The organism is Kitasatospora sp. NPDC058243 (genome assembly GCF_042882025.1).
In the GTDB taxonomy this organism is placed as follows: domain Bacteria; phylum Actinomycetota; class Actinomycetes; order Streptomycetales; family Streptomycetaceae; genus Kitasatospora.
In genome coordinates this window covers 1-56,729 of sequence record NZ_JBHVWW010000059.1, presented here as the reverse complement: position 1 = coordinate 56,729, position 56,729 = coordinate 1, and the positions used below count along the sequence as shown (strand labels likewise).

Genomic DNA, 56,729 nt, shown 5'->3' with positions numbered 1-56,729 from the left:
GAGCCAGTCCCGGAACGCAGCCACGGCGGCCGTCGCGTCGTTCGCGGCGGTGTCCAGTTCGGGGCGGAGCCGCTGCGGCGCGGGGGCGACGAACTCGGCGAACCAGCCGGGGCCCCCGGCCGTCTCGCCGGTCCACGCGGTGAGCTGCGCGCACAGCACGTCGGCCTGGCGGGGCGCGGCGAGCAGTTTGCGGGCGACGCCCTCCGCCAGCGTGGCACGGTAACCGTCCAGCGCGGCGGGCAGGTTGCGCAGTCGGCCCAGGACCGGGGCCCAGTCGTCGTCGGTGGCGGTGGGCATCATCGTGAAGATGCCCCGGAGCTGGTGCACCGGTGTGTGCAGGTTCCGCACGGCGCGGAAGTTCTCGCCGGCCTCGTGCACCCGCACCTCGGCGTCGAGCCGCTCGCGCAGCAGCCGCGCGCACACGAGCTCCGCCGGATCCCCGTCGGGCCCGGCCTCGGGGACGGCGTCCAGACGCGCCAGCGCCTCCCGCGCGAGCCGGACCGTCTCCTCGACGCCGTCCGGCGACAGGTCGGGCATCCGGTCGTCGCCCGGAGCCAGGCCCAGGGACGTGGAGGTGACGGGATCGTGTGCGGCGACCCGGGCCACGTAGTCGTCGGCGATCTGTCGTGGAGTCATCGTCAGCTCCTTCGGTCGGCGATCGGTCGCGGTACCAGGCGTAGGAGGCCTTCGGGGTGCGCCGCTGCGCCACGAAGTCGCTACGCCGCGAAATCACTGCGCCACGAAGTCACCGCGCCGCGAAGTCGCTGCGCCACGAAGTCGACGTGGACGATTCCGGAGCGCCGGCGGAAGGCCTCAGGCCGTCGAACACGTCGTGATTGTAGCCAGGGCCCGCCCTCCCGCCCCTGACGGCCGCCAAGTCCACACCGCAGCAGACGGGTTGGGCCACGACCGGGCGCGACGAGCCAGCCGCCCCCTCCGGTGCGCAGTGGCGCTGATCACAGCAGGATTCGCGCAGTCGGCGAAATGCGGGGGCCTCCCAGGTTGTTTGCACAGGCAACCAATTCCGCCCCGGCGCACTCCACCGGTACCCACGAGGGATCCCATGACCGTCACCGAGCCCGCAGCCTCCCGCGCGGCCGAAATCCTGTCCCGGCCCGTCACGCTCAACGGGCTGACCGTTCCCAACCGCATCGCGATGGCGCCGATGACGCGCAGGTTCTCCCCGGGCGGCGTGCCCGGCGAGGACGTGCGCTCGTACTACGCCCGCCGGGCCGCCGCGGGCGTCGGCCTGATCATCACCGAGGGGACGTACGTCGGCCACGAGTCCGCCGGCCAGAGTGACGACATCCCGCGCTTCCACGGCGAGGAACAGCTGGCCGGGTGGGCCCGCGTCGCCGAGGACGTCCACACGGCGGGCGGCACCATCGTGCCGCAGCTCTGGCACATCGGCATGGTGCGCCAGCAGGGCGACCCGCCGTTCGCCGACGCGCCCGCCGTCGGCCCGTCCGGGATCCGCCTGGACGGCACCGAGGGAACGGGCCAGGCGATGACCCGGACCGATCTGGACGCCGTCATCGGCGCGTTCGCCGAGGCCGCCGCGGCCGCCGAGCGGATCGGCTTCGACGGCGTCGAGCTGCACGGCGCCCACGGCTACCTGCTCGACCAGTTCCTGTGGGCGGGCACCAACCGCCGCACCGACGCCTACGGCGGCGACCCGGTGGCCCGGACGAAGTTCACGGCCGAGCTCGTCGCCGCGGTGCGAGCGGCCGTCTCCCCGGAGTTCCCGGTGATCTTCCGCTACTCGCAGTGGAAGTCCGAGAACTACGAGGCCCGTCTCGCCGAGACCCCCGAGGAGCTGGAGGCGGTCCTCACCCCGCTCGCCGAGGCCGGCGTCGACGCCTTCCACGCCTCGACCCGCCGCTACTGGGTCCCCGAGTTCGACGGCTCGGACCTCAACCTGGCGGGCTGGACCAAGAAGCTCACCGGCCGGCCCGCCATCACCGTCGGCTCGGTCGGCCTCGACGGCGACTTCGTCGGAGCCTTCAGGGGCGAGGGCTCCCCGGTCCAGGCCATCGACAACCTGCTCGACCGGCTGGAGCGCGACGAGTTCGACCTGGTCGCCGTCGGCCGCGCCCTCCTCCAGGACCCGCAGTGGGCCGCCAAGGTCCTCTCCGGCCGCCACGCCGACCTGCGCCCCTACGACGCCGACGCGCTCCGCACCCTCAGCTGACCACCACCCCCCGAGGACCCGGCCGCGCGGCGAGCACAGCGGGGCCGGGCCCCTTCGGGCTCCCGCAGGACCGCTCCGGCAGAACGAGGTGTCAACAAACTTGCGTGAGCGGTGATTTCGGACGAAGTCGACACGGACGAGGCCGAGGGGCCGCTGGTGGCCCTCGGCCTGCTGCTCCCACTGCCCTGCGCAGTGGCCCGTACGGCCTTATGGTGAAGAAAGGCCCCCCGGATGGACCCCTGAGCAGCCTGCCGACGTACGGCGACGACTTCCCGGAGGAGCGCCGATCATCTTCCCGGAGGAGCGCTGATCATGAGTACCTATCGAGTGGCACAGGCGACCGCCCCGGGCGGTGCGCTCCACCCGGCCGAGCGAGAGGTGCCGCAGCCGGGACCCGGCCACGTGAGGATCGCCGTGGAGGCGTGCGGCGTCTGCCACTCCGACACACTCTTCGTGAACGCGGCGCTACCGGGTGTGTCGTTCCCCGTGGTGCCCGGACACGAGATCGCCGGGCACATCGAGGAGTTCGGCGAGGGCACTCGGGACCGTGGATGGCAGATCGGCGACCGGGTGGCGGTCGGCTGGTTCGGCGGCAGCTGCGGCCACTGCAAACCGTGCCGCCAGGGCGACTTCATCGTGTGCCGGAACCTGAAGGTCCCGGGATGGGCGTATGACGGGGGCTTCGCCGAGAAGGTGATCGCGCCCGCCGACGCACTGGCCCGGATCCCCGACGAACTGGCGGCGGGCGATGCCGGGCCGATGGCCTGCGCGGGCGTGACCACGTACAACGGGTTGCGGCGCAGCGCCGCCCGGCCCGGCGATCTGGTCGCGGTGCTCGGGCTCGGCGGGCTCGGGCACCTCGGGGTTCAGTACGCGGTCGCGATGGGCTTCGAGACGGTGGCGATCGCCCGGGGAGCCGAGAAGGCCGGCTTCGCCGAGCAACTGGGCGCCCACCACTACGTCGACAGCACCGCCGGCACCCCGGTCGCCGAGGCGCTGCAATCCTTCGGCGGCGCCAGGGCCGTGCTGGCCACTGCCGGGAACTCCGAGGCCATCGCATCCACCCTGGACGGGCTGGCCCCCCGCGGGGAGCTGGTGGTGATCGGGGCGGACGCCGCTCCGATGGCGATCAGTCCGGCCGGACTGCTCATGGGTGCCAACGTCGTCCGGGGCCACCCGTCCGGCACCGCGCAGGACGTGGAGGACACGATGGCGTTCAGCGCCCTGCACGGCATCCGCCCGATGACCGAGACCGTGCCGCTGGACCACGCCGAGGAGGCGTACCAGAAGATGCTCGCCGGGAAGGCCCGCTTCCGGATGGTGCTCACCACCGGCTGACCCGGATCGACCCCCACGGGCCTGCCCCGGCTGCGGGCCTGCCGAGCACGGGCTTTCCCCGGCTACTCGAGCATGGGCCAGGCCATCGAGGCGCTCGGCTGCAGCGACTGCTCGGCCCAAATGATCTTTCCCCAAGGGGTGTAGCGCACGCCCCAGCGCTCGGCGAGCCGGGCCACGAGGAACAGGCCGCGGCCACCCTCGTCCTCGGCGGCCGCGTAGCGCAGGTGCGGGGCGGTGCTGCTGGTGTCGGCGACCTCGCAGATCAGCGTGCGGTCGTACAGCAGCCGCACCTTGATCGGTTCGGTCCCGTGGCGAATGGCATTGGTCACCAGCTCGCTGAGCACCAGCTCGGTGACGAACACGGCCTCCTCAAGGCCCCACTCGGTGAGCTGTCGGGTCGCCTCGGCCCGCGCCCGGCCCACGGCCTCGGGGGTCGCGGCCACTTCCCACTCGCTGGTCCGATCGGGTGCCAGCACCTGGGTGCGGGCGACGAGCAGGGCGATGTCGTCGGTCTGGCGGACGGGCAGCAGGGCGTCGAGCACGGCGTCGCAGACCTCCTGGGGCGACCGGTCGGCGCGGCCCAGGGTGGCGGTGAGGACGTCCAGGCCGACACCGATGTCGCGGGTGCGGTCCTCGATGAGGCCGTCGGTGTAGAGGACCAGGTTGCTGCCCTGGGGCACCCGTACCTCCGTGGCCTCGAAGGGCATCCCGCCCAGGCCGAGCGGCGGACCGGCGGGAAGGCTGAGGACCTCCACCGTGCCGTCCGGGTGGACGAGCGCGGGCGGCGGGTGGCCCGCCCGGGCCAGGGCGCAGGTGGCGGTGGTGGGGTCGTAGATGGCGTAGAGGCAGGTGGCGCCGGTGATCGCGAGCTCGCCCTCGGCTGCCGCCGTCTCCTGGTCGATGTGGGCGACCAGTTCGTCCAGGTGCCCGAGGAGCTCGTCCGGCGGCAGGTCGAGGGTGGAGAAGTTCTGGACCGCGGTGCGCAGGCGGCCCATGGTCGCGGCCGCGTGCAGGCCGTGGCCGACCACGTCCCCGACGACGAGCGCGACCCGGGTGCCCGACAGCGGGATGACGTCGAACCAGTCGCCGCCGACCCCCGCCTGGGCGGGGAGGTAGCGGTAGGCGATGTCGAGGGCGCTCTGCTCGGGCAGCGCGCGCGGCAACAGGCTGTGCTGAAGGGTGACGGCCATCATGTGCTCGCGCGTGTAGCGGCGGGCGTTGTCGATGGACACGGCGGCCCGGGCGGCCAGCTCCTCGGCCAGGGACAGGTCCTCCTCCTCGAAGGGACCTCTGTCACGGCTGCGCCAGAAGCAGGCGATGCCCATCAGCACACCCCGTGCCGACAACGGAACGGCGATCAGCGATGCCAGGCCGAACTCCAGCACCGCCTGCGTACGCTCGGTGTCCTGCATGCGCCAGCCGGCGTCGGTCGCCAGCTCGGTGACCAGCGTGGGACGCCCCCCGACGAAACCCGCCGCCTGCGGGGTGCCCCGGTCCCACCTGACCAGCTCCCCTCGGGGGTACAGCGGCGAATCGTCCCGGGCGCCCGCGAGCGCCACCCGCTGCAGCTCCACCGGGGCATCGACCACCAGCACCCGTGGTTCCTCGCCGTCCAGGACCGCTTCGGCGAGGTCGACAGTGGCGTAGTCGCAGAATTCGTGGGCGGCCGTCCGGACGAGCTCCTCCGCGGTGCGCCGGACGTCCAGGGTCGTGCCGATGGCCAGGCTCGCTTCGTACAGCAGCCTGAGCCGGCTGCGGGCGACCTCCGCCCTCCCCGCGAGGGCGCGCAGTTCGGTGGAGTCGCGCAGGGTGGTGACGCTGCCCGACGGTCCTCCCCCGCTGTCGGTGGGGCGGCTGTTGACGGCCAGCAGGCGGTCTCCGACGGGGAGCACCTCGTCGGTGACCGCACGGTCGGAGAGCAGCAGTTCGGCCGTGCGGGGGGCGAGGCCGAGGTCGGCGACGGTGCACCCCTCCACGTCGGGCGGCAGGTCGAGCAGGCGGCGCGCCTCGTCGTTGGCGAGCAGGACCCGGCCGTCGCCGCTGACGATGGCCACGCCCTCGCGCACCGCGTGCAGCACCGCGTCGTGGTGCTCGTACATCCGGGTCATCTCTTCCGGCCCCAGGCCGCGCGTCTGCCGCAGCAGACGCCTGCCCACCAGCGCCGTGCCGGCCGTGGCCAGGCCCAGCGCCAAGGCGCCGACGCCCAGGACGACCGGCAGCTGGCGGTTGAACGCGCTGCTCACGTTGGAGACCTTCATCCCGGACGAGACGATGCCCACGACCGCCCCGTGGGAGTCCTCCACCGGGACGACCACCTGGTACTCGGAGCCGAGTGGGCCGTTCACGTCCTCGATGGTGACCTGGCCGTGCAGCGACGGCCCGATGGTGCCGATGAACATCTTGCCGATCAGCTCCGGATCGGGGTGGGTGTAGCGGATGCCGTTGCGGTCGGTCACCACGATGAAGTCGACCCCGGCAGCCGTGCGGGCCGCTTCGGTCAGCGGCTGGAGCACCGCGCTGGGGTCGGGGCCCTGCATCGTCGCCACCAGACCGGGACCGTGGGCGAACGCCTGGGCCGCGGCGAGCGTGCGGCCGCGCGCCGCTTCGAACCGGTCGCTGCGGGACTGGACCAGCAGCACGACGACGGCCGTCACCACGAGCAACAGCACGATCAGCACCTGCAGGACGAACATCTGACCGGCGACACTCCGGATGCTCATCACCGACCACAGACGATGCGCCGACTGCTCCCGCGGGGCTGAGCGTGGGTGTCGCCGCTCACGACGGCTACCCGATCGACGCAGGGGCAGCCAGGAGGAGCGGCCCGTGTCTCTGGCCATACACCCATGATCCACCGCACCCCGGTCACGAGCGGGCCACACTACGCTGATGGGGGCGAAGCGCAGGTGGCAGCGTGTCCCGCCGCAACACCGAACGGCTCACCCGCCCCGCGGCCGGCCGGCCGCCCCTCACCGTTCCTCTCCTCCCTCTCGTCTCCTCTCCTCTCGTCTCCTCTCGTCTCCTCCACGACCGAACAGTCCTCGGCGCGGATGTCAGGCGGGGGACGGGGAGGTGTGGAACTGGCGGGTGAGGTAGTTGGACCAGGTCTGGTGGAAGGTGGTGGCGAGTCGGGAGTGGGGGGCGATGAGGTCGAAGGCGTGGTAGGCGCCAGGGTAGAGGTGGAATTCGACCGGGACGCCGTGGGCCCGCAGGCGGGTGGCGTAGTCGAGGTTCTCGTCGCGGAAGCAGTCGAGGTCGCCGACGGTGATGAAGGTGGGTGGCAGGGCGCTGAGGTCGGTGGTGCGGGAGGGGGCGGAGTAGGGGCAGACGTCGTCGGTGCCGGCGCGGTCGCCCAGGATCGCCTGCCAGGCGAGGAGGTTGGTCGAGCGGTCCCAGATGCCGATGTCGGTGATCTCGTGGCTCGATGCGGTGCGGTTGCGGTCGTCGAGCATCGGATACGTGAGTGATTGGAACAGGGGTGTCACGCCGCCGCGGTCGCGGATCAGGAGGGTCGTGGCCGCCGCGACGCCTCCGCCGCCGCTCTGGCCCGCGATGCCGATGCGGGTGCCGTCCAGGCCCAGGGCGTCCGCCTCGCGGCCGAGCCACTGGTAGGCGGTGAAGCCGTCCTCGGCGGCGCCGGGAGCGGGTGTCTCGGGGGCGAGCCGGTAGTCGACCACGGCGACGGCGCAGCCGAGGCTCGCGCCCAGCCGGGTGAGCCACGGGTCGTCCTGGGCGGCGAAGCCGAGGACCTGTCCGCCACCGTGGAACCAGAGCAGGACCGGCAGAGGTCCGGGCGCTCCGGTGGGGCACAGAAGGCGGATCGGTACGTCGGGGCCGTCCGTTCGGCGCGCGAGGTGCGTCTCGATGGTGACCGACGGGTCGCCTGGCTGGGCGTCGGCGGCGGCCTCGGCCTGGGCGCGGAACGCCGCGCGCGTTGCGGCGAGGTCCGTCAGGTCGAACGCGCCGTTGGGGGTCATGGGGACCGCGTCGAGGGCCAGGCTCAGTTCCTGGTCCATCAGTTGACGGGATGCGGGCATGGCCGTTCCTGCTTTCGGGGGGAGGTGTTTCGAGGGGGTCTGGGGGAGACGCTTCAGGGGCGGAACGAGTCGATGACGACCACGCCGGTGGGTCCGTACGTCTCCAGGGACTCCAGGACCTCGCTCGCCTCGTGGAGGCCGACGGTGCGCGAGACGATGCGGCCGGGGTCGAGGCGGCCGGCGGCGATCATGTTCAGCATCGTGCCGAAGCGCTGGCCCTGCATGCCGAAGGCGCTCAGGAACTCCAGCTCCTTGACCATCATGACGTCGACCGGCAGCGCGACGTCCCCCTGTTCCGCGGCGGTGGTGTGTCCGAGCTGGAGGTGGCGGCCGCGGGTGCGCAGGGAGAGGACGGAGTTGCGGCAGGCGGCGGCGATGCCCACGGCGTCGACCGACACGTGGGCACCGCCGCCGGTGAGGGTCTTCACCGCTTCGGCGGGGTCATCGGTCGCCGCGTTGACGGTGTGGACGGCGCCGAGCGCGCGGGCGGCGTCCAGCTTGTCGTCCGTGATGTCGATCGCGATGACGTTGGCGCCCGTCGCCGCGGCGATCTCGACCGTCGACAGTCCCATGCCGCCCCCGGCGCCGTACACCGCGACCCATTCGCCGCCGCGGACCTTCGCCTGGTCGACGACGCCGTGGAAGGCGGTCATGTAGCGGCAGGCCAGCGCGGCGACGTCCACGAAGCCGACGCCCTCCGGCACTTCGACCAGGTTGACGTCGGCGAAGCGGACCATGACGTACTCGGCGAAGGCGCCCCAGTAGGACACCCCGGGTACGAGCGAGTCCACGTGCTCGCAGACGTGCTGATTGCCGCTGCGGCACATCTCGCACGCGCCCTCGCCGGGGTTCATCGGGAAGATGACGCGGTCGCCCTCCTTCCACCCCCGTACCTCGCGGCCGACCTCCACGACGGTGCCGGCGAACTCGTGGCCGAGGACGAACGGGGCCTCGACACGCGGCCCGCCCGTCCAGAACTCCCCGGCCCACAGGGCCCAGTCGGTCCGGCAGATCCCGTTCGCCCCGACGCGCACGATCGCGCCGTCCGGCGGGCAGGAGGGATCGGGCACCTCGCGGATGACGAGCGGCTTGTGGAGTTCCTCGATGACTGCGGCGCGCATGGCGCGGCCTCCTCGTGCTGAAGGGCGTTGGCGGGAGTTGAAGGGAGTCGACGGGAGCGGGGAGCAACCGCCTGAAGTCCACCGGTTCAAGTGGTGGACTTTGAAGCTAGCCGCTTGCCCGGAACCATGTCAACCGCATAAAGTGGTGGACATGGACGACAGCCGCGAGGGGCGCCAGCGCGCCAAGGCCGACTTCCGCTTCGACGACGCGCGGCTGTGCTTCGCCTTCGCCGGCACCCTGGCCGACCGCGGCGCGGACACGCCCTTCGAACGGCTCGCCTGGCCCGAGGACTTGAGCCGCTGGGCCGTCGAAAGCGACTGCACGACAGCGCCGCCGCCCTGCACCGAGGCCGACCTCGGCCGCGCCAGGCAGCTGCGTGAGGCGATCCAGCGGACCGGCCGCGCCCTGGCGGACGCCGCGCCGCCCTCGCCCGAGGACATCGCGCTCGTCAACCGCGCCGCCGCCGAGCCCCCCTCGACACCCGAACTCGCCCCCGACGCGACCACCGTGCGCTGGCACGGCGACGCGCTCGCGGCGGTGCTCTCGATGGTCGCCCGGGATCTGATCGCCCTCTGCGCATCGGAACACCGCACCCGCGTCCGCATCTGCGGGAACCCCGACTGCGGCGCCCCCTTCGTCGACACCTCCCGCGCGGGCGCCCGCCGCTGGTGCTCGATGAAGACCTGCGGCGCCCTCGTCAAAAAGCGCGCCTACCGGGCCAGGCAACAGACACCCGCCGACGGCCCCCGGTAGCGCATCGCCGCGCGCGGCGAAATCGGCACCTACTCCTACCAGGTCCACGGGGCAGGCTGCCTCTTCATCAGCGACAACGGCACCGAGATCGACGTGGACTTCGCAGCCGACGGCAGGGAGATCTTCGATCTCTGGCGGCTGCGCCGCTATGGCCGGAGTTTGCCCGCGCCTCACGACCCCACGGAGCAGGACCTGCGGTCCGCAGTGGAGTCGCTGAAACCACCGCTGGTCGAGGTGCGGCCAGGGTGGTTCAGCGTGGCCGAGGTCAAGACTTCAGCGTGAGACCGGCGCGGTCGACGACGAGCCCGCCATTCAGCGACTGATCACGAGGTCGTAGGTCGCGGGGCCACGAACCCCCGTGCTCGCGATTGCTTCGGATTCCTGGGGTATCGCTCTCACTACTGGCTCGTTCTGAGCAGGTGTTCGGGCCGCGGTACACGCGGACGGATCATGCGGCCGACCGCGCTGACGTCGAGAGTCAGGAGGGCCCGGTCTCTTCTGTCCCCGCCATCCCGCTCGCCTCTGCGATTCCCTCGACCGTCGCGCGGTCGCTCGCCCGCCGGCCCTCAGCGGCGTCAAGCCGGTCGCGCATTTCCCGCAGTCGGGCCGGGTCGGAGGCGACCTCCAGCGGTACGAGCGACATGACCTCCTTGGCCCACTCCCCGTCGCCGAGGTCGGCCACCACACGGTCGGCGCGGTCCTCGTGTCCGGGTGTCAGGGCGCCGATCAGGCCGAGGAGAACGAGCAGTTCGCGCTGCACCGCAGGTGTGAACAGCTCCCGCTCCTCGTCGTCCAGCTTCACCGCGATCCGCCCACCGCCGAGCTCGGCATAGCCGCGCAGGACGTCCATCAGAAGCTTGAACTGCCGCTCGGGCATCAGGACCTGGAGCGACTCGACGTAGAGCTTCAGTCGCAGCGCCGGCAGTTCCGAGGGGTTCGCATCGCCGTCCTCGTGCTCGCTGTCCGCCATCCGGGCCCTCCCTGGTGTGTCGGTCGACCGGCATCCTCACCGTTCGTAGTCACCCGATGGCACGGGTGGTGAGGACAAGTGACGGCGCGCGGAGGCGGGCGGAGTTCCCATTGCCGTCAAGGATCAGACGATACTCGGAGCCGGGACGGGCGCGATCGACGGGCCGGGGGCCGCGGCGGCCCCCGGCCGAACCGCCGGCGAAGACCGTCCGACCTATCGGACACCCTGTCATCACCGCCGAGCGCGGGGTACTCGGCTACGGGTTCGCATTTCGCCAGTCGCTTCCTTCCCAGTCGCGATCCTGACTCGTACCCCTCGCGCAGCTCGCAACTAACGTCCAAATTTCGCATGATGACTGGCAATCAGATCGCGGTACCAGGTGTAGGAGGCCTTCGGGGTGCGCTTCTGCGTCGCGAAGTCGACGTGGATGAGGCCGAAGCGCTGGTGGTAGCCCTCGGCCCACTCGTAGTTGTCGAGGAGGGACCAGGTGTAGTAGCCGCGGATGTCGAGGCCTTCGGCGGTGGCGGCGGCGAGGGCGTCGAGGTGGGCGGACATGAAGTCGATGCGGGGTTGGTCGGGGGTGGTGGACTCGGTGACGGAGCAGCCGTTCTCGGTGATGGTGATGGGCGGGAGGGCTTTGCCGTACGAGTCCCGTAGGTGGACGAGGAGTTGGGTGAGCGCGGAGGGGACGACGGGCCAGCCGAAGGCGGTGTGGGGGACGTCGGGGATGTCGACGAAGTCGAAGGGGAGGCCCGGTTCGGTGGGGGCGGCGATGCGGGTGGGGTTGTAGAAGTTGAGGCCGAGGCCGTCGAGGCCGGGGGCGGCGATGAGGTCGGTGTCGCCGGGGTGGATGGCGCCGTAGAGGTCGTCGGGGACGCCGAGGGCGGAGAGGTCGGGGTAGCGGCCGAGGAGGACGGGGTCGGTGAACAGGCGGTTGTGGAGGGCGTCGTAGGCCTGGGCGGCGGCGAGGTCGGCGTCGGAGGAGGTGGCCGGCTCGACCGGGGTGAGGTTGTTGGAGAGCATCACCTCCAGGCTGCGGTCGTGGAGCAGGGACGCGGCCAGGCCGTGGGCGAGGAGTTGGTGGTGGGCGGCCGGGAGGGCCTCCAGCATCAGGGTGCGGCCGGGGGCGTGGGTGCCGAGGGCGTAGCCGAAGACGGTGTGGACGAAGGGCTCGTTGAGGGTGATCCAGGCGGGGACGCGGTCGCCGAGGCGGTCGGCCACGACGGTGGCGTACTCGGCGAAGCGGTAGGCGGTGTCGCGGTTCAGCCAGCCGCCGTTGTCTTCCAGGGCCTGCGGGAGGTCCCAGTGGAAGAGGGTGGGGAGCGGGGTGATGCCCGACTCCAACAACGCGTCCACCAGGCGGTCGTAGAAGGCGAGTCCGGCGGGGTTGACGGTGCTCGCGCCGGTGGGGAGCACGCGGGGCCAGGAGATGGAGAAGCGGTATCCGTCCAGCCCGAGGTCCTTCATCAGCGCGATGTCCTCGGGGTACCGGTGGTAGTGGTCGCAGGCCACCGCGCCCGTGTGGCCGTCGCGGACGGCGCCGGGGCGGGCGGCGAAGGTGTCCCAGACGGAGGGCCCGCGGCCGTCCTCCGCCACCGCCCCCTCGATCTGGTAGGCGGCGGTGGCGGCGCCCCAGCGGAACCCCGTCGGCAGGTCGTAGCGGTCCGGCATGACTGCCTCCTGACGTGAACGTGAGGGGAACTCATGTTACTGGCGCGACACCGAAACGCCAGAGGACCGTCGATCGCGCCTGGAGACCACACAACCGGTGCCCCAGAGCCCGCTTGACCCCCAGTCGCCCGGGCGTAGCCATCGCTGCACGTCAGACCGTAGACAGCCCGCGCTGTTCGTTCACCGAACGACGCCTCACAGGCAGCAGTGAACACGCGTGGTCCCCTGCGAGTCCCCGAATGCATGACATCGGTTAAGGCTCCTTCTCCTGGTCTCACGGTCTGCAGTGCCCGGAATCCCGAGCCTGGCCGACGAAGTTTTTCGACACCCTTCCAGCAGAGGACGGTCAAGGCTTCAGTGCAGCGAAGGCTCGGGACCGTCCGAACCTACATCGCAGACCGGCGCCCGTGTAACACCCGGACGTCGGCACGATAGGAACCGGCTGATGGCCTCCATCAGGCCGTCACCGACGATCGGCTTGGTGATGTAGGCATCGGCTCCTGCGGCCAAAATCCGCTCCTTGTCACCCTTCATCGCCTCGGCTGTAAGTGCGATGACTGGCAGATGAGCGACATGCGGCTGTCGGCGGATGGCGTCGATAGTGGCACAGCCGTCCATCCCAGGCAGCCGCGTTCCGATGATGACCAGCATGATGTCCCGATGGTCCCTCAGTATGTCGAGCGCTTCGCGACCGTCCTCCGCATAAAACAGACTCAAGCCTTGGCGCTCCAACATGCTGACGAGTGCGAAGACGCTTCGGATGTCGTCGTCGACGACCAGGATCTGTTCGCCACGGAAGGCCGCATCCCTGCCAGCGCTCGATTCCAGAGGACGGTAGCGGGTCGAGAATAGGGCCTCGGCTTCGGCCGGGTGCTGGACTCCGGCGACAGACACGGAGCCGTCCAGGCGGTCAGCCAGCGGAGCCAGTGGTAGGTAGAGGGTGAAGGTGGAGCCGACGCCAACCTTGCTCTCCACGTGTATCTCTCCACCGATCAGCTGGGCGATCTCCCGGCTGATCGACAGCCCCAAGCCCGTCCCACCGTACCTGCGGATACTGCTGTGGACGCCCTGTGCGAAGGCCTCGAAGATGTCCTCCAACCGGTCACCGGGGATACCGATGCCAGTGTCGGAGACCGCGAAGGCGATCAGCGGCTCATCGAAGTCGGTGATCGCGCCGGCTTCGAGCAGCCGGCTACGAATGGACTGCGGCGTGGCGGGCCCGGCCAGGTCGACCGCGAGGCGGATGACACCGCTGTCGGTGAACTTGACCGCGTTGGAGATCAGGTTTCGCAGCACCTGCTGGAGCCGCCGCCCATCGGTGTGGACGGCGGCTGGCAGGTCCTGGGACACCAGGACTGCGAAGTCCAGGCGCTTCTCAGCGGTGAGCGGTTGGAACGTTGCCCTGAGGGAGTCGCCAATCGGGCCGAGATCGACCCTGCTCGGATCGACGTCCATCTTCCCTGCCTCGACCTTGGACAGGTCGAGGATGTCGCTGATCAGCTGGAGCAGGTCGCTGCCCCCGCCCCAGATGGTCTCCGCGAACTCGACCTGCCGGGGGGACAGGTTGCCCTCCGTGTTGTCGGAGAGCAGCTTGGCGAGGATCAACATCGAATTGAGCGGCGTGCGCAGTTCGTGCGACATGTTGGCGAGGAACTCGCTCTTGTACTGGGAGGCCAGGGCGAGCTGCTCGGCGCGCTCCTCGAGGATCCGCCTGGCTTCCTCGATCTCGCTGTTCTTGATTTCGATGGCGCGATTCTGCTGGGCGAGTTGCTCAGCCTTCTCCTGCAACTCATCGTTGGTGAGCTCCAGTTCCTCCTGACGTGCCTCCAACTCAGCTGAACGAACTGCAAGTTCGGCCGTCAGGCGCTGCGACTCCAACAGCAGGCCCTCGGTCTTGGTATTGACGCTGATGGTATGGACGGTCGTCCCGACCACGTCGGCGATCTCGTTCAGGAACTCCAGGGCGACAGCACTGAACGGTTTGGCAGCAGCGACCTCGAGTAGGCCCAGCAGCCGGCCTTCGTGCTGGATCGGGACCGCAGCCACGTGCGCCGATACCGATCCGAGTTCCGCAGATCGGGTCAGAATTCCCGGAGGGACGTCCCGCACGACTGTGGACCTCAATGTGGCACCTTCGTTGACGACCGCCTCGCCTGAGTGTGCCGCCGGATCAGCACCGACCGGAGCGTGTCCGTAGTTCGCGATCAGCCGCAGTGTGGAGTTCTCCTTCTCGTCGTAGCCGACGATCATCTCCGTGATGCTGCGGTTGACCTCTTGAGCCAGGTAGAAAGAACCATAAGACGCTGCCATGACCGGTGCCACCTCGTACAAAACGATGGTGGCTGTGGCCTCCAAGTCACGTCGCCCCTGCAGCATTCCCGAAATGCGGGCCAGGTTCCGGTCCTTCCACGACGCCTCCTGCAGCTGCCTGTGCTGCTCGACGAGTTGCTGAGTGAGGCGCTCCGATTTGTCCAGGCGCTCTTCGGTCGCACGGCGAGCGATGATGGCGGACTGGCTGCGCGCCACGAGGTGGGTGATCTCCTCCGGGATGTCGGTGTCCCGCTCGGCCAGCCAGCGCTGCGCCTCTGTCACCCGCGTCTCGGACAGGAGTTCCGCTTCCGCGGCCCGCTCCTCCATGACGGCCAGCCACCGCTGGAACTCGGCGTCCTCATCGACCCAGTTGGCGAGTCTCGACCATTCTCGGATGAGTGCCTCGTGTGCAATCTCCGCAGAACCGTGGCCTTCGGGGCCGATGACGACGAGTCGGTGTTCGGCATGAGCGAGCGCTTGGGCGACTTCCCAGTCGACGCCAAGGTGCTCGCGCTGAGCGACCACGCGGACAGCACTGCTCGCTCCTCCACGGGCGCGAGTCATGGCCATGAGTACGCGGCGGATCCTCGATTCGTCGAAGCTCTCGCGGACGGACGAGTACACCGTCTCGGCATGCTGGTTCAGGGCGCCGGACACCCCACCGAGCTGGTAGTAGGAGTCGAAGCTCATCCGCCTACTGCGCTGGTGCGGCCAGAGTTCCGTCAAGGCGAACTCCAGCAGGGGAAGCCCTCCGGGGCCGCGGCTTGCATCCCGCGCGATTGCCTCGGCCAGGCCCGGAACGTAGGTAACGCCGGCCGTCTTGGCTGGCTCCACGATCACCCGCGACAGCGCGTCCACGTCGAGCGGCGAGACGTTCAGCTGACGGTCCTGGAGGCGGGGACCGATGTCGGAAAGGGCCAGGAGGTCAGGAAGGAAGTCGGCACGCAGGGTACAGATCAGACGCACGTCTCCTACGGCCTCCGGGCCGTCGAGCGGCGGAAGCATTCGCTCCAGGAACTCGATGTACCCGCCGCCGTCGGTCCGGTTGGTGAAGACCTCCTCGAACTGGTCTCCGAGCAGCGCTATACGGCGGCCGGTCAGGAGAGCAACCTGCGAGGCCACACGCCAAAAGCCTTCGCGGCGCAATTGGGCCGAGCGTGCCACCAGGTCGTCGAGCGAATGCGATCCGGCCGGCCGTTCGAGTTCGAGAAGCGCACGAGCCACGGCATCGAACGGTGCGACGCCGGGGCGGAAGGAGGCTACCAGCCACCCATCGTTGACCAGCGTCGGCCACAAGCCTGCTGACACCACTGAGGACTTTCCCACGCCGGACGGACCCACGACCGCCACCACTGGTTTCACCCTGACCATCGAGCGAAGGCGGGACACCTCCTCCTCGCGGCCCACGAACAGCCCGCGTCGGGCGTCTGCCGCGCTGAAGGACTGGAGTCCTCGATATGGGCAGGGTGGCAATATGCTGCTGCCCAGCTCTTGGGGCCATGCGGCTACCAGGTGGGTCGACGGAACTGCGTAGGCATCGCCCGCCGTTCCGTCCCGGCCGGCGACGGCGACCATCCCGACTACGGCATCGCCGAACTCATCCGTGATAACAGCCGGCGAGCCGCTGTAACCAGGCTGCGTGCGCAGCGCTGCCTCCAACTCGGTATCAAGCTGGATCAGTCCGCCTCCGATCGCTCCCCGCAGGACGCATCGACTCCAACCACCGTTGGTCCGGCCTGGCGGATTGCCGGGATATCCGAAGACGCTGGCCTTGACGTCCCGAACCGTGCCGTGGTCGACCAGCCGTGCGGGTCCAGCCCCCATGGGCAGCGTGTCGCCGCCGACCAGGACCAACCCGGCGACGTCACGGCCAGCGGCTCCCTGCCCGGGAGGGGGGTCCCAGGCCTCGACCTTGCAGCTTCGCAGGGGCGCGCCCTCGGAGTCACCGACCAAGGGGAAGTCGATCTGAATGCGCAGGCCGTCCGCGGGACGATCCCTGACCGCCTTGTCTCGGTTGACCGCTGCGTTGACCACGTGGGCGCAGGTGATGATTCGGCGATCACCCACGACGAACCCGACTCCGACCGAGTCCTCGCTCCCCACCCGTCGGATTCGAACGACGAACCCTTCCCGGCTGACGTGCACGTTCTCAGGACTGCTTCCACCTCAGACGCACGGCAAAGTTCACCTCTGCTGTGCCCTTGGCGATGATCACGCTCGTGTCGCCTCCCACTTTGAGGCCGAACTCCAACTCGACCTCGTCAGGACTGAGCGATCGCACGGTCTGCACCACACTGGCCAGTGCCGGCCTCACCTGTTCAAGTGCTTCGTCTAGCGTGACCTTCGCACGCCCAACCACACCGCTGCCACCCGCAGCGAGTTCGAGATCCGAGCCTGCGAGCCGACTGTCCACCTCGAAGACGGCGACGGACCCGGCGCTTCCCCCCAACTCCACGGTGAGCAGTTGATCCATCGGTCCCCCCGACGTTGAGCCGTCCGAACGTAACGGCCTGGTGGATTCGCTGGCCTGTCGAGCTCTGCCTGCAGGTCGCATCAGAGTACGACCCCGGCCCACCCTTCTGGCCTGGAATCGTCCAACTCGTACACCCGTCAACTCGTGTCGGCCGAACGATCACGTGCTGACGCGCTTAGTCTCGCCTGAGCCACCAGCGTAATCGCGCCGATCGAGAAGGCTGGACCGACAGCCTCGCCGACCACCCGCACGACAGCCCGTGCTCCCGTACGGTGACGGCGTGAGGCCAGCCCCTGTGGTGCTGCTAGCCATGCAAGCCTCCTGCGCCAGCCGATCGCGGCACCAACCGCGTCGGTGAACGCTGGCGCATCTGTAAGGCGTTCGGATACGAGCTCAGTCTCCCCGTTGTAGGTTTGGCCCTGTCATCAGCGCGGCCCGCCGGGCTTCCCTCCAGGGACATGCCCCCACCCGCACGAGTCACTTCGTGCTGCCTGGGAGCATGTCTTGCTGTTCCGCGACTCCGCGTCCGCGGTCGCCGCCGAGAGCCTGGCCGGATCACTGTTCGTGCGCCTCATCGAACAGTTCGTGCACAAGCACGGCCACAAGCCGAGCCCGTCAGAGGTGCGCTCCTGGGAGCGGAGCATCCCGGTCCTGACCAATGCTCTCCTGGACGCCGGCCTCGGCATGGTCGAGGTGCTCCTCGAGTACTCGCTGCCGCTCAACAGCAAGCGCGCGGACGTCATACTCGCCGGCGTCCACCCCAGCACGGGCGAACCGTCGTACGTGGTGGTCGAGCTCAAGCAGTGGAGCAACGCGCTTCCGGAGGACGGCGAGCCGCTGCTCTGCCGGGTCGACGCCTACACCCGGCCGGTACTGAACCCGATCGAGCAGGTCCGCGGCTACTGCGACTACCTGATCTCCTTCAACGGCGCACTCGCCGCCCGTCCCGAGCGGCTGTCCGGCGTTGCCTTCCTCCACAACGCGACGGATTTCGGCGTTCAGGGCCTCTACGAGGTGCCGCAGGACAATCGCGGCCGGCTCTTCACCGCCGAGCGCCGCGGGGAGTTCGTCCAGTACCTCCGCTCGAAGCTGAAGCCGGTCTCCGGCGCGGAGGCGGCGGACCAGTTGCTCGCGGGCAAGGTGGCCCCGTCCAAGCAGTTGATGGCGGTCGCCGCCGAGGAGGTCCGCGAGCGCGAGCAGTTCGTCCTGCTGGACGAGCAGAGGGTCGCCTACGAGCTGGTGCTGCGCGCGGTCCGTCAGGCGCAGCAGTCCGATCACAAGGAGGTCGTCGTCATCACGGGCGGTCCCGGCACCGGGAAGAGCGTGATCGCGCTGTCCCTCCTGGGTGATCTGTACCGGCGTGGTGTCACGGCTCTGCACGCGACCGGGTCGAGCTCGTTCACCACGACCATGCGCCGGATTGCCGGGGCGCGGAAGAAGCAGGTGCAGGAGCTGTTCAAGTACTTCAACAGCTTCATGACTGCGGAGCGCAACGGCCTGGACGTGCTGATCTGCGATGAGGCCCACCGGATCCGGGAGACGTCGGCGAACCGCTACACCCGGGCCGCGCAGCGCACCGGCAAGCCCCAGATCGAGGAGCTGATCGACGCCGCCCGGGTGCCGGTGTTCCTGTTGGACGAGCACCAGGTCGTCCGGCCGGGCGAGATGGGCACCGTGGCCCAGATCCGGGCCGCCGCCGCCGTGAAGGGCCTGGACTGCCAGGTGGTCGAGCTGGACAGCCAGTTCCGATGCGGCGGCAGCGACGCCTACCTGCACTGGGTGGTACGCCTGCTGGACCTCGAGCCCGGCGGCCCCGTCGGATGGGAGCCCGACGGCAAGGTCGCCCTGGAGGTGGTCGACAGTCCCCAGGAGCTGGAGGCGTTCCTCAACGCCCGGCGCACGGACGGGTACGGCGCGCGCATCTCGGCCGGGTACTGCTGGAAGTGGACGACGAAGGTGGCTCCGGGTGATCCGCTCCCCCTCGACGTGCACATCGGTGACTGGGCCCGGCCGTGGAATGTGTACGGCGACCGCTCGATCGCCGGCGCCCCGCCGGCCGCGCTGTGGGCCACTGACCCGGCCGGCTTCGGCCAGGTCGGCTGCGTGTACACCGCCCAGGGCTTCGAGTACGACTGGAGCGGCGTCGTCCTCGGACCGGACCTCGTCTGGCGGACCGACCAATGGATCACCGACCGGACGGCATCCAAGGACCCCGTCTTCCGCAAGTCCACCACCGACGCCGACATCGACCGCCTGATCCGCAACACCTACAAGGTGCTGCTGACCCGTGGAATGATCGGAACGGTCGTGTACTCGACGGATCCGGAGACGCGCGCCAAGTTGCGGGATCTGGTCACCGATCAGCAGGTCGGACTGGTCGAAGTGGAGCACGGCCGCCGCGACTGATGACCACTCACTGATTCCACGCGGGGCACCTGGTGCCATCCGGTCTGCGCGGCCGGGAACACGCCGCGCAGACCGGAGTCAGCCTGCACGTGGCCGAAGCTGACGGGTCAGCGATCGGGTAGCCTCCGTCAGCCCACATACGCCGGGGTCATCGGCTCCCGGGGCTCCCCCCGGAAGACCTGCTCGGCGTGCCACTGCCGGTGCTGGCCGGCGACCGATGGACTACCTGCCTGCGGGCCGATGACCGGCCGCCCGGCAAAGGCGAGCACATGCTGCCTGCTGGCCTCGCTGCGTCCGACGAAGCGCTGTGAGACGAGTATGCGGCGCCCCTCCCCCAGGCCCAGGACGCCCTTGTCGAAGAGTTTGTGGTGCAGGGAGCACAGGCACAGACCGTTGTCGACCTCGTCCGGCCCGTCGTAGGACCACCAGCGCACATGCGCTGCTTCTAGGCCGACCGCGCTCGTGCCCAACATCCCGTCGTAGCCGCAGAAGGCGCATTGGAACTCGTAGGCTTTCAAGACGAGTTCACGCATTCTCCGGTCTCGCTGCCGTCGCACCGCCCGCTCTCTTCCGCCCGTGCTGTTTCCGGTCACGCCGTCTGCCTCGGCCAGGCCCAGCTCGAGTCCGACAGCCTCGCACAGGTCGGTGTGCAGCAGTGACGGCGGGAAGTGGAAGTCCAGGAGCACCCGCGCCAGACGCCCCAGGAGCGCCGGTTCCTTCCGCAGAGCCGCTCGCAACTCGGGTGCGAGCCTTCCGGTCGCGCCACTGGCGCGGAGGACCCGCACCCCGCTTCCAGGGCTCCCGGCCCCCTGATCAGTCCTGACCTCCCACACGCCGTCACTGACCAGATGGTGGAACGGGTACGCAGGGGTCGTCGGATGGGACGGCCCGTACTCCTCGAGCAGCCGCTTCAACTCCTCCAACTCGCCGTCGGCGTCGCGCTGGAAGCTGCCCAGCGCGTACAGCAGCAACAGTGGTTTATGCGGCGCCCGAACGTCGTTGTTCGTCCACCGTCTCAACTTCGCCACCCGCTCCAGCCAGCCCATGGCCGCCCAGCGTATTCCGGGACACCGACACCACCTCAGCCTCAAGCCTCCGAGCAGGACATCGTCCTGGCATCGGCGTCGTACACGAGATGCGGTCCCGAACTGGTCGCGGAGATCCACGGGCCAATCCTCAGCCTCACCACGTAGCACTCCCTGCTCCGTGCACCCCGAGATCCCCCAATGCGCCCTTGATCCACCATGCCGATCAGCGGACCGTCAGACCGTGGAGTTGGTCATAGGACGATCGATCGGGGGATTCTCATGTCGGACGCACACTCCGCCAGTCCGTGGGCACGCACGGTATTCGGCCCCCTCGCCGCCGAGGTCACAGCAATCGTGCCTGCGTGCCTTGTCCGAGCCCACGAACGCGCCCAAGGCGGCCACGAAGGCGTTCACACGCAGACGCTCGAAGCGTACGGACACGGGCTCTACGCCGCCCAGTACGAGGAACTGTCGGCCGGCCTCTCACAGCTTCCCGGTGTTGAGCTGGTCCGTCTCCAGGCGCGTACCGTCGCTGTCGTCGCCGGCCATCTCGTCTACCCCTACCGGTACGCGAAAAAGGACGTTCCCGTGACCACTGCCAGGCTCCGCAGCGCATCAGGACTTCGCGCTGACCTCATCCGCAGGCACGGTCCCGACCCGCGTCAGGGAGAGCTGGATCTCGGCATCGAACTGCCGGACGAGGACGAACCTCATGTGGATCTCACACGCCTCTCACCGGACACCAAGCTCGTTCTCGTCGCCTACGCCTGCTCGCTGGCTGACGGTGTGGTCCGCCTGGAATGGGGATCTGCGGAGCTCCGCCGCGAAGACCGATCACTGATCTGGCACCGTCATGAACCCTTGCCTATCCCGCGGCAGCGCTGACGAAAGACCTTCTCGTGGGTGACTGCAGTGAGTTCGACCTCGTCGCAAGTCGATCTGGTGCCGCTCACTTGCGCACTGCCAAGGGCACCCCCTGGTCCCGGCAGCGCACGGTGGCGGGTGATGGCGGAGTGATGGCATCTCAAACGCCATGCTCCGCCAGCTGCCTTCTCCGAACGCTGGCAGCCATCGTGGGGTCAAGCTCTCCTGGCTGGAGGTAACCACGTGGCTGTCCACCCTGACCGTGGTCGGATCTAGCGGCGCTGGGGCTGCCGCGACGCCGACGGAAGCAGTTCGGTGCGCGGTGCCCGGGCCTTCTCGGACCACGAAGGGGCCCGGGCAGTTCGATGTCTCGGCCTGCCCGGGCCGAACGACTCCGTGGGGCTTCCTCAGCGGCTGCCCGCCGCTTCTGGCGCCAGCTCGTCGGCCCACGGGTCCGGCTCGTCGAGCCAGTGGATTTCTATGCGGGAGTCGCCGTCGAACTCGACTCCCCGGTGTCCCTTGGCGACGACCACGCGTCGCACGAGGAGCCTGATAAGTTCCCTGCGCAGCTCGTGGTCTGCGTCGTTCCAGGCCTTGCGGATGCTCGCGTCTTCGAGCAGCCAGGTGACGTCGAGTTGCTTCGGGGTAGCTGCGGCGACCTTCTCCTTCGCGGTGAGCAGGGCCGCCCGGGCCTCCGCCTGCAGCTTGGGAAGGTGGGCGTCGAAGGGCGGGTCGAAGAATCCGTCGGTTTGCTGCTTGGCCAGTCTGCGGACGACGCCCTCAGCCGCCGCGAGGGCGGCGACCGCGTCGGCGAGCTTCGCGGCGTTCTCCGGCTGCTGGTAACCGGTCCATCGCTCGGCCGCGATGACCAGCAGAGGGTCGTCGATATCGGCACCGTTCAGCCTGGAGAACCAGGCCTCCACCACCCAGTCCTCCAGGAGGTTACGACTTGCGGAGACCGGTGCCGGGCAGGTCTGACCGGCCTTGTGGCGGTTGCAGAGGTGGTTCCGGCCGTCGGCCGACGCGGCGCCGCGGCAGCCGGCACACCGGGTGGTGTCGGTCAGGAGGTGCTGCTTGCGATTGTCCACGACCTCGCGGTTCGGGAAGTTGCCGGCGGTGAGCATCTGCCGTGCCCGTGCGGCGAGTTCGCTCGGGATGGGTTCGGCCTCGTCTGCCCACACCCGTATCCGCTCCCCATTCTCGTTCCGGTACGGGATGGGGGTCCTCGGGTCGCTCGGGTGCTTGATCGTCTGCCAGCCCTCGTAGACGGGGTTGTGGATCACGTAGGAGATCATCGACACGCCCCATTCGCCGCCCAGGAGCGAAAGTACCGGATTCGGGCCGGAGTTGAACGCCCTACAGAGCAGCCGCGCGCTGATGCCGTCGGCGACACTTCGAAAGATGTGCAGGGACGACCGGCCAGAGGGTCCCGTTCGTCAGCTTGCGGTCCGTGGTGGCCTCGGTGCCGTACGGCGGGCGGCTCGACCACTGGCCGTTCTTGAGCTGGTTCTTCTTGGTGACCCTGATGTTGTAACTGAGCCGCTCCGAGTACTCCCGCGCCTGCTCTGCCCGGTCGATGATCCAGCGGCGGTCGTTGGGGTCAGAGCTGTCGAGCCGCTCCCAGTGGAAGATGACCCGCGCCTTTCCCAGCACCGGACCGATGTCGTCGATGCCCTTGCGGGTGAAGCGGTCGAGCGCGAAGCACCAGAGGGCGGGCACCTGGTCTTCGAGAACGGCGGTGAGGGCGTTGTCGAAGCCGGGGCGGGCGACGGCCGACCAGGCGGACAGGTTGTCGACCCAGACCTTGCGGACGCGGTAGTGGTTCCGCGCGGCCCACTCACGGCCCTCGGACTCCTGCGCTCGGATGGACGTGATGTCGCGCTTGTCGCCTTCCCGGACGACCTTGGACTTGCGGAGGTACAGGTCGATCTCCGGCCAGTCGGCCGGGTCCGTCGACGGGTGCCGCATCGATGCTTCATGGTGGTACGCGGGCATGGACCGGATCCTCCGGGAGGACCGCGATTGGGCGCGGCCGTCGAATGACAGTACGTTCGACGGGCTTCGGCCCACTCGTAGTTGTCGAGGAGGGACCAGGTGTAGTAGCCGCGGATGTCGATGCCTTCGGCGGCGGCGCGGGCGAGGGCGTCGAGGTGGGTGGACATGAAGTCGATGCGGGGTTGGTCGGGGGTGGTGGACTCGGTGACGGAGCAGCCGTTTTCGGTGATGGTGATGGCTGGGAGGGCTTTGCCGTACGAGTCCCGTAGGTGGACGAGGAGTTGGGTGAGGGCGTCGGGGACGACGGGCCAGCCGAAGGCGGTGTGGGGGACGTCGGGGATGTCGACGAGGGTGAAGGGGAGGCCCGGTTCGGTGGGGGCGGCGATGCGGGTGGGGTTGTAGAAGTTGAGGCCGAGGCCGTCGAGGCCGGGGGTGTGGATGAGGTCGAGGTCGCCGTCGCGCACGGCGCCGAAGATGTCGTCGGGGACACCGAGGGCGGAGAGGTCGGGGTAGTGGCCGAGAGGGTGGGGAGCGGGGTGATGCCCGACTCCAACAACGCGTCCACCAGGCGGTCGTAGAAGGCGAGTCCGGCGGGGTTGACTGTGCCCGCGCCGGTGGGGAGCACGCGGGGCCAGGAGATGGAGAAGCGGTAGCCGTCCAGCCCGAGGTCCTTCATCAGCGCGATGTCCTCGGGGTACCGGTGGTAGTGGTCGCAGGCCACCGCGCCCGTGTGGCCGTCGCGGACGGCGCCGGGGCGGGCGGCGAAGGTGTCCCAGACGGAGGGCCCGCGGCCGTCCTCCGCCACCGCCCCCTCGATCTGGTAGGCGGCGGTGGCGGCGCCCCAGCGGAACCCCGTCGGCAGGTCGTAGCGGTCCGGCATGACTGCCTCCTGACGTGAACGTGAGGGGAACTCATGTTACTGGCGCGACACCGAAACGCCAGGGGCAACCGGCCACCACCACAAGGGAACAGCCGCCACCCGCACGCCCCGACCGTCCGCGCGCCATCCCACCGGGCCCCGTCCGGTGGCCGACCGCCGGGGAGGGGGGTTGCATGGGGTGACCGGGCCCCAGCGATTCGGGAGGCTACCGTGTACGAGATGTGGGCCGAGCACGACCCGGCGGTGTCACCGCCGGCCGTGGTGTGGCACGTGGTGACGAAGAACGACTCGTCGACGTCCCTGTGCGGACGCTTCCTCGAACCCGCCCAGCGCGTCGCGCCGGCTGCGGGCGTCGAGGAGTCGGCGGGCCCGGACCGTTACTGCGATCCATGCCTGATCACCGTTCGCGAGGCCATGGCCGCGGCGGCTCGGTGACCGAAGCCTTCAGGTCGCCCTGGGGTCCACCTGAAGACGGACCCCAGGTCCGTCCGACCGATCTTGGTGGGACAGGACCTGGGCGTTCGAGGGCGGCTTCGACGGCAACGGCGTGAACAGGATTGCGGGAACGGGAGGTTGGGCGGTTCCGGCCGTCCGGGCCGGTCAGTAGGGCCCGGCCAGTGCGGCCACCCCCGGGAAGCGGGCGATCGCCTGGCCGGCGGTCGGCGGGTGGGCGCGCCGGGGTCGCAGTGCGCCGAGGGCCACCGCGGGTCTGGCCAGCCGGGCGGGTCTGGCGGCGAGGGAGAACACCTCGAAGTAGGCGGCCGAGACGGCGGGGTCGGTGAGGGCTGCGCCCAGCACCCGGCGGGTGTACCAGCGGGTGAACACGGCGGCGGGCCCGGCAGCGGTGGCGGGGTGGCTCGAAAGCGCGTCCGGGAAGCCCTCGTCCTGGTCCTTGGCCATGTCCCAGGGCGTGTCGACGACCCTGGCGATCCGCCGCTGGATCAGTGCGCTCACCCCCGGGTGCAGGCCTTCGCTGTCGACGGCGGCGCGGATGGCGGCGGCACACTGGGCGGCGACTGTCATGCCGTGCCCGTACACCGGGTTCAGCGCCGCCACCGCGTCGCCGGTGGCGGCGAACCCGGCCAGCTGGCCGCCCTCGTAGCACTCGTAGCGGCGCCGGCGGTTCAGCGTCCCGTGGCAGGTGCGGATCGGGCCGAGCGGGCGGGCGGCGCGGGCGAGGTCGTGGACGACCGGGTGGTCCAGCGCCTTCAGGAAGTCGTGGAACTCCCGCTCGCCCCGCGCGGGTTCGCCGCCACGGGTGCCGGAGAGCGTGACGATCCAGCGCCCGTCCTCGATCGGGATGATGGTGGCGCCCCGACCGGGCCGGCCGCGCCCCGGGACGGGCACGATGCTCACCACCGGGAAGCCCTCGTTTCCGCCCGGCGTCTCGAACACCCGGGCGGCGTAGGCGAGTCCGGCGTCCACCGTCTCCTCGCACAGTCCCTCGACCCCCAGGGCGCGCAGCCACTCCGGGGCGCGGGAACGGCGGCCGGTCGCGTCGACGACCAGGTCGGCCCGCAGGGTCTCCCGCGAGCCGTCCGGGTTCTCGATGTGGACCCCGACGATCCGGCCCGGGCCGCCCACCAGACCGAGGACGGAGGTGCGTTCGCGGACCGTCACGTTCGCCTGCTCGCGCAGCCGCCGCCGGACGACGTGGTCGAGCAGGTGCCGGCTGCACGCGATCAGGTAGGCCGGCGAGTCGAAGCCCTGGAGCCAGCCCGGCCCGAGGCGCATCAGCAGGCCGGCGGGGATCGAGCGGTAGTGGGCGCCGGCGGCGAGCAGGGCGTCGAGCGTTCCGGGCAGGACCTCCTCGACGGCGTCCGCGCCGCCGCCGAGCAGGATGTGGCTGAACTCGCCCTGCGGCAGGCCCCGGCGCGGGCCGGGCAGGACGGGCAGGACGTCCTGTTCGAGAACGGTGACGCTCCGGGCGTGCGGCGCCAGGGCGGCGGCGGCCAGCGTGCCGGCCAGGCCGCCGCCGAGGACGAGGGCCGTGCTCACCCGGCGGCCCCGGTGCGGACGAGGCCGTCACGGCGGGTCGCGCGCATCCACACCGGGCCGGGGCGCAGCGTGGCGAGCGGCAGTTCGCGGACGGTCCGGCCTGGGACGTGCTCCAGGTGCCAGGCCTGCATGATCGTGGCGAGCAGCAGGACGGACTCGGTCATGCCGAACTGCTCGCCGACGCAGCGGCGCGGTCCCGCGCCGAAGCCGATGAACGGGCCGCGCTGCGGGTGGACGCCCACCCACCGCTCGGGGTCGAAGCGGTCGGGCTCGGGGAACAGGGCGGGCTGGCGGTGGAGCAGGTAGGGGCTGTAGATGACCGAGGTGCCCTCGGGCAGGCGGTGCGCGCCGAGTTCGGTGTCGGTGGTGGTGACGCGGGTGAGCAGCCAGCCCGGGGAGTACAGCCGGACGGCCTCGCGGACGACCCGGGTGGTGAGCTCCAGCCCGTCCACGCTCGCCGACGTGCCGTCCACGCTCGCTGACGCGCCGGCCGCCGTGGTGGCGTCGGCCTCGGCCACGTCCGCCTCGGCTACGTTCACCCCGGTCGCGTCCACGCGGGCCGCGTCCACCTCGGCCCGGACCCGGTCGGCGATGTCCGGGTGCTGGGCGAGCAGGTGCAGGGCCCACACGGTGGAGTTGGCGATGGTGTCGAAGCCGGCGGCGAAGATCGTCATCACCTGGTCGGTGACCTCCGCGTTGGAGAGCGCCTGCCCGCCCGCGTCGGCGGCCACCAGCGTCGACACCAGGTCGCCCCGGTCCTCCGGATCCGCGCGGTAGGCGGTGACGACCTCGTCGACCAGGCGCACCAGCCGGGTGCGGGCGGCGTCGTAGCGGCGGTTGGCCGGCAGCGGGATCCGGTTGAGCCGGTGGGGCAGCAGCATGCGCCGGTAGGAGCCGCCGATGAGCAGGACGAAGTCGTCGACGGTCTCCTGGAGGCCGGTGAACGGCAGCCGGGTGAACAGGGTCGAGACCAGGCTGCGCCCGGCGGCCAGGCTCAACTCGGCGGTGATGTCGACCTCCTGCCCGTCGCTCCAGGACCCGGCCAGCCGTCGGGCCTCCCGGGCCATCACCTCCGTGTACCGCGCGATCCGGTCGGCGCGGAAGGCGGGCTGGACGTAGCGGCGCTGGCGGCGGTGGTCGGCGTGGGGGCAGGTCACCAGGCCGTTGCCGGCGAAGTCGCGGACCCGTTCGAACAGGAACCCGCCCTTGTCGAAGACCCGGTCCTCGCGCAGGACGTGCCGGGTCAGCTCCAGGTCGCAGACCACCACCGCCGAGACCGGCCCCAGTCTGATCTGGACGAGGCCGCCGTACCGGGGCAGGGAACGCAGGAACGCCAGCGGGTCGCGCAGGAACGGCACCAGGTGCCCGAGCAGCGGCAGACCGCCGGGCGGACGGGGGATCATCGCGGTGACTCCGTACGGTAGCGGGCGGCCGTCGCCGTCCAGTGGATGAGCGCGCGGGTGAAGCGGACCAGCCCGAGGGCGAAGGCCCGGACCTCGCCGGGCGACGACGGGTCGCGGGCGATGCCGTCCGCCAGGAACTCCAGCGTCGTCGACTCGGCCTCGCACAGCGCCCCGAGCCGGTCCGACGCCTCTTGGGGGGCCAGGCCCTCGTGGACGGTGAACGAGCGCAGCAGGTTCTTGCCGTTCCCGGCCGCGGACTCCCCCTCGGCGGAGTAGAGGTCGTTGACCCAGCAGACGACGTGGTTGAAGCGCATCAGCAGGTCCGCCACCCTCGGGTGCCGGAACACCTCGTCGGCGAGGTCCAGGCCGTGGGCGAGTTCGATCCAACCCGCCGCGCACGACACGGCGCCGTCCTGGTCCCGTCGGCGCAGGTACTCGGGGACGGTCTGCACGGCGCCGGCCCCGAGGTCGTGGAAGGGGGTGTCGCGGAAGGGCGCGTCGCGGAAGGCGGTGTCGCGGAAGGCGGTGTCGCGGAGCGAGGCCTCGTCGAGGTAGCCGAGCGAGGTGTCCAGGTACGCGCGGAAGTACGCCGCGTAGCGCGCCCGCCACTGCGGCGGCGTCAGCTCGACCGTCTCCCGCCACAGCACCGCGAACGCCTCGACGAGAGCGTCGCCGGGCGGCTCGATGCCATCCCAGCCGCCGTCCGAGGCACCATCCAGGCCACCGCCCGGAACGCCGTCCGGAACGCCGTCCGAGCCGCCGCCCGGAACGCTGTCCGAGTCGACGCCCGAACCGCCGTCCAGGACGTCCGTGAGCGCCCGGACGGTCCGCCGGGCCGCCGTGACGGGCCGGCCGATCCACTGGTCGTCGAAGCGGTCGTCGAGGATCCAGGTGAGCACCAGCCATTTCGCCGCCGCGACCAGCCGCGGCCCCCGGGGGACGTCGCCCCACGCCTCCGCCACCAGGTCCAGGTGGCCCTGTGCCAGGAACCCTTGGACGTCACCGCCGAGCACCCCGCTCGCCACCAGCCACGCCCCGACGTCGCGGCGGAGGGCGCCGGCCTCGCCGTGCGGCGCCGGTCTGGCGACTCCCGCGAGGAGGTCCGGGCCTCCGGGGTGCTCGGCGGCGAGGCCACACATGCCGCGGTACGACGAAACGCCCATGCCCGTGCTCCCCCTCGCTCACCACCTCCGACCGGCCGGTCGGAGAAGGACCAGTCTGGCCAGCCACCGCGACTGTTCAAAGCGCAACCATCGCTTTTCCCCCGCACGAGTGATCGCGCCGTCACCACGTCGACACGGACCGTGACCGTTCCCCGCGTGCCGCCCGGCCCCTCCCGGCACGCCCCACCCGGCCGCGGCCAGGCTCTCGCCGGGCGTCCGATATCCGGTTGGGACATGGCACCGGGATCGCTACGGTGGCGGGATGGCGACTCAGGTGATTGTGCTGAACGGTGGTTCCAGCTCGGGCAAGTCCGGGATTGCCCGGTGTCTTCAGGCGGTGCTGCCGGAGCCCTGGCTGACGGTCGGGGTCGACACCCTGATCGAGGCGATGCCCGCGTCCCTGCACGATACGGACGGGGGCATCGGTTTCGCGGCCGACGGCGGGGTGAGCGTCGGGTCGAAGTTCCAGGCCTTGCAGGCGGCGTGGATCGCGGGGGTCGCGACCATGGCGGGGGCGGGCGCGCGGGTGATCGTCGACGAGGTCTTCCTCGGCCGGGCGGAGTCCCAACTCCGGTGGGAGAAGGCTCTCGTGGGACTGGACGTGCTGTGGGTCGGGGTCCGCTGCGAGGCGGCGGTGGCCACCGGCCGGGAGCTCGCCCGGGGGAACCGGATCCTGGGGATGGCCGCTTCGCAGGCGGAATTGGTCCACCAGGGCGTGCGCTACGACCTGGAGGTGGACACCTCGCGCACCGAGTCGCTGGAGTGCGCGCGGAGGATTGCCGCCCACCTCGAAGGCGACGCCGCCGGATCCGCCCCCGTCGGCGGGTGACCCGGGGCCTGGCCCTGGACCTGGCCGACGCAGACTCGGCGTCGGTCAGGCCCAGGGCTGAGACTCGGGCCTGAGGTCAGGGGTTCTCCCGGTGCCGCCACCGCACCGGGTCGGCGGCGCCCGGCACCAACGCATCGGCTCCTGGCGCCCCGGCCCGCGCCAGCGGCCGGTAGTCGGCGCACGACAGCACGAGCAACTCGTTGTCCCCGGGCTGGAATTCGTAGTCCACCCGCTCCACGTGGCTCGGGATCCCGAGGGCGTCCAGGTGGTGGCGCAGCCCGTCCAGCTCCCCGTAGCGGACGCCGGTGTCGTACACCATGACCGGGAAGAGCCGGACTTCGCGGCGGGCGATCCGGGCGAGTTCCAGGAGGGCCGCCAGGTGGAAGTCCCCGTCCAGCCGGTTGCCGTAGGAGAAGAGCAGGTGCGAGCTGAGGACCAGGTCGAAGGAGTCGTCGGCGAACGGGAGTTCGGGCAGCGAGCCGGCGACGTAGCGGTCCGGGCGGGCGGCGATGTCGGCCTGGAAGTCACGGGCATTGGCGATCCACTGCCGGGTGAGGCGATCGGGGTCGCCGTACCACGTCCAGACGAAGTCCGATGCCTCCCTGACCAGTTGGTCGCGCTTGTGCCGGGTCTCCCGTTCGACGAGGACGCCGAGGTCCTCCCGGTGGTGGGCGTACTCGCGGTCGACGGCCACCGCGTCGATGCCGCGCCGGCCGGCCTCGGCCGTGAAGGCCGCCGCGCCGCCCGGGCAGTCCAGGATGCGCCGGCCGGGGGCGAGGTCGAGGTCGGTGAGCGCGAACATCGCGCGGTACTCGTCGAAGGAACGTGCGCTGACCAGCACGGTTCAGCCCCTCCCGATGTACGGCATGGTGGTGGGCAGGACGGTCAGGGACTGGACGTTGGTGTCCGGCGGCATCGAGGCCATCAGCAGGACGGCCTCGGTGAAGCGTTCCACCGGGATGGTCGCCTCGACCGCCATCGTGCCGTCCGCCTGCATGGCGGCGGGCTGCGGGCCGCCGTCGACCGGGGTGACGTTGCCGACGTCGATCTGGCCGACCGCGATGCCGTGCACGCGGCCGTCCAGGGAGAGCACCTTGGTGAGGCCGAGGACGGCGTGCTTGGCGGCCGTGTAGGCGATGGAGTTGGGCCGCGGGACGTGGGCGGACGGCGCGCCGTTGTTGATGATGCGCCCGCCCTGCGGGGACTGGGCGCTCATCACCCGGAAGGCCTCGCGGGCGCAGAGGAAGCCGCCGGTGACGATGGTGTCCAGGACGCGGTTCCAGTCCTCGAACGGGGTCTCGGTGATGGGTCGGCGCGGGGCGGCGGCGCCGGCGTTGTTGAACAGCAGGTCGACCCGGCCGAAGCGGTCGCGGACGGCGTCGAACAGGGCCGCGACCTCCTCCGGTTGGCGGATGTCGGTCGGGACGGCCAGCACCCGGGCGGGGTCGACGTCCGCGAGGGCGATGGTCTCCTGGAGGGCGTCCTTGCGCCGCCCGGCCAGTGCGACGGACCAGCCGGCGCCCAGCAGCGCCAGGGACACGGCCCGGCCGAGCCCGCTGCCGCCGCCGGTGACGACGGCGGTCCGCCCGTGCGGTGTCTGCGCGCTCCCGGTCACATGTCCTCCGTGTTCATCCAGATCCGCAGCATCCGCCGGGAGTTGGGCTCCGGCTCGTCCACGTAGGCCGAACGCCCGTGCAGGACCCGGCTGTTGCGGATGATCAGCAGGTCTCCGGCGGCCATCGGGAGGCCGAAGGCGATCTCGGGCCGGTAGAGCACCTCGTCGAGCACGCCGAGCGCGTCCCACTGGCGGTCCGTCAGCGGCGGGCCGCCGCGGTCGGGGGACGAGCGGACGGTGCGCGTCTGGTAGTAGCAGGCGATGGTCCCGTCCTTCTGGGTGTAGAGGATCGGGGAGACCACGACCTGGGGCCCGGCCCGTCCGGTCCGGTCGAAGGTCCACTCCTCGGTGAGGGTGGCGAGGGCGTCCGGCCGTTCCCGCCCGATCAGGTCGTAGACGTGCCGCGCGCTCGCCAGCTTGGTCAACCCTCCACCGTTGTAGGCGGGTTGGATGCAGAGCAGGACGAGCAGGTCGCAGGTGTCGCAGTGGAAGCCGAGTTCGGTGTTGCCGTCGCCGTCCTGGTCGCGCAGCACCTGGGTGAGGTCGCCGCGCCCGTTCTGCGGGACGATCTCGCCGAAGTCCCGCAGCAGGAAGGACAAGGCGGCCGCGACCTCCTCCTCCGGGGCGGTCGGATCCATCAGCCCCACGACGTGGGCGACGCCGACGGAGCGGGCGCCGCCCTGGACGAGCGCGCGCAGCTTCGCCCGGACCGGCTCGGCCGCGCCCCACCGCTCGGCCCGCGCGTCCGCCCAGAGCAGTTGTCGCTCCCCCTCGTCGAGCGGGAGCGACCACTGCTCCCGCCGAGCCTCCAGCTCCTCGCTGCTCCAGCCGATCTCGGACACCGTGTCGTCGTACATGTGCGGAACCACTCCTCTCTACCGCTGGGCGGCGGCCGCCGCCACCGCCTTGGACCAGAGCGCCAGCGCCTCGTCGACCTGCCCGGCCGTGACGGTCAGCGCCGGGATCATCCTGACCACGTTCAGGTGGACGCCGCAGATCAGCAGCAGCAGGCCGAGGTCGGCCGCCGCCTGCTGGGCGCGCTTGGCGGTGTCCGGGTCCGGGGAGCCGTCCGGGTGGCAGAACTCGTTGCCGATCATCAGCCCGAGGCCCCGGACGTCGGCGACGCCCGGCGCTCCGGCGGCGACCGCCCGCAGGCCGTCCAGCAGCCGCGACCCCTGCTCGGCGGCGTTGTCGACCAGCCGCTCGTCCCGGATGACGTCCAGCGTGGCCAGCGCGGCGGCGCAGGCGACCGGGTTGCCGCCGTAGGTGCCGCCCTGCGAGCCGGGCCAGGCCCGCCGCATCAGGTCGGTCGGCGCGGCGATCGCGGACAGCGGGAAGCCGCTGGCCAGGCCCTTGGCGGTGATCAGGACGTCGGGCACCACGCCGTCGTGGTGCAGGTGGGCCCAGAACCGGCCGGTGCGGCCGAAGCCGGTCTGGATCTCGTCGACGACCAGCAGGATGCCGTGCCGGTCCGCGCGCTCGCGCAGCCCGGCGAGGAACCCGGCGGGCGCGGGCACGTAGCCGCCCTCGCCGAGGACCGGTTCGACGAACATGGCGGCGGTCTCGGCGGGGGCGCTGACGGTCGCGAGCACCTGGTCGAGCCCGCGCAGGGCGTGCTCCACGGCCTGCGCCTCGCTCAGCCCGAGGCTCAGGCCGAGCCGGAAGGCGTCGGGGAACGGCGCCACCGCGACACCGGGCATCACCGGGCCGATGCCCGCGCGGAAGCGGCTGCCGGCCGTGGTGAGCGCGGCCGCGCCCATGGTGCGGCCGTGGAAGGAGCCCTCGAAGACGATCACGTTCTGCCGGCCGGTGGCGTGCCGGGCGAGCCGCAGCGCCGCCTCCACCGCCTCGGTGCCGGCGGTGGCGTAGAACAGCGAGTCCAGGCCGGGCGGCAGCACCTCGCCGAGCCGCTCGGTGAGGGTGAGCAGGGGGTCGTGCAGCACGGTGGTGTACTGGCCGTGGATCAGCCGGCCGGCCTGCTCGCGCACCGCCTCGACCACGCGCGGGTGGCAGTGGCCGGTGCTGGTCACCCCCACGCCGGAGGTGAAGTCGAGGTAGCGGCGGCCGTCGGCGTCGAAGAGGTGGAGCCCTTCGCCGCGGGTGGCGACGACGGGGGTGGCCTGCTTGAGCACCGGGGACAGCTGGGACACGAGGTCCGCCTTCCATGGGTCTGGGGGTACGGGTCGGTGGGGGCGCGGCTCACGGGGCGCAGCTCACGGGGCGCCGGCGCGGCGGACGGATCGGTACGGCGGACGGGGGTCAGTGCGGCGGACGGGGGTCAGTGCGGCGGCGCGACGGGCGGCAGGTAGCCGGCCTCGGCGGCCCGGGTGAGCGCGGCCGACCACCACTGCGGGGTGGGCTCGGCGAACCGGACGCCCAGCCGGTCCAGCACGGAGGTGGTGTACGCGCGGTCCACGAGGACGTTGCGCTCCTCCTGGAGGGACCACGCGGCGGCCAGCCCCGCCGCCGTCGGGTGGTCGCGTTCGGCCCGGGCGATCGCCGCCGCGAAGGCCTCGTCGTCGGTGAGCCGGACGGGGTGGCCATGGCCGGCGAGCCAGCGGACGAGTTCGTCGTGCGGCGTCTCGTGCGGGCTCTCGACGTGGTAGGCGCCGGGCGCGGCGTACGGGTCCAGCGCGATCGCGGCGATCCCGGCGGCCACGGTGTCGACGTAGGAGAACGCGTAGGTGGTGCGCGGCCGGCGCGGGGCGGCGCCGGCCAGCAGGTAGCCGCGGATCAGCTGGTAGATCCGGTTGTCGCCGATGTTGGCCTGGAAGGCGCCGGTCCGGCTGTGCGCCGCGATGTGGCCGCTGCGGTACAGGTAGGCGGCCCGCCCGGTGGCCGCCCAGGCGCGGACGGTCTGCTCGGCGGCGAACTTGGTCCGCTCGTACGGGGTGCGGAAGTGCTGGCCGATCCGCAGGTCGGCCTCGCTGAAGCGGCGGGGCGGGCCGTCCACGCCGCCCGCGACGGCGAGCGTGGAGACGTGGTGGACGCGGGCCGCCGGGGCGTGCTCGTCGATCCAGCCGAGCAGCCGCCGCACCGCGGTGTGGTTGGTCCGCTCCAGGTCGTCGGGCGAGGCCACCAGCCGGACGTCCGCGGCGGCGTGCACGACGAGCTGCGCGCACCGGGCCCGCGCCAGCCCGGCCGGGGACAGGCCCAGCCCCTCCCGGTCGATGTCCCCGGCGACGACCTGGATCCGGCCGTCGTCTGCACCCGCGCCCGCGCCGGCGCCCAACCGTCGGACCGCGCCGGCGTCGTGCTCGGCCCGGACCAGGCAGGTGACGTGGGCGCCCCGCTGGACGAAGGCGTCGAGCAGGTGCCGCCCCAGGTAGCCGGTGGCGCCGGTGAGCAGCACCCGGGCGGGTTCGCGCACCGTGGTGCGGGCCGCCGGTACGGCGGGTGCCCGGGTGCCGGGGTGGAGCAGCTGGCCGGAGGTCGACAGCGGCGCCCGGACGGGCCGGGCGGCGGTACCGGCACCGACACCAGCCTCGGCACCGGCACCGGCCTCGGTGGCCACCGTCCCGGCGAACGCGGCGACGATCCGCTCGGCGGCGGGGTGCGGCAGGCCGGGCCACCCGTACACCAGGTCGGCGACCAGCCGGTTCTCCACGATGCGGGCGGTGAGCCGCAGGTCGTACAGCGGGTCTCCGCCGGTGCAACGGGCCACTCCGGCCTGCTCGTCCGCGACGGTCCAGTCCAGTGCGGGCTCGTCGGGCAGCCGGAAGGTGCCGAGGAAGTTGAACCCGGCGGCGGGGCGGGTGCCGGGCGCGTCCATCGCCTGGACGGGGGCCTCGCGCAGGCGCTGCGCGGCCCCCTCGGGGCCGGCCGACGCCTCGACCACCAGCCGCTTGACGGCGGTGAACCAGCCGACGGTGTCCAGGAATTCGCCCGGATCACCGGCGGTGTCCCGGCCGTGGGTCTCCACCTCGACGGGCAGCCGCGGGTGGCCGCTCCAGCCGGTCACGGCGTCGGCGAAGGCGGCCAGCAGGAAGGCCTCCAGGCCCGTCCCGCCGCCGTGGCGGCCGACCAGCCGGGCGGTGCCGTCCTCGTCGAGCGTCCAGCCGACGGCCGCCGGCTGCGCGCGGACCACGGGCTCCGGCGCGGACGCCGGCGCGGACGCTGCGGGAGGCGGCACCGGCGCCGGGGGCGGCGGCGCGGCGGCGGCCCACTGGTAGAAGTCCGGGGTCGGCGGCAGGTCGGCCGGCTTCTGGTCGAGCACCGCCCGGTAGGCGTGGGCGAGGTCGTCCAGCAGGATGCGCCAGGACAGCCCGTCGACCACCAGGTGGTGCGCGATCAGGGCGAGCCGGTCGTCGGTGCCGGGCGGGCCGGTGAACAGGTGGGCGCGCAGCAGCCGGCCGGCCAACGGGTCGAGGCTGCGGTGGAGTTCGGTGCAGACCCCGGCGACGGTCTCGGCGATCGGGGCCGTCCCGCGCGGGATCCGGGAGAAGGACAGCGGGTCGAGGTCGGCCACCGGCCGGGGTGCGTCGTAGCCCTCCGGCGAGACGGGCCGCCGCAGTGCCGGGTGGCGGTCCAGGACGGCCGCGAGGGCGGCCGAGAGCGCGGCCGGGTCGACGGCCGTCCGGCAGCGCAGCAGGACGGACTGGTTCCAGTGCCGCAGGTCGTCGACGGACTTCTGGCGGTACAACCACCGCTGGGCAGGGGCGAGTCGACTCCCCCGGTCGCCGCTTCCGGCCCGCCCGGCCGGAGTGGCGGCCGGAACCGGAACGGCTGCGGCGGCCGCGGCCAGGCCGTGCGCGGTCGGGTGCCGGTAGAAGTCGTCGTAGTGGACGCGCAGGCCCGACCGGCGCAGGAAGGCGACGGTGCGCATGGCGAGGATGGAGTCCCCGCCGAGGTCCAGCACGTCGGTGTGCGGCCCGACCCCGGGCAGGCCCAGTGCGGCCGCCCAGAACCCGGCGATCGACCGGGCCAGCGCGTCCCCGTCCGAGGGCGGCCCCGACTCCGCCCGGGCCTCGACCAGTTCGGCGACCAGCTCGGCCAGCCGCTCCCGGTCGAGCTTGCCGTTCGGCCCGACCGGAAACTCCGGCAGGGTCAGGATCGGCTGCGGCACGGAGTAGCCGGGCAGCCGGTCGCGCAGGTAGGAGCCGATCCCGGCCAGCCCGGCGCCGTCGGCCGACAACCTTACGGCGGCCAGGAGTTGGTTCCCCACGGCGGTCTCCCGGACCAGCACCGCGGACCGGGCGACGCCCGGGAAGTCGTCCATCGCCCGCTCGATCTCGGCGAGGTCGACCCGGTAGCCCCGGATCTTGACCTGGCGGTCCACCCGGCCGAGGAAGACCAGGCTCCCGTCCGCCCGGCGGCGGCACAAGTCGCCGGTGCGGTACATGCGTTCACCGTCGTGGCGGACGAAGCCGCGCGCCGTCTCGGCGGGCCGGCCGAAGTAGCCGGCGCTGACGCCCCGGCCGCCGATCAGCAGCTCCCCCACCGCACCGTCGGGCACCGGCCGCCCGTCGCCGTCCAGCAGGGCGAGCCGCACCTCGCCGATCCCGGTGCCGATCGGGACGGTCGGCTCCTCGGCCGGCAGCTGGCGGGCGGTGGCGGCGAGGAAGCAGGTGGCGCCGACGGTCGTCTCGGTCGGGCCGTAGTGGTTGACGAGCCGGGCGGTGACACCGGTGTCGAGCAGGGCGGCCGCGAGCGGGCGCGGCAGCGCCTCACCGCCGAGCAGCACGGTGTGCAGGGGCGGGGCGTCGCCGGGCCGGCCCTCCAGCAGGACGGTCAGGTGCGAGGGGGTGGTCTTCAGCACGGACACCCCGGCGCGCCGCAGCGACGCCCAGAACGCCTCCGGGTCGCGCACCTCGCCGTCCGGCACCACGTGCACCGAACCGCCGACCGCGAGGGCCAGCAGCCAGGCGGTGTGGCCGAGGTCGGCGGCCAGCGTGGTGACGTGCGCGACGCACGGGGCGTCGGCCTCGGTGAAACCCAGCCGGTCGGCCAGCGCCCGCGCGTAGTGCACCGCGTTGGCGTGGGTGACGGCCACCGCCTTGGGCTCACCGCTCGACCCCGAGGTGAAGGACAGGTACGCGGGGTCCTCGGCCGCACCGAGCATCAGCTCCTCGGCCCCGCAGAGCATGAGGTCCTCGGCCCCGCAGGGCATGAGGTCACCGGTCGCACCGAGCGCGCTGCCCGGTGCGTCGGACAGTCCCTCGGGCCCGGCCAGCCGGTCGACGTCCACCACCTCGGCCGGATGGTCCTCCGGCCCGGGGAAGGCCGCCTCGGTGCTGAGCACCCGGCCGATCCGGACGGCCGCCAGCCGCCGGGCGAGGTCGGCCGCCGACCAGTCCGGGTCGGCCATCACCGCCGCCGCGCCCGAGCGCAGCACGCCGTGCAGCAGCACCAGCATGCGGGCGTCCCGGGGCCCGAGCAGGGCGACCCGGTCGCCCGGGCCGGTGCCGGACGCGGCCAGCCGGGCCGCGATCCGGCCCGCCGCGGCGTCGAGGGTGCGGTAGTCGAGGGTGCGGTCGCCGTCGGTCAGGGCGGTCCGGTCCGGGTGCTCCCGGGCGAGCCGTAACAGGAACCCGGACAGCGACCGGGCGGACGACGCGGCCTGACTGGACGGCGTGGGCGGCGTGGACGATGCGGACGGCGTGGACCGGACGTGCTGCGTCGCGAAGGTCACTCCGGCTCGCCTCCCGTCCGGGCCGCCCGCCCGGCGCGGACCGTCCCGGCCGCGTGCGGGTCCACGAGCCGGGGGTCACCCGCGAGGAACGCGTCCAGGCGGGGCCGGTCGGGCAGGCGTCCGGCCAGCTCCCAGGCCAGCATGCGGTGCAGGCCGTCGATGTGGATCAGTCCCTCCCGGACCAGCAGGTCCGTGTAGTCGGAGTGGTCGACCGCGCCGGTGCTCAGGTAGACCGGGGTGAACGGGGCCCACCGCAGCAACCGGAGCTTGGCGGCGCAGACCGGGTTCGCGGCCGACCAGGCGGCCTCGTCGGAGCGGATGCGCACGGCCGCCTCGGCCACCGTCAGGCCGGAGCGGGGCACGAGTTCGCGCGCGCCGCCCTCGCTCAGGTGCCAGGGCAGGACGACGCCGAGGACGTCCGAGCGCGAGAGCCGGACGCGCCACCAGCCGCCGGGGATCCGGCCGGCGCGTTCGACGTTCTCCTCGCCGTCCCGGTTGCTGTTCGCCTCGTGGGTGCGCTCCACCGGGTGGTCCCGCAGGTAGGCGTGGTGGACCTCGGCGTAGGCGACGGCGGTGACGATCTCCACGCGGTGCTCCTCAGACAGTTCCGATCAGGCTGTTCCGATCAGACGGTTCTCGCCAGACAGCTCTCGTCAGACAGTTCTCGCCGGACAGTTCCGGTCAGGCGGTTCCGACGTACTCGGTGAAGTGCCGTTCCGCGAACAGCTCCGGCCACCGGCCCTCCGCCAGGCCGAGTTCACGGGCCCGGGCGAGCATCAGCCGCCAGTGCGGCTTCACCGGGCGCCAGCGCGCCCCCACCTGGCAGTAGGACGCGTCGATGAAGTACCGGGGCCTGCCCGGGCCGTCCGGCGCCGGTCTGCGGGTGTGGAACAGCGCCGAGTTGAGCAGCACCGTGGAGCCGGGCGGCAGCCGGTCGATGACCACCTCGCCGGGCAGTTCGGCGGTGCCGTGGTGGGCGTACGCCGTCTTCCCGACGGTACGACGGTGCGAGCCGGGCAGGACGGCCAGGCTGCCGACCTTCTCGTCCAGGCCGCCGAGGTAGTGCAGCGCGTGGACCATCAGCAGCGACGGGTCGGCGCGGTCGTTGGGCTCGCAGTCGTGGTGCCAGGCCTTGCCGGGGATCCCCGGGGCCTGGCGGTCGCTGTGCAGGTGGTGGAAGACGAAGGACGGCCCCATCAGACCGGACAGCGTCCGCAACAGCGGTGGGTGGGTGAGGAGTTCGCCGTGGGCCGGCAGTTCCAGCTCCAGCACCGGGGGCGGGCCGTGCCGGGCGGGGTCGGTGCAGGCGGCGATCGAGCGGGCCCGTAGGCCCTCGTCCACCCAGCGGTCCACCTCGGGGGCGAGCCTGGCCCCGAGCGGCTCCGGCACCAGGCCGGGCAGGACCAGGTATCCGGACTCCAGGAACTGGCGGTGTTGCTCGGTGTCTAGGGCCTTACGCCCTCCGGAAGTCTGCGTCACCGAACCGGCCCCCTCCTTCCGGATGACGGGTCGCACAGTCGGGCACGGCGGATCGGACCTGAACAGGTTCGGGTTCTATGAAACGCACGGGATCATCCAGACCTCGGGTGGCGCCGGGTTCGTCCGTCGTCGCCACAGCTGACACACGTTCACCACGAAAGGGCACGAGTTGATCACGCAAGGTAGTCCGCTGAGGAGTATGAACCGTTGATCGTGTCCACCACAAGACCACCGCCGACTCCTGGACACCTTCCCGCCACCGTGACGTTCAGCTCCAGCCACCAATCGACCCGTTCCCCACCCGAAACTCCGGACCCATTGCGCCCCGGTGATTCGCCGCTGGCACAGCGGATGCGGCACAGTGACGTCATGAGCGGCGACACCAGGAGTCACGAGAGCGCCGGGCGGGGCCCCGTGACCAGGCGCCGTCCGGTCCAGCAGCGCAGCCAGGAGCGGTACGGCCGGATCCTCGACGCCTGCGCCGGGCTGCTCGACGAGGTCGGCGCCACCGCGCTCACCACCAAGGAGGTCGCCCAGCGCGCCCAAGTGCCGATCGGCACCCTGTACCAGTTCTTCGCCGGCAAGGAGGACCTGCTGGCCGCCCTCGCCGGCCGCAACCTCGACCGCTACCTCCAGCGGCTCGACCACCGGCTGGCGACCGCCGCGCCCCTCGGCCCGGCCGGGTTCACCGACCTCGCGGTGGAGGAGTTCGTCGCGATGAAACGCGCGGTGCCCGGCTTCGGCCAGCTCGACTTCGGCCTCGCCGACGCGACCGCCCCCGCCGGGCTGCGGGACGACCGGCACCTGCTCGACCCGGGCGTGGACAACAACACCGCCGTCGCGCTGCGCCTCCAGGCGCTCGGCGGCGAGGTGTTCGCCACCGGCGACCCGGCGGCGCTCACCCTCGCCCTGCGGGTCGCCCTGGAGGCCGCCGACGCGGTGCTCAAGCTGGCCTTCCGCGGTGATCCGCAGGGCGATCCGGCGCTGATCGCCGAGTGCAAGCGGCTGGTCCGCGGCTACCTCGCGGAGCAGCCGCCCGCCCGCTGAGACCGGTCCCCGCACGCCCCTCGGGTCCCGCCCCGCCCCCGCGTCCCGCCCGCCCGCGCCGTTGCGAGCCCGCCGCCGCCGCAGCACAGTGGAAGGCGGAACGGCCGCAGAGGCGGCCGCCACGACCCGAGGAGCAGACCATGCACGCAGCGGTAGGTGACCAGCTCCACATCCACAGCAGGTCGGTGGGCATGACGGACCAGAAGGGCGAGATCGTCGAGGTGCGCGGCACCGACGGCGAACCGCCGTACATGGTCCGCTTCGAGGACGGCCACGAGGGCCTGGTCTACCCCGGCCCCGACTGCGCCATCGAGCACCGCCCGGCGGACCGCTGACCGACTCCCCCACCGCCCCGCACCCCACCCGGGCGAGGCGGTGAGCAGCGGTGTCCGCCCCCACGGCCCCGCTGCCCGGAGCGCTCGCCGGGCTCGCGCCACTGCTGGACCACTACGGGTACCTCGCGGTGGCGCTGCTCGTGCTGCTCGACAACTGCGGCATCCCGGTGCCCGGGCAGACCGCCTTGGTGCTCGCCTCCGTGTACGCCGGCACCGACACCGGGTAACCGGGCAGCCAGGCCGCGCAGCCGGGCAGCCGGGCAGCCGGCCCATCCGGGTGGCCGCGCGGCTCAGCGCAGCGGGAACACCTCGAACGACGCCGCGAACCGCACCCCGAGCCGGCCGCCCGCTCCCCGCCCGGCACCCTCCAGGAACTCGCGCGCGTCCGCCATCGCCCCGCCCAGCCCGGCCAGGTACGCCTTGTGCTCCTCCAGCGAGGCCACGCCCAGGTCGAAGTGCTCGGTGGTGTCCACCGCGTGACCCGACTCCGGCGAGGCCGCCGCCCACACCTGCCGGACGCCGTTCCACGGCTCGTGGCCCTCGGCCAGCAGCTCCCGGAACACCCACCGGTTGCCGGCGTCCCGAGCCGCGTCCAGGGCGGCCCGCCCGACCGCGATGTGGTCGGCCTGGTTGGGGACGGTCCCGCCGTAGGTCTCCCGGAAGTTGCTGGTGATCACGATGTCCGGCCGGTGCCGGCGCACCGCCCGGGCGATGTCGCGGCGCAGCGGCAGCCCGTACTCCACCGTCCCGTCCGGATGCCCGAGGAACTCGACCACGTCGACGCCGACCACCCGCGCCGAGGCGATCTGTTCCGCCTCCCGCAGCGGCCCGCACTCCTCGGGGTTCATCGAGTCGATCCCGGCCTCGCCGCTGGTGACCATCACGTAGACGACCTTCTTGCCCTGCGACGTCCACCGCGCGACGGCCGCGGCGGCGCCGTACTCCATGTCGTCCGGGTGGGCGACGACGGCCAGCGCGGTCTGCCAGTCCTCGTCGACGGGCTGGTAGGGCTCGACGGCCTGCTCACTCATGGTGCTCGTCCCTCTCGGTGCAGCTCACAGTCGCATGGTCATACGGTCGTTCCGCAGGCGACTCTAGAAGACCCCCACACCCACACCCCGTCGGACACCCTCCCGGGCCGGCCGGGTTGCCCCTGACGCACGGGTCAGGGGTTAGCGTCCGGGCACCCGCGGCGGATCGGCCGCCGCGTCGGTTCTGGAGGAGTGCTGCGATGACGCTGCCCACGACGGCCCGGGTCGTCCGGTTGGTCACCGAGCCGGGCGGGTTGCCCGGGCCCGGGGACTTCGCGGTGGTGGAGGAGCCGTTGCCGGCGCCGGGGACGGGCGAGGTGGTCGTCCGCAATCGGGCCTTCCTGGTCTTCCCGGGCCTGCGCACGCTGATCGGGGGCGAGCTCACAGGGGCGCCGTTGCCGGCGATCGGGCCCGGGGACGCGCTGTACGGGCCGGCCCTCGGGGAGGTGCTGGCCGCTCCGGCGGGCGGGCCCCTTCGGCCCGGCGACCTGGTCACCCACCTGCGGGGGTGGCGGGACCTCGTGGTCGCGGACGCCGCAGGGTTCACCCCGGTCGACCCGGGGTTCCCGGACCCGGTGGCGCTGCTCTCCCCAGGCACGGCCGGCTACGGCGGACTGACCCGCGGCGCCGGGGTGCGCCCGGGGGACGTGGTGCTGGTGACCGGCGCGGCGGGCGCGGTCGGCACGCTGGCCGGGCAGGTCGCCCGGCTGCTGGGTGCCTCCCGGGTGATCGGCACCACCGGCTCCCCCGCCAAGGCGAAGCGGCTCACCGCCGAACTCGGCTACGACGCGGTACTGGTGCGCGGCGAGCGGCCGTTCGCCGCGCAGCTGGCCGAGGCCGCGCCGGAGGGCGTCGACGTGCTGCTGGACCTGGTCGGCGGGGAGCAGCTGACGGCCGCCGTCGACGCGGCCCGGCCGGGGGCTCGGTTCGCCCTGGTCGGCGCGCTGTCCGGGCAGTTGGCGCCGGAGCGGCGGGGCGGCAGTTCGCCGGCTCTGGTGGACAGCTTCCGGGTGATCATGCTGGGCCTGACCCTGCGCGGCTTCACCGGCGTGGACCAACCGGACCTGGAGGCCGAGTGGCGGCAGCGGTTCGGAGGCTGGCTGCGCACCGGCGAGATCGTCTTCCCGTCGACGCGGGTGGCGGGCATCGACCAGGCGCCGCAGGCGTTGCGGAGGTTGTTCGACGGGGACACCTTCGGGGCGACGATCGTCGACCTCGCATAGCACCGAGGAGGAACGGCCATGCGGATCGGGGACGCGGCGGCAGCGGCGGGCACCACGCCCAGGGCACTGCGCTTCTACGAGCAGCGGGGGCTGCTGCCGCCGCCGGCCCGGTCCGCCTCGGGCCAGCGCGAGTACGGGCCGACCGAGGTCGCCCGGGTGCGGGCGATCCGCCGGCTGCTGGCCGTCGGGCTGACCGTCGACGACCTGGCCAGCCGCCCGCACCGCCTGGACCTGCTCACCGAGGAGCCGCCGCGCCGCTGCTCGGACTCCCCCGGTCTGGAGACCTTCGCCCCGGTGGTCACCGCCCGGCTCGCCGCCCTGGACGCCGAGATCGCCCGGCTGACCGCCCTGCGCGAGCGCCTCGCCCGGCACGTCGCCCCCGGGGGCGCGGACCTGCCGGGCTGACCTGGTCCACCATCCGGAACACGGCTCGCCCGGAACACCGCGACGGGGGAGGCGCGGCGTTCCGGGCGAGGTCTGCGGGGGAAGCTAGCTGGCGTCCGGGGCGAGTCGGCCGTCGAGGGGCTCGGGGTGGGGCTCCGGGGCGGGCCAGCCGATCCGGGTGGCGCAGAGCGAGACGACCGCGGCGGAGACGGCGACGGCGGCCATGCCCCACACCAGGCTGGTGGCGTCGGCGATGAAGCCGATCACGGCGGGCCCGGCGAGCAGCCCGGTGGTGCCCATCGCGGCGACCAGGGAGAGCGCGTCCGAGCCCTGGCGGGCCGCGGCGACGTAGACGCACGGGGTGACCGCCGCGACGCCGAGGCCGACGCAGGCGAAGCCGATCAGGGTCGGCACGACGCCGCCGACGAGCAGGGCGAGGGCCAGTCCGGCGCCGGCCAGCAGGCTGCCGGTCCGCACGATCCGGCCGTCGCCGAAGCGGGTGCGCCAGCCGTCCGCGAAGATCCGGGCGAGCACCATCATCACCGAGACGACGGCGATGCCCAGCGGGGCGAGCCCGGCACCGGCGTTCACGACGTCCTTGAGGTAGAGCGCGGACCAGTCGTTCATGGCGCCCTCGGTGACGGTGCCGAACACCATCGCCAGGCCCATCCAGAGGGTCGCCGCGGCCGGGAGGGCGAAGCGGCGGCGGTCCTTCTTCGCGGCCGACGCCTGCTCCTGGTCCGGTTGCTCCTGGTCCGGCCCGTCCTGCGCCGCGGCCGGCGCGTCGTCCGTGAGCAGACCGGGCCGGGCGACCACGACCAGCACCGCGAGCAGCGCGGCGGCGAGCCCGAAGTGCACGGCGAGCGTGCCGGTGAAGGCGGTGACGCCGGAGGCGAGCAGCGCGGCGAGCAGCGAGCCGGCGCTGAAGGTGGCGTGCAGGCGGGACATGGTGGTCCGCGCGTAGCGGGCTTCCAGCGCCGCGCCCTGGGCGTTCATCGCGACGTTCAGGCAGCCCACGGCGACGCCGTCGCAGAACAGCACCAGCAGGGTGAGCGGGTAGTCGGGCACCACGGACAGGGCGACCAGGACGACGCCGAGGGCGAGCGCGGAGAGCACGGACAGCAGGCGGGAGCCGAACCGCCGCATCAGCACCGCGACCAGCGGGAAGGACACCGCCGCGCCGACCCCGCAGGTCATCAGCAGCAGGCCGATCTGGGCCTCGCCGAGGTCGAGCCGGGCCTTCAGCGCGGGGATCCGGGAGACCCAGGTCGCGTACTGGAATCCGAGCAGGAAGAACAGTGCGGCGATGGCCAGTTGGGACCGGCGGAAGTCGTCGCGAACGGGGGACATGTGCATCAGCCCACTTCGGCTCTGGGTGGGAACCCGAGGGACGGGTCGGTGGAGGGGGTCAACGCCTGGACGACGACCGGGACGGCGGCCGGGGCGGCGACCGAGGCGGCGACCGGGCTCAGCCGCATCGCCATGTAGAGCGCCTCGGGGCCGTAGCTCCCGGGCAGTCCGATCTCGGGGCGGGCGCGGTAGCCCAGCGGGGCCCACACCACCTGCGAGCCGCGGACGGCGACCAGGGACATGGTGCGGTAGCCGCGGGCCCGGGCGGTCTCCTCCAGGCCGCGCAGCATCCGGTGGGCCAGGCCGCGGCCGCGCAGGTCCTCGGCGACGACCAGGTCGTGGAGGTGCATGTTGGTCGCGCGGACGCCGCCGGCCTCGGCCCGGCTGAGGTCGGGGCACTGGAACAGCGGGTAGGGCAGGGCCAGCAGGTAGCCGCCGAGGCCGCCGGCGTGCTCCAGGACGAAGCAGGTGTCGGGCGAGGCGCGGTGGCGCGAACGCAGCGCCTCGCGGCCTTCGGACAGGCCGCTGGCGGCGTAGGCGCGTTCCTCCAGTGCGACGACGCCGTCCCAGTCCTCCTCCTGGAGCAGCCGGATGCGCAGGTCGGTCATCTGCCGGTGCCTCCGTCCGGGCCGCCGGCTCCGCCGATGCAGGTGTAGGGCAGCGGCTCGAAGCCGTTGAACCCCTGGGTGGTGTAGGCGGTGGCGTAGGCGCCGCAGGAGTGGATCCAGACCGGTTCGCCGGAGGCGATCGCACGCGGGACGCGGACCAGGCCGTCCTCCTGGGCGTACGCGTCGTCGCTGTCGCAGGTCGGGCCGGCGACGACGGCGTTGACGAACTGGCCGCCGGGGTGGGTGGGGAATTCGAGCCGGTACTGGAGCTCGTCCATCTCGTACAGGCCGTTGAACTTGCCGCAGCTCAGGAAGAGCCAGTCCTCGCGGGTGCCGTCGAGCTGGTGCCGGGAGGAGAGCCGGGCGACGTGGGCGCGGATGGCGCCGTGGTCGGCGACGAGGTGCCGGCCGGGTTCCAGCAGGAACTCCAGCGGCGCGGCGTTGACGGTGCGCAGTCGGTCCATGCCCTCGCGGATGACCGCGAACATCTTGTCCAGCGGCGGGTCGAGGGGGCGGCCGTGCCGGTCCAGGACGCCGAGGGCGGGCAGGCCGCCGCCGAGGTTGATCCGCTGCGGGGTGATGCCGCGCCAGTTGAGCGCCTCCAGGACGGCGGCGAGCGAGTCCACGGCGGCGCCCCAGGCTTCGGCGGTCATCTGCTGGGAGCCGACGTGCACGGAGAGTCCGGACGGGGTGAGGCCGGCCGAGCGGGCGGCGTCCAGGACGCGCAGGGCGTCCTCGGGCGAGCAGCCGAACTTGCGGCTCAGGCCCCACAGGGCGCCGTCGCCCGAGGTGGCGACCCGGCAGAACACCCGGGAGCCGGGGGCGTGTTCGGCGATGGCGGCGACGTCCTCCAGGCTGTCGGTGGCGAAGTCGCGCACGCCCAGCCGGTAGGCCTCGGCGATGTTGCGGTCGGACTTGATGGTGTTGCCGTAGTGGATGCGGTCGGGGCTCACCCCGGTGCGCAGGGCCTGGGCGATCTCCTGGGGGCTGGCCGCGTCGAAGCCGGAGCCGAGGGCGGCGAGGCGGCCGAGCACCTCGTCCACCGGGCAGGCCTTCATGGCGAACCGGACGGTGACGTCGGGAAGTTCGCCGATCAGGTCGGTGTACTGGCGCTCGATGCCGTCGAGGTCGTAGATGATCCGGTCGTCGGTGGCGGCGTCGAGGGCGGCGCGGAGCGCCGTCCGGTCGTGCGCGGCCGGGTCGGGCGCGACGCCGGTGTGGGCGGTGGTGTGGTGCGCCGGGGCGCGGTGGGCGATGGTCTGACGTATCACGAATGGCTCCCGGTGCGGCTACCGCGGCAGCCGGTCGGCGGGCGTGGCCTTGCTCGCCCGCATGAGCGGACCCCACGCGTCGATCAGCAGCGCGAAGTCCTCGATGTCCGCCTGCGCTTCGTCGAGCAGACGCGCCCGCTGGGGCGCCAGGTGGTCGGCGAACTCGGCGTACTTACCGCCGAGTTGCCGGTAGCAGTGGTCCAGCGCGTCGAGCCGTCGGTGGTTCTCCGCGCGGTCCGTCGCGGCGCTGCGGCGGGCGGAGTCGGCGATGACGTCGGCGCGGATGTGGTGCGCCTCGTCGAGGAGGGCCCCGCGGGCCGCCTCCATCTCGGAGTAGACCGGGTAGAGGTAGAGCATGGAGAGCAGGAACTTGGCGTAGCGCAGCTGGTAGGCGGTGAAGCCCGCGCCGGTGCGCCGTTCCGGGGTGTAGTAGTTGACGATGTGCCGGTTGTGGACGACGCCGGGCAGGGTGGCGTCGCGGACGAGGTGCAGCAGGAAGTAGTCGCTGCCGATGGTGGCGGTGGCGGGCGGCAGCGGGACGCGGTCGTAGACCTCGTGGTCGAGGGCGACGTTGCACATGTCGATCCGCCAGATGTCGGGCAGGTCGAGCACGGCGCGGTCGTGGCGGAACGGGTCGGTGCCGCCGCCGGTGAAGGAGTCGGCGACGAGTTCGCGGCGTTCCTGCTCGCTCGCGCCGGTGGGCGCCCAGAGCGCGACGACCTGGTGGTAGGCGTCCGGGTCGAGTTCGCGGATCTCGCCGATGTCGACGGAGAGTTCACCGATGAAGGAGCCGCCGACCAGGGCGACGGGCTTGTCGGCGTGCACCGGGTCGAGGGTGACCTCGGTGACGGCGGCGGCCGCGTCGGCCGCCTTGAGGCCGAGCGTGGCGAGCTCGCGCTCTATCGGGAACACCGGTTCTCCGTCGAGCAGTTGGTACGCGCTGTCGGAGTCGCGGCGGTGCACGGAGGAGCAGCCGAGCGCGCCGGCGAGCAGGAACGCCCGGTTGGTGCAGGCGCCGTAGGAGACGGCGTCGGGGAGCATCAGGTCGAGCAGTTTGTCGCCGAGCGGCCCGTCGGGGCCGGCGGCGCCGGAGCGCTCGATCACGTCGCGCAGGAAGGCGCGTTGGGCGGCCTCGTCGAGGTGGTGGACGACCACCTCCCCAGCCTCGAAAGCGGCACCAGAGCCGACGGCGGACGCAGCGCCGGACCCGGCGGCGGGCAGCGCGGCGACGGCCTCGGCGTGCCGCCGGTAGGTGGCCGGATCGGCGGAGTCCAGGATCAGCAGGTGCACCCGGACGCCGAACCGCCGTGCGGCGTAGGCGGCTTCGGCGCCGATCGCCGCGATGGTGGCCGCGCACTCGCGGTTGGTGGGCAGGGTCAGGCAGACGGCGCGCATGCCGGCTCCCCCGTGGACTCGGCGGGCTGCGGGGCGGGCCGGTCGTCCGTGGACTCCGGGCCGTGCCAGGAGCGCAGTCCGAGCAACCGCTCGCCGAGTTCGGTGAGTTCGGCGGGCCCGTAGCGCAGCGACTCGTGGCGGGTCGCGTCGCCGACCAGGGTGCGGTTCCAGTCCGGGGTGGCGAGGGTGCGCCAGGACTCCACCCGGGAGCGGCGCAGCTGCGCGGCCTCCTCCAGCGCGGGCATCATCGACAGGTACTGCACGGCGCGGACGCCGTTCTCGGAGGTGTTGCGGGCGACGCCGTGGGCGAGCAGGCCGTTCCAGATCAGCAGGTCGCCGGCCTTCAACTCGGGCCGCACCACCGGGAACTCGGTGCGGTCGACGTCCGGGCGGATCGGGTCGCGGTCGGCGGCCTGGGCGGCCTGCCACTCGTTGAAGCGGCGGAACAGCTCCGGGTTGCACTGGAAGCCGCCGTGGTCGGGCCGGGTGTCGTCGAGCGCGATGATGCCCTGGACGCGCTGGGGCAGCATGCCCTGGGTGGTGTCGACGTCCCAGTGCAGTTCGATGTCGAAGCCCCGGTCGGTGGGCTCGATCAGCGCGCGGTCGCGGTTGCGGATGTTCGGCGGGTTGAGGTTGAGCCGGTCGAGGGTGACCCAGAGCTCCTCGCAGTCCCAGACGTCGACGAAGGCGTCGTAGACCCGCCGGGCCTGTCTGCTGTCCCAGATCAGCTGGTGGTGGTAGGCCTCGACGAAGCCGTAGATGTGCAGTTCCCGGTCGAGTTCGTCGCGGTGGTCGCGTTCGCGGTACCAGTCCTCGGGGCGGTCGGGCGAGAGGCCCTGGAAGTCCCAGGCGAAGTCGAGCAGGCGCCGTGCGGCCTCGGCCGGGATGGCCTCCTTGACCACGATGTAGCCGTAGGTCTGCCAGAACGCGAAGTCCTCCTCGGAGAGCACCCGCAGCGGACGCTCCTTGCGGACTTCGCGCAGCGCCGTGCGCGCGAGGTAGCTCTCCCCGTCCTCGCTGAAGTAGGGGCGCGCCGAGGCGGCTCGGTGCAGATATCCGTCAGGGCTCGGCATGGGCAGTCACTCCATGGTTCGTAGTCGACGCAGCGCTTCCTGGACGCACAGTGCGGGCACGGCGAGCCGACGGCCCGTCACCGGCCGTGCGTGGAATTCAGCCCGCGGACCACATGCCGTCCGCATGCGCTCCACCTCGCCCAGGGCTCCGGCCGTGCAAGGTTTCGCCACGTCAAGGGGCCAACTCGACGGTCCGGCAAGGCCCCTCACCCTGCCTCAGCCCTGGCCGAACCACGCCCCTCATACGTTGGACTAGACCAACTAATGGTGTCAACCCTCGACGGCTGGTTACCAATAGGGAAATCCCTGCAGTTCAGATGGCCCCTCGGGGTTCGCTTTATGTTTCGGAGAGTGACATAAGTCGGGGTATGTTTCGGGAATTGACATACCCGGACGTGAACCAAAACGAGTTCCCCAGCGTTGCGCCCCGTCCTTCGCGCCGTACGTTGGGCCTATGGCACACCGCCCCGCCGCCACCCGGCTCACCCCGCCCGGCTGGCTGACCGCGAGCCTGCGCCCCAAGGCCGCGCCGGTCCCCTGGGCCGCCGCCGCCCGGGCCTCGGTGGCGCTGGCCGCGCCGCTCGCGGTCGGCACGGCCACCGGCCGGCCCGGGTACGGCGCGCTGGTGTCGATGGGCGCGCTGTCCGGGGTCATCGGGGACACCGCGGACGCCTACCGGATGCGGGTGTTCAACATCGCCGTGCCGCAGCTGTTCGGCGCCCTCGGGGTCCTGCTCGGCACCCTGGTGTACGGTGCGGGCTGGACGGCCGTCGCCGTGCTGACCGCCGTCGCCCTGGTCTCCGGCATGATCTCCTCGATCGGCGCGGTCGCCTCGGTGTCCGGACTGCTCCTGCTGCTCAACGCGGTGGTCGGCGCCGGACTGCCGCTGCCCTCCCCCTGGTGGGCGCCGCCCGGACTGCTGCTGCTCGGCGGCCTGTTGGTGCTCGGCCTCACCCTGCTCGCCTGGCCGCTGCGCGGCGGCGCGCCGGAGCGCTCCGCCGTGGCCGGCACCTACCGGTCGGTCGCCGCCTTCCTGGAGGCCGCCGGCACCCCCGGAGCCGACGACGCGCGGCAGGCGCTCACCCAGTCGCTGAACCAGTCCTACGACCTGCTGCTCGCCCGCCGGGCCCGCCGGCACGGCCGCTCCCCCACCCTGGTCCGGCTGCTCGCCCAGCTCAACGCCGCCATCCCGGTGGTGGAGGCCGCCTCGGCGGCGCAGCTGCGCCCGCGCGAGTGCGGTTCGCTGCCGCCCGCCTACCCGGCGGCGGTGCGCGAGCTGGCCGCGGCCGTCGAGCGGGGCCGCTCCGGATCGACCCCGCCGCCAGGACTGCCCGATCCGGCCGGGCCGTCCACCCGCGCCCTGGTCGCCGCGATCGGCCACGCCCGGGCCGTCGCGCACGAGCCCGCACCCGACCCGTACGCCGACGACGACCCGCTCGGCCGGCCCGCCGCGCTGCGGGTCCGCACCCGCCGGGCCGCCCACGCGCTGCTGCTGTCCGGCGCATCCTGGCGGTACGGGCTGCGGCTGGCCCTGTGCATCGGCCTCGCCCAGATCCTGGTGTCGGTGATCGCGGTGCCCCGCTCGTACTGGGTGTCGCTGACCGTCACCTTCGTGCTGAAGCCCGACTTCGGCTCGGTGTTCTCCCGGGCGGTGCTGCGCGCGCTCGGCACCGCCGCCGGGCTGCTGATCGCCATCCCGGTGCTGGCCGAGGTGCCGCACGGCTGGTGGGACGTGCCGGTGATGGCGGCGCTGGCGGCCCTGATCCCGGTGCTGTCGGCGAAGGGGTACGCGTTCCAGACCGCGGCGATCACCCCGGTGATCCTGCTGCTCTCCGACCTGCTCAACCACCGGGGCTTCCACCTGGTGCTGCCCCGGCTGTACGACTCGCTGATCGGCTGCGGCATCGCGCTGCTGGCCGGCTACCTGCTGTGGCCGGAGTCCTGGCACACCCGGATCGGGGAGCGGCTGGCCGACGCCGTCGCGGACTCCGCCGCGTACGTCTCGCTGGCCTTCACCACCGGGCCCGGGGCCGACCAGCCGGCCCGCGCCCGGTACCGGCGGCGGCTCTACCGGGACCTGTCCGCCGTGCGCAGCGAGTTCCAGCGGGCGCTCACCGAACCGCCGCCGGTCGGGGCCCGGGCCGAGGCCTGGTGGCCGCTGGTGATCGCGGTCGAGCGGATCGTGGACACCACGACCGCCACCCGGGTCCGGGTCGAGCACGGCGCTCCGGCGCCGTCCCCGGCCGAGGTCGGCGCCGTCGTCCGGGAGCTGTCCGACCTGGCCGGGGCGCTGCGCAGCGGCGGGCCGCTGCCCGAGGCCGGGCCGGACGACCTCCGGCCCGACTGCGCGCTGGGCCGGCTGCACCGCGAGGTGCAGGCGGCGCGGGCGGTGGTGCCCGCCTGAGGGCCGGGCCGGCCGGTCCTGGAGCGGCCGCTCGGGCATCCGCCCCGTCGAAGGCCGGGCCAGTCCCGCCGCAGGCCCGGTCAGTCCTGGATCCGCCGCCAGGGCCGGTCCGCCTCCAGTTCGAAGGCCAGCTCCAGCAGCAGCCGCTCCTGCCCGTGCGCGGCCGAGAGGTGCACGCCGATCGGCAGGCCGCTCGGAGCGGCGCCGGTGGGCAGGGCGATGCCGGGGCCGCCGGTCACGTTGTTGACCGGGGTGAAGGCCACGTAGCGCTGGAGGCGCTCGATCAGCTCGTCGAAGGCCACGTTCGGGCTGAGGTGGCCGATCGGCGGGGCGGCGTGCGCGAGGACCGGCGAGAGGATCACGTCGTGGGTGCGGAAGAGGCCCGCGTACGCGGCTTCGGCGCCGCGCAGCCGGCGCAGCACGGCCGGGGTGTGCAGGAACTCCCGCTGGTAGAGCCGGCGCAGCCCGGTGGTCAGGCCGTCGAGCCGGTTGATCCGGAAGCTGCGGTCCAGCATCAGCCGGCCGCTGACCGCGATGGCGAAGGCGATGTAGCCCCAGTAGAGGACGAAGTCGCGGGAGAACTCCTCGCCGAACGGCAGGGTGGTCTCCTCGACGTGGTGGCCCAGTGCCGCCAGCCGGGCGGCGGTCTGCTCGACGGCGGTGCGGGTGGGCTCGTCGGTGCCGGCGAGCGGCGAGTCCACGACCAGTCCGATCCGCAGCCGGCGCCGCCCCGGGCCTTCGACCAGGCCGAGCGGGGGCAGCACGGGGTTGCGGTGGTGGCGCTCGGCGGCGGCGTAGAAGGCGGCGGTGTCGCGGACGGAGCGGGTGAGCACGCCGTCGGTGACGAGGTCGATCGGCAGTTTGCCGCCCTGGGCGTTGGTGACCAGGCGGCCCCGGGTGGGCTTGAGTCCGACCAGTCCGCAGCAGGCGGCCGGGATGCGGATCGATCCGCCGCCGTCGTTGGCGTGCGCGATCGGCACCACTCCGGCGGCGACCAGCGCGGCCGAGCCGCCGGAGGAGGCGCCGGCCGAGTGCGAGGGCTTCCACGGGTTGCGCACCGGCTGGGCGGTGGCGAACTCGGTGGAGGCGTTGAGGCCGAACTCGGGCAGCCGGGTCTTGCCGAGGACGGCCAGGCCGGTGGCGAGGAACTGGTCGGTGAAGCGGGAGTTGCGCCGGGCCGGGCGGGCCTGGAAGGCCTCGCTGCCCATGCCGGTCGGCAGGCCGCGCAGGTCGACGTTGTCCTTGAGGAAGGTGGGGACGCCGTACAGCGGGCCGTCGGTGCCGTCCGGGCCGAGCCGGGGCCGGTCGTAGGACGGGTGGGCGACGGGGGTGAGCGTCCGGTCGACCCGGGCGGCGCGAGCGGCGGCGGCCGCGGCCAGTTCGGCGGGGGCCACCTCGCCGGCGCGGACGAGGGCGGCCAGGGCCACGGCGTCGTGCGCGCCGAGGGCGTCGTCGGTGAACCCGTGGGCCCGCTCGTCGGTCATCCGAACTCCCCAATCCCTACTGACCGGTAGTCGCGCAAGAGTTCGCAGTGTAGGCGCGGGGCGGCGCCCGGGGATACCCCACCCCCGGCGCCCGCCGCCGAACCCCGACGGCGCACGGGCGTTCGGCATGCGCCCCCGCGTTCACCCCACCCGCCGGTCGGAGATCGTTTCGCCGACGGCCCCGGGGAAAGGCCGGATCACGAACCGATCCGGTCCACCCCCCACCCCAAGGTGACGCCCGTGCCCACCCAGTACACCTCGGCCACCGCCCCCGGCGCCCTCCCCCTGCTCGGCCACGTCCCCGCGTTCGTCCGCCGGCCGCTGGAGTTCGTCGCCGGCCTGCCCGCCCACGGCGACCTCGTCCGGCTGCGGCTCGGCCCGCTGGACGCGTACGTCGCCTGCCACCCCGAGCTGGTCCGCCAACTGCTCACCGAGGACCGCACCTACGACAAGGGCGGGCTCGTCCTCGACAAGGCCCGCGAGGTCTTCGGCGACGGCCTGGCCACCTGCCCGGCCGCCGCGCACCGGCGCCAACGCCGCATGCTGCAACCCGCGTTCCACCGCGACCGGCTGCCCGGCTACGCCGCGATGATGGCCGAGGAGATCGCCGGCACCACCGCCTCCTGGAGCGACGGCGACGTGGTCGACGTCCCCGCCGCGATGTACCGCCTCACCACCGCGGTGACCGCCCGCTGCCTGTTCGCCGCCCACGAGCGGGCCGGCTCGCTGCCCGTCCACGACAGCATGGACGTCATCACCCGCGGCGTCGGCCGGCGCGTCATGATGCCGCTGCCCGGCACCGACCGCATCCCCACCCCGGGGAACCGCCGCTTCCGCCGCGCCCAACAGGACCTGAAGGAGGTCACCCGGCGGCTGATCGCCGACTACCGCGCCGCCGGCACCGACCACAACGACCTGCTGTCCACGCTGCTCAGCGCCCGCGACGAGGACGGGCGGGGGCTCACCGACGCCGAGATCCACGACCAGGTGGTCACCTTCCTGCTCGCCGGCATGGAGACCACCGCCGCCACCCTCTCCTGGGCCTGGACCCTGCTCGCCGCCCACCCGGCCATCCGCGACCGCCTGCACGCCGAGCTGGACACCGTGCTCGACGGCCGCCCCGCCCGCCACGAGGACCTGCCCGCCCTGCCGCTCACCGCCAGGGTGGTCACCGAGACGCTGCGGCTCTACCCGCCGGTGTGGATCCTCAGCCGCGTCGCCACCGCCGACGCCGAACTCGGCGGCCACCGCGTCCCGGCCGGCGCGACCATCCTGTTCAGCCCGTACCTGCTGCACCGCCGCGCCGACGTCTTCGCCTGCCCCGCCCGCTTCGACCCCGACCGCTGGCTCACCATCACCCGCCCCTCCCCCGGTACCTACGCCCCCTTCGGCCTCGGCGCCCGCCGCTGCATCGGCGACGTGTTCGGCACCACCGAGGCCGCCCTCGCCATCGCCACCATCGCGGCCCGCTGGACCGTCACCCCCACCCCCGGCCGCCCGGTCCGCCCCGCCCGCAGCTCCTCGCTGTCCCCCCGCCCCTTCACGGCCACCCTCGCCCGCCGGGCCTGGTGACCGGGGCTCCCGCCCCGCGCCGGCGGCAGACGGGAGCCGCGCCTGACGATTCGTCACATGGTGCGCGGCGGGCGGGGGATGCCCTGCCAGCGGTAGAGCATGGACTCCCACGTATAGGTGTGGGCGAAGGTGACGTCGAAGCTGGTGGTCCGCTCCAGGTGCGGCTGGCCGGGGGTCTCCGGGTCGAGCCAGGTGGTCGCGCCGTAGACGGACGCCCGCGGGTACACGCAGATCGTCCAACGGAACCAGCCCGAGGAGAGCTGGACGTCCTGGGACGGCACGTTGCCGCCCGGCGTGCCGAAGCTCCAGGCGTACGTGCCGGCGTCCAGGAACAGCCGCCGCTCGACGCACTGCTGCGCCGGCGTCACCGGAGCCGGCAGCGGCACCAACTGCCCGTAGCCCTGGAGGAATTCGCGTTCGGTCGCGGCGGATGCCGTCCCGGCCGCCGGCCCGGCCACCAGGGCGAGCAGGACGGCCGTCAGGGCCGGGATCCAGGAGAGTCTGCGCAGCATTCGATCCTCCGGCCGGACGGAGGCCCGGCGAGTGTGGACGGAAGTGGTCTACGCCAATCCTGCCGGGCCGGGTGCGGCCGTTCCCATCCCAGACCTCTGGGGTGGCCGCCGGGTCAGCCTTCGCTTCGCCGGTCGGCCGCCAGGGTGGTGAGCAGCCGCTCGATGGCCTCCAGCCGGCGCTGCAGGTCCTCGACGTCGCCGCGGGTGGCGCTCTGCTCGGCGGGCTTGAGGGTGATCACCAGCTGGCCGTCGGGCTCCAGCCGCCCGACCGCGACGTCGCGGATGGTGTCGCCGTTCTGGACGCGGACGGCGTGCTCGATCTCGGACGCGCGCAGCGCCAGCCCGCGCAGCGCGCCCGGGACGAGCTTGCCGTCGCGCACCACGGTGGTCGGGGTGCCCTCCAACAGCCGGGCGGCACGCGGGTCGTGGGCCAGCCAGCGGGTGACGGCGGCGTTCACCGCGATCAGGGTGACCGCACCGATGGCGCCGCCGAGCAGGCTGTTGTCATTGCCGATGATCGCGTTCTGCACCACGTTGGACAGCAGGAAGATGACCACCATGTCGAAGGTGTTCAGGCCCGCCAGCCCGCGCTTCCCCGCGATCCGGAACAGGATCAGGATCAGCGCGTAGACCGCGATCGTGCGGAGGATCTTCTCCACGATCGGAATCTGGACGATCACCAGGTCGTGCCACATGGCCCCGCTCCTTCAACCCCTCGGCCGGACGGGGCGGGCAGCGCCCGGGCCCGACGGTACGCGCCCCGCCAGGCCCCGGCCAGCACCCGGACGAACCCGGGTCCCCGGCCGGACACGCCCTACGAGCGGCGCTTCGGCTTGCCGCGCTTGGCCGCGGCCGCACCCCGGCCGCCCGCCGCGGGCTTCGGCCGGCCCTTCTGCTGGCCGCCCTTCTGCTGGCCGGACTTCTGCTGGCCGCCCTTCTGCGGCTGGGACTTGCGCGGCGCCGCGGCCTTCTGGGGCTCGGCCGCCGGCTGGGCGCCGCGCCCGCGCGAGCTGTTGACCGTGCGGCCCCGGACGATGCCGATGAACTCCTCGACCAGCTCCGTCGTGCGGTCCTCCGGCCAGGCGAGCGCCACCTGGGACTGCGGCGCCTCGGCGACCGGCCGGAAGGTGAGGTCCTTGCGGTGGTGCAGCCGGGCCAGGGACTGCGGCACCAGCAGCACGCCGACGTTGGCCGCGACCAGCTCGATGGCGTCGGCGGTGCTGGCCGGGCGCTCGATCGCCGGGCGGCCGGGCAGCGCGCCCGGCCAGCCGAGGGTGTCGTCGAGCGGGTGGAACACCACCTCCTCGGCGAGGTCGCCGAGCGCGACCTCCTCGGCGGCCGCGAGCCAGTGGTCCTTGGGGAAGACCACGACGGTGGTCTCGGCGTAGAGCGGGATCGCGCTGAGCACGTCCCGGTCGACGGGCAGCCGGACGAGCCCGGCGTCCGCGGTGCCCTCGCGCAGCGTCCCCTCGCCGTCCCCGGCCGGGACGGCGAGGAGGTCGAGCCGCACGTCCGGGAGCCGCTCGGACCACACCCGGACCCATTTGCCGGGGGTCACGCCCGGGACGTACGCGAGCCGGAAGGACGGGTTCACCTGCATGTCTGTCACAGGGCAAGGCTACCGACCGTGACCGGGAGCGCCCGCGCACTCCCTTACCCTTGTCACCATGACATCGCTCAAGCAGAAGACCAGCCAGACCATGAAGCCGGCCACCGCCGCCAAGAAGCTGGGGATCTACCTCGACGCGGCGCCGACCGGCTTCCAGGAGGGTGTGGTCTCCCGCGAGGAGCTCAGCGCGCTTCAGGCCGACCCGCCGCAGTGGCTCCAGGAGCTGCGCCAGAACGGCCCGCACCCTCGCCCGGTGGTCGCCGCCAAGCTCGGCG

General features: G+C 72.5%; 47 protein-coding genes and 2 pseudogenes (1 of these 49 running past the window's edge). 16 read left to right on the top strand and 33 right to left on the bottom strand.

From position 1 onward, the window contains the following. Positions 1–636 carry the 5' portion of a DUF885 domain-containing protein gene (locus ACFVX9_RS30010; RefSeq protein WP_387984512.1) on the bottom strand. 1,044 nt of this gene lie to the left of the window's left edge, so only the first 636 of its 1,680 coding nucleotides appear in the window; it begins with the start codon at positions 634–636; its stop codon lies beyond the left edge, outside the window. Between the two features lie 427 nt (positions 637–1,063). Between ACFVX9_RS30010 and ACFVX9_RS30005 the strand changes: the two genes are divergently transcribed. Both ACFVX9_RS30005 and ACFVX9_RS30000 read left to right on the top strand, forming a co-directional pair. After that, positions 1,064–2,191, top strand: a complete 1,128-nt coding sequence (locus ACFVX9_RS30005; protein ID WP_387984510.1) for an NADH:flavin oxidoreductase — start codon at positions 1,064–1,066, stop codon at positions 2,189–2,191. Positions 2,192–2,503: 312 nt separating this feature from the next. Then, positions 2,504–3,529: an alcohol dehydrogenase catalytic domain-containing protein gene (locus tag ACFVX9_RS30000; RefSeq protein WP_063350439.1), complete on the top strand. Its 1,026-nt coding sequence runs from the start codon at positions 2,504–2,506 to the stop codon at positions 3,527–3,529. Between the two features lie 62 nt (positions 3,530–3,591). Here the strand turns inward: ACFVX9_RS30000 and ACFVX9_RS29995 are convergent, their stop codons facing one another. The 3 genes from ACFVX9_RS29995 to ACFVX9_RS29985 all read right to left on the bottom strand — a co-directional run bounded on the left by ACFVX9_RS29995 (position 3,592) and on the right by ACFVX9_RS29985 (position 8,687). Further along, positions 3,592–6,249 carry a SpoIIE family protein phosphatase gene (locus ACFVX9_RS29995; RefSeq protein ID WP_387984508.1) on the bottom strand — a complete coding sequence of 886 codons (2,658 nt, stop codon included), beginning with the start codon at positions 6,247–6,249 and terminating at the stop codon, positions 3,592–3,594. A gap of 333 nt (positions 6,250–6,582) precedes the next feature. Further along, positions 6,583–7,566, bottom strand: a complete 984-nt coding sequence (locus ACFVX9_RS29990; protein WP_387984507.1) for an alpha/beta hydrolase — start codon at positions 7,564–7,566, stop codon at positions 6,583–6,585. A gap of 53 nt (positions 7,567–7,619) precedes the next feature. After that, positions 7,620–8,687, bottom strand: a complete 1,068-nt coding sequence (locus ACFVX9_RS29985) for an alcohol dehydrogenase catalytic domain-containing protein (protein WP_363377147.1) — start codon at positions 8,685–8,687, stop codon at positions 7,620–7,622. Positions 8,688–8,838: 151 nt separating this feature from the next. Here ACFVX9_RS29985 and ACFVX9_RS29980 point away from each other — a divergent pair, with 151 nt between their 5' ends. Together ACFVX9_RS29980 and ACFVX9_RS29975 are read left to right on the top strand one after the other, a co-directional pair. After that, positions 8,839–9,441 (top strand): CGNR zinc finger domain-containing protein, encoded by a 603-nt coding sequence (locus ACFVX9_RS29980; RefSeq protein WP_387984505.1) that lies wholly within the window; start codon positions 8,839–8,841, stop codon positions 9,439–9,441. A 3-nt stretch (positions 9,442–9,444) separates the two neighbouring features. Further along, positions 9,445–9,723, top strand: coding sequence for a DUF6896 domain-containing protein (locus ACFVX9_RS29975; protein WP_387984519.1), 279 nt, complete (start codon positions 9,445–9,447; stop codon positions 9,721–9,723). Positions 9,724–9,919: 196 nt separating this feature from the next. On the opposite strand, the gene ACFVX9_RS29970 is transcribed toward ACFVX9_RS29975, so the two are convergent. The 4 genes from ACFVX9_RS29970 to ACFVX9_RS29955 form a co-directional block, all read right to left on the bottom strand. Then, positions 9,920–10,411 carry a hypothetical protein gene (locus tag ACFVX9_RS29970; RefSeq protein ID WP_063350434.1) on the bottom strand — a complete coding sequence of 164 codons (492 nt, stop codon included), beginning with the start codon at positions 10,409–10,411 and terminating at the stop codon, positions 9,920–9,922. Between the two features lie 330 nt (positions 10,412–10,741). Further along, complete coding sequence (locus ACFVX9_RS29965; RefSeq protein ID WP_387984503.1) at positions 10,742–12,082, bottom strand: GH1 family beta-glucosidase; 1,341 nt, start codon at positions 12,080–12,082, stop codon at positions 10,742–10,744. Between the two features lie 354 nt (positions 12,083–12,436). Next, positions 12,437–16,495: an ATP-binding protein gene (locus ACFVX9_RS29960; protein WP_387984502.1), complete on the bottom strand. Its 4,059-nt coding sequence runs from the start codon at positions 16,493–16,495 to the stop codon at positions 12,437–12,439. 46 nt (positions 16,496–16,541) lie between these two features. Further along, positions 16,542–16,865, bottom strand: coding sequence for a CU044_2847 family protein (locus tag ACFVX9_RS29955; RefSeq protein ID WP_387984500.1), 324 nt, complete (start codon positions 16,863–16,865; stop codon positions 16,542–16,544). Between the two features lie 504 nt (positions 16,866–17,369). Between ACFVX9_RS29955 and ACFVX9_RS29950 the strand changes: the two genes are divergently transcribed. Beyond that, a complete protein-coding gene (locus tag ACFVX9_RS29950) occupies positions 17,370–19,271 on the top strand; it encodes a DNA/RNA helicase domain-containing protein (RefSeq protein WP_387984498.1) in 1,902 nt (633 codons plus the stop codon). A gap of 128 nt (positions 19,272–19,399) precedes the next feature. Here the strand turns inward: ACFVX9_RS29950 and ACFVX9_RS29945 are convergent, their stop codons facing one another. Then, entirely contained in the window at positions 19,400–20,317 is a 918-nt protein-coding gene (locus ACFVX9_RS29945; RefSeq protein WP_387984496.1) for a phosphorothioated DNA-binding restriction endonuclease, read from the bottom strand. Between the two features lie 261 nt (positions 20,318–20,578). On the opposite strand from ACFVX9_RS29945, the gene ACFVX9_RS29940 reads away from it, so the two are divergent. Then, positions 20,579–21,184 (top strand): hypothetical protein, encoded by a 606-nt coding sequence (locus ACFVX9_RS29940; RefSeq protein WP_387984494.1) that lies wholly within the window; start codon positions 20,579–20,581, stop codon positions 21,182–21,184. 386 nt (positions 21,185–21,570) lie between these two features. Here ACFVX9_RS29940 and ACFVX9_RS29935 read toward each other — a convergent pair whose 3' ends face one another. The 4 genes and pseudogenes from ACFVX9_RS29935 to ACFVX9_RS29920 form a co-directional block, all read right to left on the bottom strand. Then, positions 21,571–22,530, bottom strand: coding sequence for a hypothetical protein (locus ACFVX9_RS29935; RefSeq protein ID WP_387984517.1), 960 nt, complete (start codon positions 22,528–22,530; stop codon positions 21,571–21,573). After that, a complete protein-coding gene (locus ACFVX9_RS29930) occupies positions 22,520–23,158 on the bottom strand; it encodes a recombinase family protein (protein ID WP_387984493.1) in 639 nt (212 codons plus the stop codon). Before ACFVX9_RS29930 ends, ACFVX9_RS29935 begins: the two co-directional genes overlap by 11 nt. A 122-nt stretch (positions 23,159–23,280) precedes the next feature. Further along, positions 23,281–23,622 (bottom strand): annotated as a pseudogene (locus tag ACFVX9_RS29925) (family 1 glycosylhydrolase); the annotation flags it as partial. A 114-nt stretch (positions 23,623–23,736) separates the two neighbouring features. Beyond that, a pseudogene (locus ACFVX9_RS29920) lies at positions 23,737–24,038 on the bottom strand (family 1 glycosylhydrolase); the annotation flags it as partial. 210 nt (positions 24,039–24,248) lie between these two features. On the opposite strand from ACFVX9_RS29920, the gene ACFVX9_RS29915 reads away from it, so the two are divergent. Continuing rightward, entirely contained in the window at positions 24,249–24,473 is a 225-nt protein-coding gene (locus ACFVX9_RS29915; RefSeq protein ID WP_363377142.1) for a hypothetical protein, read from the top strand. Between the two features lie 165 nt (positions 24,474–24,638). Here ACFVX9_RS29915 and ACFVX9_RS29910 read toward each other — a convergent pair whose 3' ends face one another. The 3 genes from ACFVX9_RS29910 to ACFVX9_RS29900 are packed head-to-tail and all read right to left on the bottom strand — an operon-like array spanning position 24,639 to position 28,602. Continuing rightward, entirely contained in the window at positions 24,639–26,036 is a 1,398-nt protein-coding gene (locus ACFVX9_RS29910) for an NAD(P)/FAD-dependent oxidoreductase (RefSeq protein ID WP_063350413.1), read from the bottom strand. Then, positions 26,033–27,439 carry a cytochrome P450 gene (locus ACFVX9_RS29905; protein WP_380371794.1) on the bottom strand — a complete coding sequence of 469 codons (1,407 nt, stop codon included), beginning with the start codon at positions 27,437–27,439 and terminating at the stop codon, positions 26,033–26,035. The genes ACFVX9_RS29910 and ACFVX9_RS29905 overlap by 4 nt, the downstream gene beginning before the upstream one ends. After that, positions 27,436–28,602, bottom strand: coding sequence for a terpene synthase family protein (locus ACFVX9_RS29900; protein WP_387984491.1), 1,167 nt, complete (start codon positions 28,600–28,602; stop codon positions 27,436–27,438). Before ACFVX9_RS29900 ends, ACFVX9_RS29905 begins: the two co-directional genes overlap by 4 nt. A gap of 262 nt (positions 28,603–28,864) precedes the next feature. On the opposite strand from ACFVX9_RS29900, the gene cpt reads away from it, so the two are divergent. Then, on the top strand, positions 28,865–29,431 hold the full coding sequence (gene cpt / locus ACFVX9_RS29895; protein WP_380371799.1) for a chloramphenicol phosphotransferase CPT: 567 nt from the start codon (positions 28,865–28,867) through the stop codon (positions 29,429–29,431). Between the two features lie 76 nt (positions 29,432–29,507). Here the strand turns inward: cpt and ACFVX9_RS29890 are convergent, their stop codons facing one another. The 7 genes from ACFVX9_RS29890 to ACFVX9_RS29860 all read right to left on the bottom strand — a co-directional run bounded on the left by ACFVX9_RS29890 (position 29,508) and on the right by ACFVX9_RS29860 (position 39,156). Then, complete coding sequence (locus ACFVX9_RS29890) at positions 29,508–30,272, bottom strand: class I SAM-dependent methyltransferase (RefSeq protein WP_380371802.1); 765 nt, start codon at positions 30,270–30,272, stop codon at positions 29,508–29,510. Between the two features lie 3 nt (positions 30,273–30,275). Further along, a complete protein-coding gene (locus ACFVX9_RS29885; protein WP_387984488.1) occupies positions 30,276–31,046 on the bottom strand; it encodes an SDR family oxidoreductase in 771 nt (256 codons plus the stop codon). Then, on the bottom strand, positions 31,043–31,903 hold the full coding sequence (locus ACFVX9_RS29880) for a TauD/TfdA family dioxygenase (RefSeq protein ID WP_387984487.1): 861 nt from the start codon (positions 31,901–31,903) through the stop codon (positions 31,043–31,045). Before ACFVX9_RS29880 ends, ACFVX9_RS29885 begins: the two co-directional genes overlap by 4 nt. An 18-nt stretch (positions 31,904–31,921) precedes the next feature. After that, positions 31,922–33,196, bottom strand: coding sequence for an aspartate aminotransferase family protein (locus ACFVX9_RS29875; protein WP_387984485.1), 1,275 nt, complete (start codon positions 33,194–33,196; stop codon positions 31,922–31,924). 128 nt (positions 33,197–33,324) lie between these two features. Then, positions 33,325–37,677: an amino acid adenylation domain-containing protein gene (locus tag ACFVX9_RS29870; RefSeq protein WP_387984483.1), complete on the bottom strand. Its 4,353-nt coding sequence runs from the start codon at positions 37,675–37,677 to the stop codon at positions 33,325–33,327. After that, positions 37,674–38,264, bottom strand: coding sequence for a DUF6309 family protein (locus tag ACFVX9_RS29865; protein WP_380371815.1), 591 nt, complete (start codon positions 38,262–38,264; stop codon positions 37,674–37,676). The genes ACFVX9_RS29870 and ACFVX9_RS29865 overlap by 4 nt, the downstream gene beginning before the upstream one ends. Before the next feature lie 94 nt (positions 38,265–38,358). Further along, complete coding sequence (locus ACFVX9_RS29860) at positions 38,359–39,156, bottom strand: phytanoyl-CoA dioxygenase (protein ID WP_363377132.1); 798 nt, start codon at positions 39,154–39,156, stop codon at positions 38,359–38,361. 369 nt (positions 39,157–39,525) lie between these two features. Between ACFVX9_RS29860 and ACFVX9_RS29855 the strand changes: the two genes are divergently transcribed. From ACFVX9_RS29855 to ACFVX9_RS29845, 3 genes are all read left to right on the top strand, one after another. Further along, entirely contained in the window at positions 39,526–40,203 is a 678-nt protein-coding gene (locus ACFVX9_RS29855; RefSeq protein ID WP_380371818.1) for a TetR/AcrR family transcriptional regulator, read from the top strand. A 140-nt stretch (positions 40,204–40,343) separates the two neighbouring features. After that, complete coding sequence (locus tag ACFVX9_RS29850; RefSeq protein WP_363377130.1) at positions 40,344–40,538, top strand: DUF1918 domain-containing protein; 195 nt, start codon at positions 40,344–40,346, stop codon at positions 40,536–40,538. A gap of 50 nt (positions 40,539–40,588) precedes the next feature. Continuing rightward, positions 40,589–40,765 (top strand): hypothetical protein, encoded by a 177-nt coding sequence (locus tag ACFVX9_RS29845; protein ID WP_387984480.1) that lies wholly within the window; start codon positions 40,589–40,591, stop codon positions 40,763–40,765. 63 nt (positions 40,766–40,828) lie between these two features. Here ACFVX9_RS29845 and ACFVX9_RS29840 read toward each other — a convergent pair whose 3' ends face one another. After that, positions 40,829–41,569, bottom strand: a complete 741-nt coding sequence (locus ACFVX9_RS29840) for a PIG-L deacetylase family protein (RefSeq protein ID WP_063350402.1) — start codon at positions 41,567–41,569, stop codon at positions 40,829–40,831. A 200-nt stretch (positions 41,570–41,769) separates the two neighbouring features. Between ACFVX9_RS29840 and ACFVX9_RS29835 the strand changes: the two genes are divergently transcribed. Then, positions 41,770–42,792: an MDR family NADP-dependent oxidoreductase gene (locus ACFVX9_RS29835; RefSeq protein ID WP_387984478.1), complete on the top strand. Its 1,023-nt coding sequence runs from the start codon at positions 41,770–41,772 to the stop codon at positions 42,790–42,792. A gap of 18 nt (positions 42,793–42,810) precedes the next feature. After that, entirely contained in the window at positions 42,811–43,197 is a 387-nt protein-coding gene (locus tag ACFVX9_RS29830; RefSeq protein WP_387984476.1) for a MerR family transcriptional regulator, read from the top strand. Between the two features lie 84 nt (positions 43,198–43,281). On the opposite strand, the gene ACFVX9_RS29825 is transcribed toward ACFVX9_RS29830, so the two are convergent. The 5 genes from ACFVX9_RS29825 to ACFVX9_RS29805 form a co-directional block, all read right to left on the bottom strand. Then, positions 43,282–44,526, bottom strand: coding sequence for an MFS transporter (locus ACFVX9_RS29825; protein ID WP_387984474.1), 1,245 nt, complete (start codon positions 44,524–44,526; stop codon positions 43,282–43,284). Positions 44,527–44,531: 5 nt separating this feature from the next. Further along, positions 44,532–45,134 carry a GNAT family N-acetyltransferase gene (locus ACFVX9_RS29820; protein WP_387984472.1) on the bottom strand — a complete coding sequence of 201 codons (603 nt, stop codon included), beginning with the start codon at positions 45,132–45,134 and terminating at the stop codon, positions 44,532–44,534. After that, entirely contained in the window at positions 45,131–46,273 is a 1,143-nt protein-coding gene (locus ACFVX9_RS29815; RefSeq protein WP_387984516.1) for a type III PLP-dependent enzyme, read from the bottom strand. The genes ACFVX9_RS29820 and ACFVX9_RS29815 overlap by 4 nt, the downstream gene beginning before the upstream one ends. Before the next feature lie 150 nt (positions 46,274–46,423). Further along, positions 46,424–47,800: a DUF6271 family protein gene (locus ACFVX9_RS29810; RefSeq protein WP_387984470.1), complete on the bottom strand. Its 1,377-nt coding sequence runs from the start codon at positions 47,798–47,800 to the stop codon at positions 46,424–46,426. After that, positions 47,782–48,873, bottom strand: a complete 1,092-nt coding sequence (locus ACFVX9_RS29805; protein ID WP_380337358.1) for a phytanoyl-CoA dioxygenase family protein — start codon at positions 48,871–48,873, stop codon at positions 47,782–47,784. Before ACFVX9_RS29805 ends, ACFVX9_RS29810 begins: the two co-directional genes overlap by 19 nt. Before the next feature lie 454 nt (positions 48,874–49,327). Between ACFVX9_RS29805 and ACFVX9_RS29800 the strand changes: the two genes are divergently transcribed. Further along, a complete protein-coding gene (locus ACFVX9_RS29800; protein ID WP_387984468.1) occupies positions 49,328–51,277 on the top strand; it encodes an FUSC family protein in 1,950 nt (649 codons plus the stop codon). An 80-nt stretch (positions 51,278–51,357) separates the two neighbouring features. Here ACFVX9_RS29800 and ACFVX9_RS29795 read toward each other — a convergent pair whose 3' ends face one another. After that, positions 51,358–52,761 (bottom strand): amidase, encoded by a 1,404-nt coding sequence (locus ACFVX9_RS29795; protein WP_387984467.1) that lies wholly within the window; start codon positions 52,759–52,761, stop codon positions 51,358–51,360. 240 nt (positions 52,762–53,001) lie between these two features. Here ACFVX9_RS29795 and ACFVX9_RS29790 point away from each other — a divergent pair, with 240 nt between their 5' ends. Further along, positions 53,002–54,333, top strand: a complete 1,332-nt coding sequence (locus ACFVX9_RS29790; RefSeq protein WP_387984465.1) for a cytochrome P450 — start codon at positions 53,002–53,004, stop codon at positions 54,331–54,333. Between the two features lie 53 nt (positions 54,334–54,386). Here ACFVX9_RS29790 and ACFVX9_RS29785 read toward each other — a convergent pair whose 3' ends face one another. The 3 genes from ACFVX9_RS29785 to ACFVX9_RS29775 form a co-directional block, all read right to left on the bottom strand. Next, complete coding sequence (locus tag ACFVX9_RS29785; protein WP_387984464.1) at positions 54,387–54,845, bottom strand: hypothetical protein; 459 nt, start codon at positions 54,843–54,845, stop codon at positions 54,387–54,389. 113 nt (positions 54,846–54,958) lie between these two features. Then, positions 54,959–55,540, bottom strand: a complete 582-nt coding sequence (locus ACFVX9_RS29780) for a DUF421 domain-containing protein (protein ID WP_380371853.1) — start codon at positions 55,538–55,540, stop codon at positions 54,959–54,961. Between the two features lie 119 nt (positions 55,541–55,659). Continuing rightward, positions 55,660–56,454 (bottom strand): LysR family substrate-binding domain-containing protein, encoded by a 795-nt coding sequence (locus ACFVX9_RS29775; RefSeq protein WP_387984462.1) that lies wholly within the window; start codon positions 56,452–56,454, stop codon positions 55,660–55,662. A gap of 58 nt (positions 56,455–56,512) precedes the next feature. Between ACFVX9_RS29775 and ACFVX9_RS29770 the strand changes: the two genes are divergently transcribed. Beyond that, positions 56,513–56,729 (top strand): DUF5997 family protein (locus ACFVX9_RS29770; RefSeq protein ID WP_387984460.1); only part of this gene is annotated, 217 nt, incomplete at its 3' end.

Bases quoted from the DNA above. Each gene is read 5' to 3' on its own strand.
- ACFVX9_RS29805 (WP_380337358.1), bottom strand. From the start codon at position 48,873: ATGCCGAGCCCTGACGGATATCTGCACCGAGCCGCCTCGGCGCGCCCC.
- ACFVX9_RS29820 (WP_387984472.1), bottom strand. From the start codon at position 45,134: ATGACCGACCTGCGCATCCGGCTGCTCCAGGAGGAGGACTGGGACGGC.
- ACFVX9_RS29905 (WP_380371794.1), bottom strand. From the start codon at position 27,439: ATGATCCCCCGTCCGCCCGGCGGTCTGCCGCTGCTCGGGCACCTGGTG.
- ACFVX9_RS29990 (WP_387984507.1), bottom strand. From the start codon at position 7,566: ATGCCCGCATCCCGTCAACTGATGGACCAGGAACTGAGCCTGGCCCTC.
- ACFVX9_RS29880 (WP_387984487.1), bottom strand. From the start codon at position 31,903: ATGTACGACGACACGGTGTCCGAGATCGGCTGGAGCAGCGAGGAGCTG.
- ACFVX9_RS29980 (WP_387984505.1), top strand. From the start codon at position 8,839: ATGGACGACAGCCGCGAGGGGCGCCAGCGCGCCAAGGCCGACTTCCGC.
- ACFVX9_RS29785 (WP_387984464.1), bottom strand. From the start codon at position 54,845: ATGCTGCGCAGACTCTCCTGGATCCCGGCCCTGACGGCCGTCCTGCTC.
- ACFVX9_RS30005 (WP_387984510.1), top strand. From the start codon at position 1,064: ATGACCGTCACCGAGCCCGCAGCCTCCCGCGCGGCCGAAATCCTGTCC.
- ACFVX9_RS29940 (WP_387984494.1), top strand. From the start codon at position 20,579: ATGTCGGACGCACACTCCGCCAGTCCGTGGGCACGCACGGTATTCGGC.
- ACFVX9_RS29850 (WP_363377130.1), top strand. From the start codon at position 40,344: ATGCACGCAGCGGTAGGTGACCAGCTCCACATCCACAGCAGGTCGGTG.
- ACFVX9_RS29840 (WP_063350402.1), bottom strand. From the start codon at position 41,569: ATGAGTGAGCAGGCCGTCGAGCCCTACCAGCCCGTCGACGAGGACTGG.
- ACFVX9_RS29810 (WP_387984470.1), bottom strand. From the start codon at position 47,800: ATGCGCGCCGTCTGCCTGACCCTGCCCACCAACCGCGAGTGCGCGGCC.
- cpt (WP_380371799.1), top strand. From the start codon at position 28,865: ATGGCGACTCAGGTGATTGTGCTGAACGGTGGTTCCAGCTCGGGCAAG.
- ACFVX9_RS29825 (WP_387984474.1), bottom strand. From the start codon at position 44,526: ATGTCCCCCGTTCGCGACGACTTCCGCCGGTCCCAACTGGCCATCGCC.
- ACFVX9_RS29995 (WP_387984508.1), bottom strand. From the start codon at position 6,249: ATGAGCATCCGGAGTGTCGCCGGTCAGATGTTCGTCCTGCAGGTGCTG.
- ACFVX9_RS30000 (WP_063350439.1), top strand. From the start codon at position 2,504: ATGAGTACCTATCGAGTGGCACAGGCGACCGCCCCGGGCGGTGCGCTC.
- ACFVX9_RS29970 (WP_063350434.1), bottom strand. From the start codon at position 10,411: ATGGCGGACAGCGAGCACGAGGACGGCGATGCGAACCCCTCGGAACTG.
- ACFVX9_RS29900 (WP_387984491.1), bottom strand. From the start codon at position 28,602: ATGGGCGTTTCGTCGTACCGCGGCATGTGTGGCCTCGCCGCCGAGCAC.
- ACFVX9_RS29855 (WP_380371818.1), top strand. From the start codon at position 39,526: ATGAGCGGCGACACCAGGAGTCACGAGAGCGCCGGGCGGGGCCCCGTG.
- ACFVX9_RS29795 (WP_387984467.1), bottom strand. From the start codon at position 52,761: ATGACCGACGAGCGGGCCCACGGGTTCACCGACGACGCCCTCGGCGCG.
- ACFVX9_RS29835 (WP_387984478.1), top strand. From the start codon at position 41,770: ATGACGCTGCCCACGACGGCCCGGGTCGTCCGGTTGGTCACCGAGCCG.
- ACFVX9_RS29955 (WP_387984500.1), bottom strand. From the start codon at position 16,865: ATGGATCAACTGCTCACCGTGGAGTTGGGGGGAAGCGCCGGGTCCGTC.
- ACFVX9_RS29945 (WP_387984496.1), bottom strand. From the start codon at position 20,317: ATGGGCTGGCTGGAGCGGGTGGCGAAGTTGAGACGGTGGACGAACAAC.
- ACFVX9_RS29985 (WP_363377147.1), bottom strand. From the start codon at position 8,687: ATGCGCGCCGCAGTCATCGAGGAACTCCACAAGCCGCTCGTCATCCGC.
- ACFVX9_RS29800 (WP_387984468.1), top strand. From the start codon at position 49,328: ATGGCACACCGCCCCGCCGCCACCCGGCTCACCCCGCCCGGCTGGCTG.
- ACFVX9_RS29830 (WP_387984476.1), top strand. From the start codon at position 42,811: ATGCGGATCGGGGACGCGGCGGCAGCGGCGGGCACCACGCCCAGGGCA.
- ACFVX9_RS29930 (WP_387984493.1), bottom strand. From the start codon at position 23,158: ATGCCCGCGTACCACCATGAAGCATCGATGCGGCACCCGTCGACGGAC.
- ACFVX9_RS29780 (WP_380371853.1), bottom strand. From the start codon at position 55,540: ATGTGGCACGACCTGGTGATCGTCCAGATTCCGATCGTGGAGAAGATC.
- ACFVX9_RS29965 (WP_387984503.1), bottom strand. From the start codon at position 12,082: ATGCCGGACCGCTACGACCTGCCGACGGGGTTCCGCTGGGGCGCCGCC.